This window comes from Anaerobiospirillum sp. NML120449 (assembly GCF_023051105.1).
GTDB lineage: Bacteria > Pseudomonadota > Gammaproteobacteria > Enterobacterales > Succinivibrionaceae > Anaerobiospirillum.
Genome location: NZ_JALKIL010000001.1, coordinates 173,015 through 230,685 on the forward strand (window position 1 = coordinate 173,015; position 57,671 = coordinate 230,685).

Below are 57,671 nucleotides of genomic sequence, written 5' to 3' on the forward strand. Positions count from 1 at the left end.
CTTCATATCCTTGACACCATTCTCAATGGAAGTTTAGCTCCACGTCATGTTGCTGTCCTGATGGGGAATGAACTGATTTCCACTCTTATTCAGGCTTATATGCATGCGGCGCTGGTAGCAAGTATTTTCAGTGTTATTAAGGAAAACAAGTCCTCTTAGCTGATTTCTGCCTGCAGCAGCTTAATTGTTCAAGTCCCGTTTTATGGTCATAAGGCATGCAACAGGTAAAATAAATCCCTCAAAACATACACAGGTTTCATAATTTCAGTGAGACATCCATGGACACAGGTCCGGAGATGCCGGCTGTGACATATATTATGGAGACTTCTACTGGGCTGAAGGTATGGGGATAACGCCGGTTTTGCAGGTCTGTTGTGGATAACACCAGTGTCATAATTCAAGGGACTCCTGCAGTGCCAATGTTCAGGGATCATAAGTGGTATCATGAAATATAAGCTCAGGGCAGATTAGTATTCATGACATTTATGTACAAAATGTTTTAGTTATCATGGAGTGACAGATAAATGGGTGACAGCAGCAATAACATAAATAACAGTAATGCTCAGGAGGCAGTTGACAGATATGGTCTCAGAGAGACTTTAGAAGCTGTTATAGCCAAGACTGTACTGAGTATTCTTATTGTCAAAGAGTTTTATATAACAGTCAGGAGTGATGAATCAGTACGTGAGCTTTTCAGGGAGATAAACGGGGAGGACTTTGATGAGGAGAGATACCTTGAGCTTGCAAAGGAACGTCCGCTGATGCCTCATTTGTATCGCTATACCCTGCCAGCTGAGCTTGAGAAGCTGTATGATTTTGAATTAACACGCTTATACGATATCTATAAAAGCGAAAATAATAAGAAGAACAAGACAAGTTCTCCCAGAGACGAAGCTTTTGATGCGTTCTGCGCTGAATATTGCCTTAGCAGGGGCGCCAGTCTGGAAACTCCTTTCTGACAAAATGACTGACCTTTGACATGCTCCGGCATATTCAGGCATGAATGTCAGAATCAAAGAGGCAAATCACTGCATGCATACTGGACATATTGGATAAGGGAATATCAGGCACAATAGGCCCCTGTAGCCAGGCATATGAGGCACATAAGGCCCCTCTGGCCAGGCATATGAGGGATATCAGGTCCCTGTGGTCAGGCATATGAGGCACGCATAGTGCCTTTGGCCAGACATATCCCCTTGTACCGTCTTACACAAAGAGCATGCGACCATCTCAAAATAAGAGTAGTCCTTACTCCCCCCAGGTCTTAACGGCCATGGACTTTATTACAGCTCCTGCATGAAAGGGCACATAAGCCCCGCAACATGCAGGAGCTGTCTTTTCTGGAGCTGGCCATATCACCCTGGCTGTGCCAATGACCAGCTTCATGGCAATGGCAAACGTCATGGCCGGCCTGGCTGCGCCTGCAGTGGCGCTGTAAGTGGACAGGCACCGTAATATGCGGCTGTGTGCGGCCGGTACTTGCATTCTGTATGAGTACAGGATAATTTGTTGGTAATAACCGACTGGCTGTCCTGAGGAGTCTACATGCTGGTATTGAATGATTATCCTTATGCTATTTTCCCTAATCCGGCCCGTTTGCCGGAACTGCCTGAGGAGCTGCTGACTGATGGTCAGAACTACTATGAGCGTCTCAGGCAGAGGGCTGCGCCTGAGCTGATGGATGTGTTTGAACACCGTCCTGACCTTATGTATGTCCTGTCCATGTCAGAGTTCGTGGCCAAGACGCTCATTCAGTATCCGCGTGAGTGTGCTCAGCTGATTTCTCAGGGAGCGCTTGATGATCCTGCCTTTTCCCTTGATCCTGGAGATGCTGTTAATGAGGCAATTGTTGCCGGTCTGAGCGACATTGAGCTCAAGAAGCGTCTTCGTGTGCTGCGTCGCTGCCGCATGGTTATCATTGCCTGGCGTGATCTGACCGGTGCAGCAGAGATTGAGGAGGTATTCGTTTCTCTGTCCAATCTTGCCGAGTGCATAGTAGACCGTACTGTAGAGGTAGTGCGCGAGACTCTCAAGCCTGCCTTTGGCGATGCCTTTGACAAGGAAGGCAAGCAGATGCCTCTGCTTATACTGGGTATGGGTAAACTGGGCGGCGGTGAGCTCAACTTCTCCTCAGACATTGATCTGATGTGCTGTTACCCTTATGACGGCCAGACCGAGGGCGGCTCACGCTCCATCACCTTCCAGGAATACTTCACCAAGGTAGTTCAGCGCCTTTCCAATCTGTTAAGTGAAGTTACTGCTGACTCTTTCTGCTACCGTATCGATCTGCGACTGCGTCCTTTTGGCGATGCCGGTCCGCTGGTGTCATCATTTGATGCTCTTTCTGTCTACTATGAAACTCAGGGTCGTACCTGGGAGCGTTATGCTCTGGTAAAAGCCAAGCTCATTGGTGACTATCACCGCTGGGGTGATTACGGTGATGAGCTCATTGAGCTGCTTCGTCCTTTTGTGTACCGCCGTTACCTTGACTACGGTGCCATTGAGTCCCTGCGCAAGCTCAAGCGCATGATTGAATCTGAGGTGCGCCGCCGTAATCTTGGCGATAACTTCAAGCTCGGTTCAGGTGGCATTCGTGAGATTGAGTTTATTGCCCAGGTGTTTGAGCTGATGCGCGGTGGCCGTATCCCTGAGATGGTTGAGCGCAGTCTGCGCCGTACTTTGCGCAATATCAGCAAGCTGCAGCTGCTGCCTGATGAGGTCTGCGTTCGTCTTGATGAGTGCTATATCTACCTGCGCCGTCTGGAAAACATTACCCAGATGCTTGCTGACAAGCAGACTCAGACTCTGCCAGTTTCCCCTAAAGATCAGATGCGTGTTGCCATAGGCATGTGCAAGGGCAGCTTTGAGGAGCTTACCGAGGAGCTGGGTCGTATCAGAGATATGGTTCATCAGGAGTTTGTCTCCATCATGCGCGACAGCGATGATGACCGGGAGGCTCAGCTGGCTGAAAGCGCTGAGCTTTGGGAGTCAAGCCTCAATGCTGATGAGCTTGAACCTGTGCTGGTTCCATTCATGGCTGAGCCTGGTATGCCAGAGAGCAGCAGTGAAGGTCGTGCCACTTCCTCAAGGACTACTAATGCTCATGCTCTGGCTCAGGGCATTATTAACCTGCACCACACTCTCAACCGTATGCCGGTAGGACCTAAAGGCCGTGATACCCTGGTAAGACTGATGCCTAAGATCATCAAGGGTGTTGCACGCTACAAGGATGCTCCGGCTCTGTTTAACAAGGTATCACTGCTGATTGAAAAGGTAGCCCTGCGTACCACCTATCTGCAGCTGCTGGTAGAAAATGATGGTACCCGTGAGAAGCTGCTTAACTTGCTCAACGGCAACAACTTCGCCGGTGCGCTCATAAGTGCCTATCCTATTTTGCTCGATGAGCTGATTGCTCCACGCTATTTCACCTCACCGCCTCATACAGCCGAATACATGGGATGGCTCAATGAGCGCCTGCTGCGCATTGATCCCGAGGACCTTGAGGAGCAGATGGAGGAGCTGCGTCTGTTCAAGAAGACCATGGTGCTTCGTATTGCCATGTCCGATCAGTCACAGTCTCTGCCTCTAATGAAGATTTCTGATGCCCTTACCTGGCTTGCTGAGGCTATCCTTAAGGAAATTGCTCTGCTGTCATGGCGTCAGACTGAGAAGAAATTCGGTACTCCTGAGGGCAAGGACGCCAGTGATCCGGGCTATGCAATTATTGCCTATGGCAAGCTCGGCGGTATTGAGCTTGGTTACAAGTCCGATCTGGACATGGTATTTATCCGTGACGTTAATGACGGCATGACCACGGGTGATAACCCTGTATCTGCAGCCATGTTCTATCAGCGACTTGTACAGCGCTTTATGCATCTGTGCACCACCCGTATGTCTGGTGGTGTGATTTACGAGCTGGATATGCGTCTGCGTCCTGATGGCGACTCAGGCCTGCTGATGACTGATCTCGAAGCCTATGAAAACTATCAGCTCAACCGTGCCTGGACGTGGGAACATCAGGCTCTGGTACGCGCACGTCCTGTAGCCGGTTCTCCTAATGTTATTGAGGCCTTTAACCGTATTCGTGATCAGGTACTGCGCACCAGGCGTGATGAGGTAAAGCTCAGTGACGATGTATACGCCATGCGTATGAAGATGCGCAATTACCTTGATCGCAGCTCAGATAAGCTCTTCGATCTCAAGCAGGGACGCGGCGGAATGGTTGATATTGAGTTTATCGCTCAGTACCTGTTGCTGCGTGAGGCACCAAACCATGCTGACATGGTGCTGTGGTCAGACAATGTACGTATTTTTGATGAGTGTGCCCGCCTTGGCATTCTTACCGAAGATACTACTGTAAAGCTCAAGCAGGCCTATCTTGCCATTCGTGAGTGTTACCACCGCGTCAGCCTTGCTGACCTGCCTCGCATTGTGGCCATTGAGGACCGCCCTGAGGCCTGCGAGGATGTGGCAGTAATCTTTGATGAAATCTTCAAGGACGCAGCCGCCCGCTTTGTACCGCCTCACTACGGCAAGGCTAACGCTCTGCCACCAGGCACTTTATAAAGTACAAAATAACACCATCATCAGCCCAGCTCTGCCACTGCCAGCATTATCAGGCAGTATCAGTGTGCGTTGCAGCATAAGCAGAAGCATAAGCACCAGCATGAGCATAAGCATGAGCATAAGCATAAGCATAAGCATAAGCAACAGCATCATCATCCTGAATCTGATACCTGAGCTTAGCAGTCTCGTGTATTGCCTTGATTACAAGGGAGTACATATGCCCAGCAGTGTGCTCAACAAAGACTGACAGTCCAGTCGCATTGCTGCGCAGCAGGCCCAGCCTAAGTGGCAGCAGCATGCCAGTCAGTTATGGCATAGCAGAGCAAATAAAGAATAAAGGCCAGATACGCTTACCGTGTCCGGCCTTTATTTTTCTCTGAGGATGCAGATTATCAGGAAAAGCAATTATCTGAAACAATTTGCCGCAGAACAGCGCCGCATGGCACCGCCTGAATGGCACATATCTCGCCTCGAACATTTTCCACGGCGCCATATAATAATAACTAAAACGAGAAGTACAACAATATATGCTACATGACCCCTGGCCCATGGATTTTTTCTTGTCTGCCGGATTTCTAATGCATACTCCTGTCATTAACACCAACGATAAAGATTGTCTCAAAATTGTCATGAAAAAGACGATATTAAAGGAGAAGAAAGCAAATCCTTGCAAGAATGATATGTAAGGCAAGACTGGCAAGGCCATGCCTGGTCCGGCCAGTAATCCCAGATAAGGCCATGCTGTAGCTGTCTATTACTTAGACCTGATGCTTGAGTGCAGAAAATATGTGACAGACTGCTCAGCTTAGAGCAGCTAATTCAGAAGAAGACAATAAGATTAGAGCAAATGGAAAAAACGGGAAAGCTTGTGCAGCCACTGCTAACGGAGCTGCACAACCTGGTACCGGCAAGCGCAGCTAACCTTGCACTGACGGTAGTAAGGCTGCCAGTCAGCGCCGCTAACCTTGCACTGACGGCAGTAAGGCTGCCAGTCAGCGCTGCTAACCTTGCGCTGATGGCAGTAGGGCTACCGGTCAGCGCAGCTAACCTTGCTCTGACCGAAAGTTAAGGCTCCCGGGAAGGGACGCTCACATTCGCCGCTCCGTAAAACTGCAAAAGTACGGACCTTTCCCGGAGTTATGTTATAGGAAGCCCGGTCTTGCGGATCCGGGCTACATGACGGGGCATGTAGCCCCGCCAGCAGTTTATGTAACTCATTTGAATGTCTGATGTGCATGCGCACCGATCTCTCCAGGGACTGTATTTCACAGAAGTTCTGTGACCCAGCCCGGATCTCGATCATGGCATGCACATGAGCGCCTGCGATCAAAGGCGCTTTCAGACAGGAGATCTGACCGGCACAGCTCTATCTGTGCTTTGCCGGTCAGATCAGGCAAATCATATGGCTTTACCAATGCTTGCAGATAGCCGTTTAAGCAGTAAAAGCTGGTAAGCCTGCTAAGCCTGTTGGCAAAGACAGCCATAATCCTTCTCTGATAAAACACAGTCCAGGATAAGGAGTGGCTGGGCCATACTCAGCTCAGCTTGCGGCTATATTTGGCTGTTTAGGGAGACCTGGTCCCCTGAAGGAGAGTTATTTATCTAACCTTCAGTTTTTGCCAGCCAATATTTCAGGTGTTTAATAAAAAGATGCAGTAGTTTGTCTCTCTGCATTATCGGCAATTTAACAGTAATGCCGAAAGGCAAGCTACTTTCTGGGCCTGCCAATTGCTCTGCAGCATGACAGCATGCACTACACAGCTGATGCGACACTGTCATACCGGATTGAGTATTGCTGTTGTCCTGTAAAAGGGACGCCCCAACAGAGCAGGGGCACAGCATACTGCAGACGTAAGCGCGTTAATAACTAAGACGCAGAGCAAATTTGATTAGTAATCAAATGTTCCAGATCCTGCTGTTTCTCAGATGCATCAGAAAGGTTCAGGCCAGTCTGTGCTTCTGTCTCTCCTTATAAGTCCTGGTAAAGACTGCCCTAACTCTGCAGTCTTCTGGACCATGTAACACAGGTGTTGTAATGCTCCGGAGCATTGATGGACAGCAGATAACGGTGTGGTAAAAGCTGCTGCCTGTATAAGTATAACGATGCAGAGGCTTTATCCTTTAACCAATTACGTATGAATATCCCTCATGGGGCAGAAGCTCTAACATGCCTTAAAAACCATTAAACAGGCTGTTTGTGGCACGTGCTTGTCACGATAAACCCACACTGAATGCCTTGCATTTTTGTGCATCTTTAAAAAATTATGCTAATGCTCTGTAACTGCAACTCCCCGCATAAACGGCAAATAAAAGGGGATTATGTATGTAAAGTCCTTATAAATCAGGATGTAAATAAGATGTAAATAGATACCGAAGAGACATGATTCTGAATATATATGCATTATTTATCAAAACTATGAGATAGATCACGCTTTATCGGGAACTCATATTTGCATATATGAAGCAAAAATCCAGTTTTATGATCAGATCATGCTAATTTGTATGTATTTCAAAAAACGCGAAATGCACATGCAAGACAGGCACAACAGCCATGCATGCAGACTGCTCTAACATAACCCAGCACTATTCTTATTCTTAAATACTCTGTCTAAGCCACAACAACCATCACCACAACCATGAGAGCGCTCATGGCTGCTGTTACAGTCATAGGCTCGAGCAACGAGTTCCAGAACGGCGTCGTTACCGGCTAAGGCATAGCATGTGCAAATACGGCAAAGCCATCGTGCTAACAGGTGGCACAATGGCTGGCAAAGCTATGAGCCTGTAAAACGGTATGACATACCTGGTAACATAAATGTGCTTCGAGCAGCAAACATGAACAAAGCACCGTCTTATTTGAATTTCACAGGTGAAAGCGTTACGCGTTACAAAACAATTTGTTTGTTGTAATTAATAGGTTTATTAATACTTTCTAAAACAAAAAGGCTCACATCCATAAGGAAGTGAGCCCTTTGAAATTCTGTGTTGGCCGCAGGCCACAACTAAATTATCCGAGCAGGGACAGACCGAGCTGTGGACGGGTATTAGCCTGCATAAGCATGGAGGAAGCAGCCTGCTGAATAATTGACTGCTGTGACAGATTGGCTGATTCTTCGGCAAAATCTGCATCGCGAATTCTGCTGCGGGCGTCTGCCTGGTTGGCGGAAACGTTAGCCTGGTTGCGAATTGAGCTCTCCAGTCTGTTCTGCATTGCACCTAGTCCGGCGCGGGCTCCGTCTACCAGACCAATCATCTTGTCCATTGCGGAAATAGCAGCGCCAATGTTCTCAGCCTTAGTGAAAACAATGCCCTTATCCTTAGACCAGAACTTCTTGAGTTCGGTATCACCTACACCGCCGATACCAATCTGGGAGAACTTCATAGCCTGAACTTCAAAGCTGATAGTATCGCCTTTGTTAGCGCCAACCTGGAGCGTCATCTTACCGATAGAATTTGAGCCCTGGCCAGTACCACCTTTTGTCATTACACCGTGGCCGCCATCGAGGATCTGGCCACCAGCGAACTTGGTTTGCTGAGCAATACGGGTAATCTCAGCGGCAAGAGCTGTAGCTTCTTTCTGCAGGGCCTTGCGGTCGTCAGCAGTATTGGTGCCGTTGTTAGCCTGGACAGCCAGAGTACGAATCTTCTGGAGCATGCCAGTCATTTCGTCCATGGCGCCTTCGATGGTCTGAGCAAGAGCAATACCGTCAGAGGCATTGCGGTTACCCTGGTTAAGGCCGTTAATCTGAGTTGTCAGACGGCTGCTGATTTGTAAGCCGGCTGCATCGTCTTTGGCACTGTTAATTCTCAGACCAGAGGAGAGTCTCTGGTATGTAGTAGTCAGCTGATTCTGGACATTATTAAGGTATCTGCGTCCGTTAAGAGAGCTTACATTGGTATTTACATATACTGCCATAATCTGGACCTCTGATTTAATACCTCAGCATAAATAAGCCATCTTAACACTGCTGGGGTCTGCATGGGAATAAGCAATTCGTAGTCGCCTGTATTTAAATTAACGCCGATACAGTGGGTTCATTTACCGCTGCGTTTGTTCAACACAGATTATCAATATGCAGCCCATATTTAAGTCGTATATAGATACATGAAACCATTGCTCCTTCATATTACTTTATCCACGACATGGTAATATTTTGTAAAGCATGTGATGTCATCGATTAAAGTAATGTCACAATTGATTATGTAATGTTTGTTCGGAAGATTTGCAGTATTGCCATGACATAACTTATGGGGCGTGTTTTCTATATTCTTTACATTATATTTTATAGATTATCTCCAAAATGTCGTAATTGCACTTACAGGATCGATCAGTCTTCATGCTGCATTTGCTTTATAAAACAAAAAGGCTCACCTCCATAAGGAAGTGAGCCCTTTGAAATTCTGTGTTGGCCTCAGGCCACAACTAAATTATCCGAGCAGGGACAGACCAAGCTGTGGACGGGTATTAGCCTGCATGAGCATGGAGGTAGCGGCCTGCTGAATAATGGACTGCTGGGACAGATTGGCTGATTCTTCAGCGAAATCTGCATCGCGAATTCTGCTGCGGGCGTCTGCCTGGTTGGCAGAAACGTTTGCCTGGTTACGAATTGAGCTTTCCAGTCTGTTTTGGATTGCACCTAGGTCAGCTCTCTGTGAGTCAACGTGGGCAATCAGCTTGTCCATAACATTGATAACACCCTGAGTAGCTTTTACGGAACTAAAGGTAACGCCACCAAGCTGACCATTTGCTGCCTCATCCCAGCCATCAGCATCCTTAGTAGGCTTATTATTGTTACCATATGCAGTCGCAATCATGTCTACTACTTTCATGGAGTGGGCGTTGAAGGTGATGGTATCACCGCTGTTAGCTCCTACCTGAAGGGTCATTACACCCATTTTGGCATTGGTCTTATCAGCAACATAAATAGAGTCAGCGCCGGCACCGTCAAGAACTTTCTGGCCACCGAACTTGGTCTGCTGGGCAATACGGCTGATTTCGGCCATTAATGAGTTGGCTTCGGTCTGGAGGGCTTTGCGGTCTTCAGCTGTGTTGGTGCCGTTGGAGGCCTGAACAGCCAGGGTACGAACCTTCTGCAGCATGCCAGTGATTTCGTCCATACCGCCTTCAACGGTCTGGGCAAGAGCGATACCGTCAGAGGCGTTGCGGTTACCCTGGTTCAGGCCGTTAATCTGAGTTGTCAGTCGGCTGCTGATTTGTAAGCCAGCGGCATCGTCCTTGGCACTGTTAATTCTCATGCCAGAGGAGAGTCTCTGGTATGTAGTAGTCAGCTGGTTCTGGACATTATTAAGATATCTGCGTCCGTTAAGAGAGCTTACATTGGTATTTACATATACTGCCATAATCTGGACCTCTGATTTAATACCTCAGCATAAATAAGCCAACTTAACGCTGCTGGGGTTGCATGGGGAAGAAGCGATCTCTTATCACTTGTATTCAAGTTAACGCCTGTACAGTTAATTGGTTGATGTGTTGAAACGTTTAGCAAAACATTTGTGATACAGAGCGCATGCATACGTTATTTATAGATACATAGATCCGGTGTGCGAAAGGCTGTGGCAGTACAGGCTGATGAGTGGGTATGTGTACTGGAGCCTGGTCAGGTTGAGCTGGTGTGCCCTGACATCTTTCAAACATGAACAAAAGGCTTATTTCCGCAAGGAAATAAGCCTTTTGCGTTGCTGTTCTGCTTATGGCTGGTTTATCGGCCGTAGTAGAAGTAGCGATCGTCCAGGTTGAGGGTTGGCTGAGGCAGGCCGTACTGAATGTGGGCCTGGCCATAAGGGTTATTCATTACGGGACCAACGTCAAGTGGACAGCGGTAGGCACGGCCTGACAGGGCAACACCTACATCGACGCTCAGGCGGTTGAGCAACTGGCCATAGGCGTAGGTCTCTACAAGATGGCTTGCGCCCAATTTGGCAGCTTTAAGCTTGAGGTCATAGCGGGCATTTTCAATGGTCATGCGTGGAGGGGTATCTACATTTCCCAGAAAGGCGCAGCCACGTACTTCGTATGGCAGGGCGGTTATAACTCCAAATGCCATGGCCTCGTCATAGGCCGAGGAGCATCCATTGAGCAGTGGCGCGCAGGCAACGGCCGCTGCCAGAGCGGTAGCGGAGCTCAGTTTGCTGATTCGGGAAAGCCTCATAAGCAACCTCAGTATGGTCAAAAAAACGGTTTATTCTCTAAAGACAGGGCCCCTGTTTTCGCCGTATCTGCAAATACGGCAGTTAATATGAAAGCAGGTCAGCAGGACTGTCGGGCACGTGTTGTTCTCTCAATAAAATGAGGCTTGTGCAATGTTAAGCATTTATGGTCTCTCTCTCCTGAGACTGTGCACGTGCGTGATGGCCATTATACAGCCTTGTTATCAAGGCTAAACAGGTGCATCACTGCCACTGGCCAATAATGAAGACCTCGTCACAAAGGGGGATCAAAGCTGTGCACTGTACTGACGCGCAAAAGGGGCAGATAAAGCCAGAGCGGGCGGATTATTCGGAGGCTTCGTTGATTGACGTTTTTTCAGCCTGATGTGGACTGTGAAGGGATGGAGGTTGTTGCAGCAGCGTTTCATGGATGGGATCTGTGTGTTTTGTGCTTTGGCGACAACAGGGGCGGCTGGATGCAGAGCGTGAGTATATGGGGGATTAGAGCTGGGCAGGATTTATGATGCTTGCCTATTTTGGGTGATTGGAGCGGGGCAGGGTGGAGGATGATGCGGCGGCAGCGTCTGGTTGGGCTGACGCTGCCGTCTGGCGGCTGGGCAGCATTGCGGCTGCGTTTGCAGCTGCCGCTGCTGCCCGTGGAGGGGCTTATTCGATGTCAGGGTAGCGGGATGGCTCGCCTTCTGGTGTGGTCTTGAAGCGGCGGTGCATCCACAGGTACTGGGCAGGGTCTGACATGATCATCTGCTCGATAACCTTGTTGGCGCGTGCTGTGTCAGCAACAGGGTCGTCTGTTGGGAAGTTTTCCAGAGGATCAAGTACGCGCAGACGGTAACCGTTCTTTTCACGTACCAGCCAGAATGGCTGAACCTTAACATCCTTAATACGGGCAAGGTCGTGCAGACCGGTTACAGTACAGGCCTTGTCAACACCAAAGAAAGGCACGAATACGGAGCTGCTGCGGCCATAGTCCTGATCAGGGGCATACCAGATGGGATAGCCTTTCATTACTGCCTTGACCATTGAGCGCACGTCAGTACGGTCTACCAGAGCAAGATTGGCGCGCAGACGGCCATTGACCTGAATGAACTCCCAGACAGGGTGGTCGGAGCTGCGGTAAACACCAATACCTGGTTTGATAGCCATGGCATAGAGGCGGGCACCAATTTCCAGGGTAACCATATGGCAGGTAAAGGCAATGGTACGGGTATTGGCCTCACCAAGCTCACGGGCTTTTTTGAGCTCGTTTTCATCAATGATGAGCAGACGGCGCAGGCGCCAGTCGGGCCAGAACCATGCAATACCTGTTTCAAAAGCGGCTATGCTGGTGTTTTCAAAGATACGTTTTTGCAGCTCGGCACGCTCCTCATCGCTTTTTTCCGGGAATGCCAGTTTGAGATTGGTTGATACCACATAACGGCGGGACTTGAAGAAGCGGTGCATGAGTTTGCCAATCAGGCGTCCTGTTGCCAGGATGCACCGGTAAGGCAGCAGATTGACGATGAGGTAAAGAGTAATAATGGCGGCCCATGAGCCCCAGAAAGCAGGTCGTAGCAGGTCCCAGGTAAAAGGTATTCCTTCAGTCACACCCGTGCCCCAGGAAATATTACGCTGGGTGTTTCGGTGTTGTCGGGAACGCTCTTCAAAGGATTTATGAAGCTTGATTTTCCTTGCCATCTGTTTTGAAAATTCCTGCTTAGCTTTGGTATAGCCCGAGTTGTTGCCGCAGATCTGCTCACAGCAGCGCAGGCTGCAGCAAGTGATACGAGTTGAGTTTAATGTTCAGCGGAACAGTGAACAGAGGATCTTTGCAGACATGAGTTTCAGTACCAGGGATCCTGACAGTGCTTGAACGCAGCTCAATTGGGCATTGTGAATTGTGGCATTGATTTGCCTTGCACTGCCGGCCTGATAAGTCCTGACACCATGAACAGTCATTAAGTTGCTGACGTACGCTGGCCTGGCCTGGCCTGTCTTGTCCTGGCCGGCTGTGGCCGTGTATGGCCTTGCCTTGCTTTGCATAGCCTGTTGTAGCCTGGCAGAGCTGGCCTTGCATAGCATGGACTGTTGTGGCCTGGCATAGCTGGCCTTGCATAGCATGGCCTGTAGCGGCCTGGCAGGGCTGGCCTGGCAGAAGCATTGCTGTGACTGTCAGCTGTCAGAGCTGAGAAAAACGGCAGTGGATGACTGGATATGATTTGCTGCTCAGGCAGGTGTTTGATAACAGGGCCCAATGGACTTGATGTCCGTAACTATGACCTCTGTAGCCCGGCAAAGGCCCCAGTTCCATCATTTAAAGAATAGCACATCAATGCCCCTGTCATTAAACACTTACATCCATTTTGAATGTTTGTGTATGGTTACTTGTGCTCTAAGGGCTAAAAATAAGCCCGGCAGTGCCGGGCATGGTTGCAGTACTGATTGTCATATCTGGACCAGGGAGCAGAGTCATAATCAGGGACTGTGGCTTGTGATTGCATGCATGGCCAGTGTCAGGCAGGTATCTGGTACAGCGCGAATCTGGCTGATAAGTTCAGACTTTTTAAGCGCTTTTGGGGGCCTGACATCTGTGTGATGGACCAGGTGGCAAATGCTGTTATCAGGCTCCAGTGATGTTGAGTACGCTGTCGCGGCGTACCAGGGAGACGTCCATACGATGAGGGGCCTCCACGGTTTCATTGCTGTAGAGCTTGATGGTACGCAGCACGGCTTCCTCGGCCATTTTGATAATAGGGTTATCGACTGTAGTCAGGGCCGGCCACATGCTTTTGCTCAGATAGAGGTTATCAAAGCCGGTAATACTGATATCTCCAGGTACTTTCAGTCCCTGGGAGTAGAAGTAAGGTATGGCACCTGCTGCCATTACATCGCTATAGCAGGCAATGGCAGTGAAGTCTTTGCCCGGGGTGCAGCGCTTGAGCAGCTCTCTTGCAGCCTGAGTACCGCCCTCAAGTGATGGAGGGGCTGAGAACACCAGGCCAGGATTGAAGTTGATGCCGTTGGCCGTAAGGGTATCGACATAGCCCTGCAGACGCTCTCTGGCATCAAGAATCTCGTGCTCTGAGTTGAAGAAAGCAATCTTGCGGTGACCGTTGGCAATAAGCTCATTTACGGCCATGCGCTCACCTTCGTAATTGTCCGTGTTCAGACAGCGGGTTTCGTAGCCGGGAATAACACGGTTGATGAGCACCATGGAAGGCATCTGCTCCATGTACATGCTCATTTCATCGTCATCAATGGCCATAGCGTGAACTACAAGGCCTCGGCACTTGTAGGCAATCAGGGATTCAATGGCATTGCGTTCGCGTTCGGCATCGTGATGGCCCTGAGCTACCAGCAGGCTCAGTCCATAAGGCTGGATGGCATCATCAGAGGCCTTGATGGCAGTAGCAAAGTAGGGATCGGCAACGTCTGAGACCACCATGCCGATAGTACGATAATCGCGCTGGGCCAGAGCTCTGGCATTGGCGTTAGGGTGGAAATTGAGCTCACGCTGAGCCTGAAGCACAGCTTCACGAACTGAAGGGCTTACCCTTGGGGAATTGTTGATAACACGCGAGACGCTGGCAATAGAAACATTAGCCTTCCTGGCTACATCACGAATGGTTGACATATAAACTCAACTCCATCAATCCTGTCAGCGCCCATCTCACCGCTGATTTGTGGCGCTATTGCCTGAGCCATGATCTGCATAGATCATTACAGGCCGCATTCTTTATGCGCTAAGGCCGGCCTTACAGCAGGCAGCAAAACTATGTCCGGACAGCTTCCTGGTGTTTATGAGGTTTCAGTTAAGCCTCTATCAGCTCCCGGCAGATAAAACCTTATTTGTTCTTTACCATGCCCGCCTTTGTGTGCAGGCGTCATGTGCATATTCACGCAGCTGCTGACCACTGCTGCTCAAATGGTGTCTTAAGACAGCCGCTGCACAGCACTGCCAATTTTTCTGCTTTATGCAACGTGCATTTGCTGTGGCTGAAGAGCCATGGCTGTCTGAATTTATGATATTTACTGAAACCTTATTCCTGCAGTGGCATCTGCAGCAGCAGATGCATCTGAGGTTATATCTGCACTCGCAACAGCTGCAAAGCGGTCGGGACGTGATGCATTGACAATGTTCGCACCACCGTCATGCACCTGGCAGAGAAAGCAGATGAAAACAACACTCAGAAGAGATTTACTCCAGGTGAGATGGTCCTGATGGTGCTGTATATATCTACAGCTGGACCGGACCTCTCTTACTGTGCCATAAATTGCAGACAGATACTGCAGCCCTGAAGTTGTTCTGCAGCTGTAAACTACCAGTTAAGGAGCAGCACGCAGAACCTTTACACTTCTAACCACACAGCAAAAGTTTTGCGCTGCAGTCAGATCAGCCTTTGGCCTCCTGCCCCAGTTGCCTTTCTGATTCTTTACTGGCAGCGTTATGAGTGATAAACACCATACATGAGCCAGAATAACAGCGTAAACACAAGTGCAGGATTGCACGTATTTTATGCTCTGATCCCTGTCAGGGGCTGACCTGTCAGGCAAAGACGGCTGTTGTTCTCCTGCAGTACTGTTTTCCCGAAAAAGGCGCTTTTTCGCACCTGTGTTCGTATCTGAAAGAAAACAGTTACAGTATGCCCCATTATGGCCTGCTAATGGGCGGGGCAGCGTTTACAGAATTATATAGCCTCAACTGGGCAATCGCTGCTGTCATTGTCACATTTTAGCATCACAGTATGTCCAGCTTTGTAAGTCACAAAAACTGAACTGCTAGGTACGGTGTGCATATATTTGCTATCCCGTGCATGTATCAGGGCATTTTGCTGAAATGATAACGTTATCATCATTTCCGATATTTGTATAATAATCTTTCGATTTGTGCATGTGTAAATATATTGTCGAACCTTGTCTGACAGGGCGGCTGAACAGCATATTTGCCGTCACTGACTTTCAATGTTCTGCTCAGCTGCTGACAAAGACAGATCTTGCATTAGACCTCATGCCTTACGTGACACGCCATGACATACCGTAGATACGAGCAATACCTTAAATTCCGGCAGCAGATCATATAGCTCAGCAATGTCATGGCCATGGTTGTGCAATGGCCATGGCAGAGAGTGCCGTCCGTAACTGACCATGGCTGTCTTGAGACTGTCGAGAGCTGTGAAGTCTCTCTGTGCAGTTGCGAACTGGCCGCAATGACAGTCGCTTGATGGCTGCGATGAGGTTCAAGTGCTGGACGTCAGTGACAGTAACGAGCAGGCAGTGTTCATGGACGTCTGTGATGACACGCCTGTAACGGTCATCCATGAGGCCTGCAGCATATCTGTGGACGTGCCGTGGCTCCTAAAAGGCTCAGCGGCGGGACCTTGTGACAGATATGTGCTGGCTGATATGTACAGGGTCTTGTACAGAGGGACCATGGTATCTCAGGCTTTACGGGGCACAGTTGCATTAGTGGAGCAGGGGACAACCTGTGCAACAGGATAATTCCAGGGCAAGTCACTGCATCCAGTGCATACTGGGGCACACCAGTGCAGTGCAGTGCAGTGCATTGCATTGCGTGGACGGGCATTATCCTGGCTTTTGCCCTGGTGCTGTGCTGCCTGCCGTGCAGGTGAAAATTGGCGCATATGGCCGAAGAAATTCCGGCTGGCAATGATGGGGCGAGCTTGCGTGCACGGGCAATTTGTGAGCCGGGGCAAGCTTTTGTTACTGCAGACAAAAAAGTTACGTCAACATGATCGGCCCTGGTCAGATTAGGCTATAATGAAACCATAAATTCGGGTTATCGTTTACATCCTGATAAACAAGCCATTTTTATATTTTTTGAGTCTGACGGTGAACACAGAGGTAAAACTCTGATGACAGGCATATAAACAGGCCTGACCGGCAGCTGAACCAGCCCTTAAAGCTATCATTATTATGATGCTGTTTCGGGATAGTGTTCGTAAATTTGAGACATGGTATCTGAGCCTTTTTACAGGCTCACAGATGGCTTTAAATCAGGGTGTTCAGTGCCACTGAGGTCAGATAGAGTTTCATGAGCTCCGTAATGCTGTTCCGACTTTTTCCAAGCTTGCAGACCAGCTCACGGAAAGAGTGATAACAATGCGTTAGACTGACAGTTCAGGGCTGTTGCAGATATAAGTTTTACGAAACCGTGTTCGTAAAAGTTTTTATCACTGGCACCGCATTTACCGGCTGTACACACAGGGCCAGCGGTGCATAACGGCACAGAGCCTCCGGCTCTTTGACCTGTAAAGCAGGAAGGACGCTGCAGCCTGGATTTAGATACGGAGCTCGTCTCCATTACAGCCCCACAGGCTGAACTGCAATCAGACAAAGCTGCAGGGCATAAGCCCGGGCCTGTTACGGTTCAGCAGGCGCAGTGTCGCTGTGGCCGGGCATTATGACAATTCGAGGACAAAGTTAATGGCTACTATTTTAGTTACTGGCGGTGCAGGTTATATCGGTTCTCACACAGTAGTGGAGCTGGTCAAGGCCGGCTACGAGCCAATCATTTTTGACAACTTTTCCAATGCCAAACCGGCTGTATTAGCCCGTATCAAGCAGATTTGCGGCCGCTCCGTTCCTTTCTACAGCGGTGATATCCGTTACTACGATCAGCTGGCTGCTGTCTTCAAGAACCACAAGATTGACGGCGTTATCCACTTTGCCGGCCTCAAGGCCGTAGGCGAGTCCGTCAAGAAGCCACTTGAGTACTACGACAACAACGTCAACGGTTCCCGCGTACTGCTGCAGGTAATGCGTGACTTCAACTGCCACAGCTTTATCTTCTCCTCATCCTCCACCGTATATGGTGAGCCTGATTCCGTACCATTAACCGAGAGCAGCCCGGTCAAGCGCGCCAACTGCCCTTATGGCCAGACCAAGGTTGATGTTGAGTACATGGCTCAGGAGTTACAGGTTGCAGAGCCTGATTTCTCCATTACCCTGCTGCGTTACTTCAACCCTGTCGGTGCCCATGAGTCCGGTCTGATTGGTGAAGACCCACGCGGTATTCCTAACAACCTCATGCCATACCTCACTCAGGTAGCCGTAGGCCGCCTTGAGTGTCTGTCCATCTTCGGTAATGACTACCCAACTCCAGATGGCACCTGTATCCGTGACTACATCCACGTAGTTGACCTGGCCATTGGTCACGTAGCTGCCTTAAAGAACTGCCTGAACAAGCCTGGTGTTCACATCTACAACCTGGGTACCGGTACCGGCTACAGCGTTCTGGACATGGTCAAGGCCTTCTCCAAGGCTATCGGCCGTGAACTGCCACACAAGTTCGCCGACCGTCGTGCCGGTGACGTAGTATGCTGCTACGCCGACCCATCCAAGGCTGAAAAGGAGCTGGGCTGGAAGGCTACCCACACCCTGGATGACATGACCCGTGATGCCTACAACTGGCAGAAGAACAACCCTAACGGTTACGAAGACTAAATACCTCGGGCTGAGCCCTGTCATTGAGAGCTGAAGCTGGTTAAATCAGATGCTGTTCTCACCTTTAAGATACAGGGCATCAGCGCTCCGCAGGGGCGTAGCTGGCTGAAGCCGCGCTGAGCACGTCAGCGTCGCAGCAAAGACTTCACGAGTCACACCAGCTGCGCCCATCAGGAACTGTCCGCTGAGATAACATCCAGCAGACCTGCAGCCGACCTGCAGCACCGGCAGACCTGCATTACCGGAAGACCTGCATTACCGCAAGTATGCGGCGCTGGCAGTAATGCAGGGCATAGCGCACCATACAGCGCATCTGTCAGCGCTGTGTACAGTGTCAGCTCACAGCCTCTAAGGATAATGCTGCTGTGATAAGCAGCCCCGGCCATGTACAGTTGCATTGAACATGCGCAGGCTAACGAGACTGGCCTTTCCCGGCATCCCCTGCCCGGAAGTAAAATGCACTGGATTATGGACGTGATCAGGACATGATCAGCACCGATTATGTTCAGCAGTATTGACCGTCCATCCTGACTGCTCTTTCCTGTACAGCGGAGAGATTTTGGTTCAGCTGCCCGACCGGCAAAAGCAGTCTGGCAGCTGACACACAGATTAAAAAGGATTTGTTGCCATGAGTAATTTCAACGTTTCTGATCATCCACATCGTCGTTATAACGCTCTGACCGGTGAGTGGATTTTAGTTTCTCCACACCGTGCCAAGCGTCCATGGAATGGACAGGTAGAGAAGTCTGCCAATGAGGTCAAGCCAAGCTATGATCCTGAGTGCTACCTGTGCCCGGGCAATACCCGTGTAAATGGTGATGCCAATCCAAAGTATGAGCACAACTTTGTGTTCACCAACGACTTTGCCGCCTTAATGCCGGACACTCCACTTGACGGTCCTGAGGGCGACGATATCTTCAAGCTTGAGCCAGCCCGTGGCACTGCCCGTGTAATCTGTTTCTCAGCTGACCACTCCAAGACTCTGCCTGTTATGGACGTCAAGGAAATCCGTGGTGTAGTTGATTTATGGGCCACCCAGCTGACTGAGCTGTCTGCACAGTACAAGTGGGTTCAGTTATTTGAGAACAAGGGCGCCATCATGGGCTGCTCCAACCCTCACCCACATGGCCAGATCTGGGCCTGCTCCTTCCTGCCTGAGGAAATCACCAAGGAAGTTGAACAGCAGAACAGATATTTTGCAAAGCACGGCCGTCCTTTATTACTCGACTATGCAGAGCGCGAGCTTGAGCTCAAGGAGCGCATTGTTGTTGAGACCAGACACTTTGTAGCTCTGGTTCCTTACTGGGCATTCTGGCCATTTGAGACCATGATTCTTCCTAAGTTCAAGGTAAAGTCCATCAACAAGCTCAACGACGAGCAGCGTGATGATCTGGCTGACTGCATAAAGAAGCTGACCACCCGCTACGACAATCTCTTTGAGTGCTCCTTCCCATACTCCATGGGCTGGCACAATGCTCCAGCTGACGGTGAGCCACACGATGGCTGGCAGCTGCACGCTCACTACTATCCACCTCTTCTTCGTTCTGCAACCGTCAAGAAGTTCGTGGCCGGTTTCGAGCTGCTGGCTGAAAAGCAGCGTGACCTTACACCAGAGCAGGCTGCTGACCGTCTGCGTAGCCTTGATGAGGTTCACTACACTCTCAAGTAGTACCAGTCAGGCATCTGCAGCATTCTGATTACTACAGCGAGCCCGGCATCCTGCCGCACCTCAAAACAGGCAGGATCAACCAGACTGACATGCCTCAGCCTCTTGCCTCCGGGCTGATGCTGCAGCACAAAAGCCGGGCTCGCTAAATTTAAATTATCGACACCTCGGCCTGACTGAAACCCAGCCAGGCCGATTTTTTTCAGCCCATCAAAGTCAAATCCCGCCCCGACCCCTGTCCAGTGAGCAACCTGACTTACGGCTCCAAAAGCCTCCCATCATATTCCCCGCACTAATCTGAATCTCAAGCCCAATACTAATCCCAATCCCAACAGCCTGCCAGGCCCCAGCTCTCAGCGCAGCCAAAGCTCCGGCACATTTGACGTTCTAATCCGCAGCTCCATCACAATCTCAAAATCAATCTAAATCACTGTCTCCACAGTCATTTCAATTCCCCGTCAGTAAAGTCCTTCCCTTTAAGCTGGCCGGCTTTTATTGAGTGCCGTCAGTCACCAGGCCTGCTTTTATTGGGCCGTTAGTCCCCATGCCGGCTTTTATTGGGGGAAGTAAGTCACCAGTCCAGCTTTTATTGGGGCCGTCAGTCACCATGCCGTCTCAGTTCTGTCAGCGCACAGGATCTCCATACCAGAAGAAATCACAAGAGGCACAGTTATCTCAGACCGACATAGCCAGCAAGGCACCACCGTACAAAGCCTCTGTATCTCCAGTCATGCGTGTGGACCCAGTCAGCATAAGAAAATCAGTTGCAGCTGTGGCAAATGATGCTGCAGAGGGCAACGACAGCCGTTCAAATATCTGCGGATCAGGACCATGCATAGTATGCTTTACAAAATAAAAATACTTTACCTTAAAATTAGTAAAGCATAATTATTGTCAGAGCGGTAATGCTATATCAACCAGTTTGTAAAGCGTTAGTAATTATGTAAGTGCATGTACACTGATTCAATATTGCGTGAGCGACTGAGGTCAAAAAGCTTGTTTAACTTAATAAAAGCCGCCAGCACCTGAACATGCATCAGTGCCCAAACTTCGTCAGCAGGGCGGAGGCGGAAAAGGTACTGCTAACTGCAGATTGTAAGCTCAATCAAAGGGCTGGGCCGGACATTATGGCTGTATGGCGGGCTGTCTGCTGGACAGAAATTGTACTGCCAGAGGCCGGGCTCAGGCTGTGAAAAGGTGGCGTGACATAGGCCGAAGCCGGCCGAGGCCAGCCGAAACCGGCCGAAGCCCGGCGGTTGCCGGGATGTATCAGAAGCTTTCAGAGTTGTTATGTTGTTCCTTGATTACCAAATAGACAAAAATGTAATGTTGGGACTATGCTGCAACTGTTTTTGCCTTATAATTAAGCATCACCACAAGTCTGGCATGAGCTATGAGCCATGCTTTTCTTGACATCAGCGTGCTGACTGCAGTCTTTTGCAGAGCCTGGCACGCAGCGTCGACAGCGTATACTGTGCACCTGTCTGTTTTGCAGCCTGAGAGCCTGTGCTCATTTACAGCCAGTGCTCGTTTGGAGCATGTGCTCACCTTCAGGCAAGGTATGAAGCCCGTAAGCTCATACCTGGTTTATGGCCAGTTCCCGACGGAGCGAATAATCAGCCCGGCTGAACTGCCCTTAAGTCGCATACGGACACGTTTAAAGGCTGGCGGCGTTTAAAGGTACATTGTAGTTTGTATGTAAAGTGTCGTCTGATGCCGGTCAGGAATGTCTGTTTACGGCCGCAGACAGAGCTTGCTGATTTCTGATCTGATACTCCCGCAGTGCAATCTGCCTGAGGCCCCGGCAGCTGTAAGCAGCCCGGGCCTTTTAAAGTGCAGATGCTCTAAGAGTTACCTGTGCTTTAAATGGCTTGAGGTCATATGCATCGGTATGCTCAATGGGGCCGGGAGATTATCAGTGCTGTGACTGATGTTACGGCGGCAAACAGGCTTGAAAAGCAAAGGCATAACAGATCGTAAGACCGGCTTCATGTCCCTGAGCCGCGATGTCCTGGCTCTTATTCCTGTCAGCCCTGCAGCTGCTGCAGAACTGCAGCCCTGCGGTTTCGTTGCTACAGACATGAGGCTGCGGCACTCCAGCCCTGCAGATCAGTGTTTCTGAGCAGCCGAATGCTCAATGGCCATGCCTGCAGCCGAGCAGTGGCCAGCCATGGAGGAACTGCGTGCCGGGACCTGCCATGGAGGCAATCTGTGCAAGCCCAGCCATGGACGCGCCTCATAAGGTGTCCTTGGCCGGACAGAAACACAAATCAGTTTAGCCTATGCCATAAGGCAAATTCCGCAACATCTGCACCAGGCGACGCCATCCCCATACTTATAAGATCTGTTACATCATGCTTTGTAAAACTTTAAGTCATACAAAGTGCTGACTCTTAAAGGCCAACAGATATACCTGAGCTTAAACGACATCAAAAGCTCTGCTGGCCACATCACTGCGCCACCCCGGCATGAGAGCTTATGACGCTGCCCGACTCCGGGCACATTCTGACGAACTTTCTTATATCAGTATCAGCTTGCCGTGAGACAGGCTGTTCTACCTTATTGTTAATTGCTCTTTGCTTTTACTTTACTCTTGCCTTTACCTTCAATTTACCGGCACCTTTACCAGCATATTTGCCCATTTCCATCGCTTTACCAGCATATTTTCCCGTATCCATCCCTTTACCTTTAGCATCTTTATCACCTCTCTGACTTGCAGAGGCACAGACACTTTTATCTGTTCAGATCTAGTTGTGATGCATGCTGGAGGCTGGCTGTACATCGTGCCTGGCGATAAACAGTATGACTCCAGGCTCTGGCGCTGCTGTCTTCCATGACAGGCGCACCTGGCTGCCATGATGGGGCTTAATGGCGACTCTGAAAAATGAGGGAAAACACTGCAAAAGCTGGCAAAAATGACGAATAGCTGTGTTTTTTCGCTGGTTTTGCGCGTTTTGGAGGGGCTTTGGGCGTGTGGCGTGCCACTTTGCGGGGCCGCGTGAGAACCTCACTTGGATACAGATTGGACAAAATAGTGAGATAGATCGCACTGTTTGTGATTCTGCGCGATCTGTGTCACAAAACGCGCTATACTTAACGTGTAGCCTGTTTTGACAAGGGTTATTGATTGAGCGGTTATTGTCCTTGCAACCGCCATAGTTTTTTATTCAGGCTCAGGCTGCCTGCAGCTGCGATTTGATCTTGCTGCAAGGTCTGCTAAAGGTATTCTTCCAGATACCTCAGGGTCTGAATGGCGCGCTTTATTATGAAAGCGTGACGTTCCGCCGCAGATGCCGGTCAGGTTTACTATGAACCTGGTGCGGCACTGACACACATGGAGCGGATACGTTTTCATGCTGCAGCTTAATGCAGAAGGTGCTGCAGCGATGAGCCACAGTGATGGCTCTGCGACCACATGAGGAAATCGATGTTCAATTTTTCAGCATGTGTAAGCGTTACCACAGATTTGTATGCTGCGGCTGTGCCGTCAGCATGACTGAAGGTCAGCAAACAAAGAAACAGTGTCGGCGCAAGCTGGCACTACAACAACCCCAAGGTGGTTCAGAGACGGCCTGAAAGCGTGGAGGTTTCCATCTCATCAGACTGCTCTCTGGCCTGCCTTTTTTGCCCGGACTCCTTTAGTCATTTCTCAGAAATATCCTTGTACCTGGCCATGACCCAAAACCGGGCTGGCCTTATCCTTCCTGGTCTTTGTACAGCAGGCTGCATCTTACATCTCAAGGTCCCCAGCTGACCCATACCTTACAGCCATTCATACCTGAGCTTTTCCAGTCCCCGTCCCTGTTCAAAGGTCATCATTCTCCCTTGCATTCACTGAGCAATGAGCACTGAACAGCTGAGACCTTTCTTTCACCATATCTCTGCCTTACTTATACTCGAACTGCAACTAACTTATTCACATACCTGTACCTTGTTAATCCAGGATACAGTACCTTACTAATCCCCGTACCAGTAAGCAGAAGCTCCGCCTATGTCTTTGCCTGAGCCTTACCTGAACCTTTGCCTAAGCCATAGCCGCTTTCATCACACGACCTGACAGACACTGTCCAGCATGGCCTGACGGCTTCATTGCATCAGGCAGAATGACTGGAATACCGGACGTATGCTCTGCCGGTAGCAAGCTCATCAACTGATCCAGGCACGCTTGCGTTGAAAAGCCGGTTCGCCAGCTGACAGCCAGCTTCCCATGCACAGCTGCAGCTTATCCTGAAAGCATACCGGTCCACGAGCATAAGATCCCATGCCCATAATGGCCAGCCCTCAGTGTAGTATGCGGGGCTCATTAAGCAGACAGACACCTCCCGTAAAGCCTTTCCGTACTCAAAAGCCATCCCTGTCAGTGACAGGCGTCTCTTCGCCCCCAATGTCAGGCCGCTCCACCCAAGCTATACCTGTCAGGGACAGGCATAGCCTCACTCCGTAATCTGGACGTTCCACCAGAAGCCAACCCTGTCAGGGACAGGCATAGCCTCACTCCATAATCTGGACGTTTAAACAGAGCCAGCCCTGTCAGGGACAGGCATAGCCTCACTCCATAATCTGGACGTTTCACCAGTAGTCAGTCTGTCAGGGACAGGCGCTCTTAGTCCCCAGAATCAGCCCTATGCCATAAGACCCTCCTGTCTGGACAGTCAGCGCTTCACTCCGCAATCAGGCCGCTCCCGACAGAACTGGCTGCCTGCGCAGGCAGCACAGCTGGAGCAGATGCTGTTCAGGGCCCAAATGCCGTACCTTGTACCTTATACCTTATACCTTATAAAGGGCACTGACGCTCACTGTAAGAGACGTACGCCTCAATATGTTCCTGTGCAGGCAAATAGCGCTGCAACAGCTGCAAACCCGTCAAACAGCTGCCTGATGTTTGTTAAAGCATGGCAATAGCTGAACCCCTTGCTGTCTCCTTTAGTACCAGCTTTTCATATGTTCATCCAGCAATATATATGTTCGTCGAGCAATATACGGCGCAGCCATTTATCCTTCTACACGTTAGTGCTTTCAGGTGTATGTAAATCAAGAGGTCAATCCAGAGGTCAATCTATGGTGCGCTCCATGAGCCAGCCCATGGGGTAAATGGGCAATTATGCAGGCCGTGTGTTCATTATCCGGATAATCTGCCTTCCTTGACAGTATTGAGCCTCCTGGCTGCTGCTCGGGAAGAGGCGCTGGGGAATGAGGTACTGGGCCGCAGCTCTGCTTTGTTCAGGCTGTTGGGGATTTGCTGCCGTTTTGGTGTGCTTTTATGCAGGGGATGGGGGCTTGCTGCCGGTTGCTCCGCGCTTTTAAGCAGGGGATGGGGCATTGCCGACTTGCTGCGCTGGGGCAGCAGCCTGTCTGCGGGCTGCAGGGATGAGATGCTGTCAGCTGGTTTCTTTGGGGGAGGGACGGTTGGAGCTGGATTGTGGATGTTATGTTACAAATGTAATTTTCGAATACGTGTTCGTAAAACGAAAAATGTTTGTGGTTTTGTCGTGTAAAGCTGATAAATATCATGCTTTATCAGGTGTTGTGGGCAGGGTGGTGGGCCGTGATTATTGCGTGTAACTGTTACTTTTTGAGTGAAAAATATGAATGGGTGTGGTAATTTTTTATGCCTTTGCCATGATGGATGGCATAAATACGGGCTTTATTGAGGATGTATGACAAGCTGGGCGGCATTTTGGGAGTATTTTGTCTGCGGGGCTGTTGTTACATGCTGTTACAGGGGCGGTTTTATGCGGGGTTTGGGGCATTTTCAGGCATTATTTGGCCTTTTGTGTGCTGTGAGCCAGGTCAAAAAACACAGCGTGTAAACGTTTTTTTGATAGTATTTGTCGTATAATGGCCTCAAATTCAAAACAGGGGTAAGTGCCTGTTTCTGGTTGTAGTGCCTGCAGGGGACTTCTGAGTCCCGAAGATGAAGGTCTGAGGCTGGCGGGAGCAGCTTTTGTTCTGTTCTGCAATGGCCTGATGTGACCGGATAACATATGCAGGACGGGCCCATGCCCGCAAAATCACAGCCCCCGGTGCTTTGCTCTCCGGTGGTACAAAGGCAGGGTGCTGCCTGTTACAGAGGATTAATCATGAGCGATGTTCGTCTTAAGAGTGCTGAGGAATTTGAGCGTCACTTTGGCTGCAAGCCAGAGTATCTTTCCTATGCTCCTGGCCGCGTTAACCTGATTGGTGAGCACACCGACTACAATGACGGCTTTGTGCTGCCATGTGCCATCAAGTACGGCACAGCCATTACCGCCCGTAAGAACGGCACCGACAAAATGCGTCTGCTGGCTGTAGACATCAATCACGACACTGATGAGTTCGTATGCAGCGCTACTTTCAATGCTCATGAGTCCAAGACCTGGTCAAACTACCTGCGTGCCATGACCTCCCTGATTATGGAGAAAGGCCACAAGGTCGAGGGACTTGATATTGCAATTACCGGTGATATCCCATTAGGTTCAGGTCTGTCTTCCTCCGCTTCTCTGGAAGTTACCTTCGGCAACCTCTTATCCCAGGTTTTCGGTCTGAATATTCCTCTTCAGCAAATCGCCCTGACCGGCCAGGCATGTGAGGCCTTAAACGGCTGCAAGTGCGGCATTATGGATCAGACCATCGTAGCCTGCGGCCGCGCCGACAGCGCTCTGTTAATTGACTGCCGCTCTCTTGAGCTCAAGCAGATCAGCGTTCCTGAGAATCTCGACATTCTGATTGTCAATTCCAACGTCAAGCACGCCCTGGTAGGCGGTGAGTACAATGAGCGCCGTGAGCAGTGTGAAAATGCCGCCCGTATTCTGGGTGTCAAGGCTCTGCGCGATGCCACCATGGAAATGCTTGATGCCCACAAGGCTGACATGGACGACGTAACCTACCGTCGTGCCCGTCACGTCATCACTGAGGATGATCGTGTACTGGAGGCTGTAAAGGCCTTTGAGCAGGGTGATCTGGCCAGTCTTGCCACCCTGATGTACGCCTCTCACTGCTCCATGCGTGATGACTTTGAAATCACCATCCCTGAGATTGATGGCCTGGTTGAAATTATCCGTGAGGCCATTGGTGAGAATGCTGCAGTCCGTATGACTGGCGGTGGTTTCGGCGGCAGTGTGGTAGCTGTTGTCGATCCTGCAAAGGTTGACCAGGTCAAGGCCGCCATCGATGCCAAATATGAGGCTCTGGCTGGCCGCAAGGCAACCATTATTGAAACTCATGCCTTTGATGGCGCAACTTTTACAGCTCTGTAAAAGTTTAATAATGCAGCCGTTTGTGTGTTTGAGGCTGCATGACAGCAGGGAACAGGAGTGCAGCTTTCTGTTGAGCTGCACTCCACCGTTAAAAACGGTAATTGTGTGAAAGCCCGATTAAGCTGTCTTTGGCTGCTGCAGAGTGATTCTGCAGCAGGCCTCCCCAGGCTGGTGTGGACAGCCTTATTTTTTACCAGTCAATGTAAACGATTACATGGCCTTAAACAGGCCGGACGGGAGTATGGTGTGTTACTTGCCGACAATTCTGTGCGTAAGCACTCCTGTTACAGGAGTTGCTATCTGATCTGACCTCACGAGCATTTCTGCTCAAACTCTTATTTCTCCGAATATCCGATACTTAAGATGCCACTGGCATCCCTTTAGCGGTCCGCATTGTAAGCGCTTACATTGGTGTTGTACGATGTGGTCCAGTGGCCGGGCCGCTGCTGCGGCCCTGGCACCCCTTGCCGCGCCCTTTGTGGCTCTGGCAGCAGCTTAAGCCGCGCGTGCGCCACAAGTGAGCTGTGCTTCATGAGCTTCATATGCGCAACAGTGCAACACCGCAATACAGCTAAACTGCAGGTATTGCAGATACTGCTGCAGGTGCAGGCACTCTGGTGCTGTGAAGAATGGCGGGGGCCTGGTGTCGTGGCTGGGCGTCCTGAGCTGGCGGGCGTGATGTGGGTTGCCGGAGATGGTGAGATTTTGAGCAGGAAGGCTCAGCCCCGCAGTGTGACGGGGGTGAGGCATGAAGGCTCAGCCCCGATGTGTGACGGGGTGAGGCATGAAAGCTCAGCCCCGCAGTGTGACGGGGGTGAGGCATGAAAGCTCAGCCCCGCAGTGTGACGGGGTGAGGCATGAAAGATTTCGTTTTGTTGTATAGAGGGAAGTAAGCTCTTCTCTGCAAGGTGAGACATGGACAGTCTCATTGAGACTGTCTTATGGGCAGCGGTAATGGCTGTGTGAGGCCTGAGCTGCAGGTGCAGGGATAAGCTGAGCTTGACTTCATTGTGTGTATCAGGAGTTATATCATGGCTGAAAGTCCAGTTACGCTAAAGGAGAAGGTCTCCTTTGGTCTTGGTGCCGTGGGTAAGGATCTGGCCTACTGGGTCATGGCTGCCTACCTTATGATTTTCTTCACCGACACTGTGGGCCTGAGTGCTGCTTTCGTCGGCTTTATCTTCCTCATAGCCCGACTGTGGGACGCCTTTAACGATCCTTTCATGGGATGGATTGTAGACAATACCAAGACCCGCTGGGGCAAGTTCCGTCCATGGATTCTCATTGGTACCCTGGTTAACTCCGTCATCTCCATCATGATGTTTACCAATCCGATTCATTTCTTCGGTTTCAATATGACCGAGGCCATGATCTACTGCGGTATCTTCTACATCCTGTGGGGTATGTCCTATACCATTATCGACATTCCTTACTGGTCATTTATTCCAGCCTTCTCCACCGATTCCAAGGTACGTGACATTATGTCCGTAATCCCTCGTACCGGTGCCATGATTGGCGGCCAGTTTGTTGTAATTTTCGGTCTGAGCCTGATTACCTTCCTTGGTACCGGCATGGGCGATACCATGTCAGACGGCTTCTTCCGTTACGTTATCTTAATCAATATCGCCTTTATCGTTACCGAGATTATCTGCGTACGCAATATCCGTGAGCACGTTCAGACTCCACTGCGTCAGAAGATTTCAGTAAAGGGCATGATTCAGCTGCTGGTTAAGAACGATCAGCTCCTTGTCATCATTATCCTGACCATTATTCAGCAGGTTGCTCAGAATCTGGTCAATGGCGCTATCCTGTACTACTTCAAGTACGTAATTGTCAGTGAGGAGTCCTATCCTTACTTCATGGCTGCCGGTGCCGTCTTCCAGTTCATCGCTTTTGTAACCTTCCCATATGTGGTTAACTTTACCTCCCGCAAGTTTGTATATATCCTGGCTGCCTTGCTGATGGTAGGCGGCTATATGGGCATGTTCTTCAGCGGTTCAGGTGCTGATGCCTCCATCTTCATGTCCGGTGCCTCCTACTGCATCGCCTCCATGGGTGTTGCCATGTCACTGGTAGCTACCACTGTAATGCTGGCTGACACCGTAGACTATGGTGAGTACAAGTTAGGTACCCGTTCCGAGTCCATCGTATTCTCCATGCAGACCATGACCGTTAAGTTCGGCTCTGCTTTTGCCGGCTTCCTCTCCGGTCTGACCCTGACTCTGGTAGGTTACGTTCCTAACGTTCCTCAGACTGAGAGCACTATCTTCGGTCTGCGCATGGTAATGTTCGTTGCCTCTACCGTAGTTCTGCTGGTAATGCTGGTTCTGTACATCAAGTACTACAAGCTCAACGGCGAATTCTATAAGAACATGCTCTCTGCCCTGCAGTCCTCCCGTGACCAGGCTCAGTCCTCCAGGGAATCTACCCGCTTTGTCCGTGCCGCTCTGCACGTTCGTACCATGATGCTGGACTGCGATATCACCGACAAGCAGACTCTGTTATCACAGATGATTGACAAGGTTGCCCTTGTAGAGAACCTCAACGAGTCTGACAAGGAGGCTTTCCTCAAGGACATTATGGACCGTGAGGCTGTAGGACCTACCGGCATTGCTGATGGTATTGCCATTCCTCATGCCAAGTCTGACCTCATTAAGAACACCACTCTGGTTATTGCCAGACTCAAGACTCCAATGGACTTCAATGCACCTGACGGCCGCGCCTGTGACCTGATCTGCATGCTGGCCAGCGTCAACGATGGTAATGCTCACCTCAACGTGATTGGCCGTCTGGGTCTGATTCTTGACGACAAGGCCAATGTAGATGCTATCAGAGCCTGCAATGACCCATACCAGCTCGTTGAACTCATCTCCAACGCTGAAAAGAAGTTCCTCTAAGAGCCTCGCAAGCTCTGTGAGCCCGGGCTGTGCAGCACAGGCTGTCAGCCCGGAGCCTGACGGCAAAGGTCCGCACCGGCATCAGCTGACAGGTCCCATGCCGCCAGGAACAAAATAAAAGGAGGCTGCACTGCCTGCCATAAAGCAGACAAATGCAGCCTCCCTGCAGCCGGCTCAGCTGCCATGATAAGGCAGCACAGGCCAAAGCAAAGGCGCAAGCCAGACTGGTCTGAAAGGACCACAGATTTCAAGATTTCACTGTCTTATCAGCATTCAGGACAGACAAGCGCATCCGACCGGGCGGTCACGATGCCGGCCTGAAACCTGGCAATACCGCAGCCCCGGGAACACAAAGCTCCCCGGACATTAAGAGCCCCCAACAAAAAGCTCCGGGCATAAAGCGCCCCGGGCATCAAGCGTCCTGGCAAGAACCCGGCCCTGATGTCGCAGCAGTGATGGCACAGCCATCAGCTGCATAAGTCGCGCTGAGCGCCCACGGGTTGCCATGGATGGGCCGGGATGACCCTGGAGGTCCAGGTAAAGCCCATTGGGGCGGCACGGTAAGAGTAAGACCAGATCTGATAAGAGCAAGACCGTTTTTGCTGAAATTGTCAACTCAGCAAAGTTGAGAGCATGTCTGAGGTGTCAGGAACACACCACCACACAGACTGACATAGTAGGACTGCTCTTCTCTCCTCCATGACAAATCCTCTAAGGCCAGAGTCCACATGCTCTGGCCTTTTTTAATTCAGGCCAGAGCTCAGCACCATGACTGGTGAGGCTGAGGATCTGCTCTGTGCTGAGGGTATGACCGGGGCTCTCGATGAGGCTGCAGTCAGCAGCGGCGTTAGCGGTGTGGCCGGAGCGGCAGCTCGCAGCTGTGGTAACAGAGAGACCCGGCATGCAGCCATCAGCTGTGCTGACAGCGGGCTGGGCCGGGGCTGATGCTCTGAGCTGTGGTGAGAGCTGCTTCTGGATCGGTGCTGTCTGTCTGTCAGGCCTGGGCGCGGGCGCGTCTGATGCGCTCGATGAAGTCCTCAAGTACGCTCATCGGACAGCCTATGTTGATGCGGCCGAAATTGTCAAAGCCAGGACCGAAGTGGCTGCCCGGATGGAAGTGGGCTCTGACCCTGTCATGGAAGAAGTCCATGGTTTCCTTTTCACTGCCAAAGACAGGGTTGAAATCAACCCATAACAGGAAGGTGCCCTCACGTGGCTTTACAATCACGCCTGGCAGCACCTCAGGCAGGGCCTTGCGCAGATATGCATCATTGGCGTCAATGACCCTGTTGACTTCATCTACGTAATAGCCGCACTTCTGGTAGGCAATCTTCATCATGGTATTGCCGAAAATATTTGGCTCGGTGTGGCCATGACGAACAAGGGCGTTTTTGACTGTGGAGCGGATCTGGGCATCAGGTACGGCAATCCATGACATGTGGCAGCCCATGACATTAAAGGTTTTGGACGGAGCACTGGTTACAATCAGATATCTGGTGATATCACCCTCAAGGGCCAGCATGGAGGTGAACTTGCCGCCCTCTGCCACAAAGTCAGAGTGAATCTCGTCAACAAAGAGAATGATCTGATGGCGTACACAGAACTCTGCCACCTGCTCAAGCTCCTCACGGGTCCAGATACGGCCGGTAGGGTTATGAGGGGATACCAGAATCATCATGCGCACACAGTGGTGCTCAAGCTGACGCTCCAGATCCTCAAAGTCCATGACATAGCGTCCCTCACGCTCTACAAGCTGTGGCTTGAGCACAGTACGTCCGTTGGCAGCGGTAATCTCATTAAGAGGAGGGTAGTAAGGGCTGTTGAGGATAACGGCATCCCCTGGGCTTGAGAAAGCCTGGACGCACAGGGAGGTAATATTAACAATGCGAGGGGCATACAAAATAGTGGCCGGGCTTACCTTGAGGCCATGACGCTCCTTCATCCATGAGGCCACACCCTGTTCAAACTCATCGCTCTTGCAGGTATAGCCATAAAGACCGGTGCTGGCAATGCTTACCATGGCCTCCTTAATCTCTGGAGGGGTAAGAAAGTCCATGTCAGCGCAGCCCATCTGGATAAAGTCGTCACCACCGAGCATACGGTTAGGCACATCCCATTTGAAGCTGTCGGTACCAAGACGATCGATAACGGTAGAAAAGTCGAGCATATGCCCTCCGCAACAAAGAAAAACAACATCCCCGCCCCGGGCACCGGCAAAGGCACCGGCCCACAACAGGCCTTACAAGTGTCGTATTGAGTGGTCCTTAGCTCAGGTATTGCTCACAGGCTGTACCCTGGACAAATGAAGCGGGGATCTGCAAAGTTAGCACAAGCTGATTGCAGATAAAACCATGCAGGATTAATCACCTGATCAGTGCAGGCAGCACGGACGGGACACAGAGGCTCAGAAATGGCAGCTGAGCCATATCCCTGTGCTAAAAATAATCAATGTCATGACTTTCAGGGCAAGCTGCCTGGCACCACCACAGGGCCGTACATGGGCCATACAATAGTGTTACAGCGCCAGGTATTACACTGGCTGCGGATCACCGCTATGCTCTATTGCTGCCAGCAGCGCCAGGGGTATGAGCTCAGCTGCAGGCACGGATCAGTGCATAGTCACCGCCATGGTCACAGGTAATTGCGCTCCGAGGTCAGGGCCTTGTCAGTCTTTGCCAGCACTATGGCTTGCCGGCAGCAGGCTTTGCCAATAATAGTCTCTGGCCTTAGCCATAACTTTGCCCGCTGCCTGAGCCCCGTTAAAAGCCTTGCTGTGGCCTCAGCTCAGCCCTGACGGCTGCCATAACGACTTTTCAAACCGCTGATGCATCTCAATGAGGACAGTTATGTCATGGCTGTTCATCCACTGTTTACCCTCTTCTGTATGGATTTGGGACATACACAGCTGCATGGACAGTAAGTACTCATGAGTATTGGCAGTGAGTCTAGGCTTGGCGGGATGTCCATAGCCTCCATAAGGAGCATACCTGTCAGGACAGCCAAGAGCTAAGGACAACCATCTGGTCGGGACAACCATGAGGTCGGGACAGCCATGAGGTCAGGACAACCATGTGGTCGGGATAACCATGGCTGTCGGGACAACCAGAGAGCTCTGGCCTGAGGTCCGTGCCACTGGTGGGCGCAGGGGCTGGGGCTGACAAGCTTTGCAAGTCTCCTGTAAGGTATGACGTCCCGTATGCGTGGCAGTGCCGGCAGGGTCCTTAAAAAGCAAAGGAGCAGACCCCCTTATGGAGACTGCTCCTTTTGCTGATACCGGCAGTAAGCTGCCTGTACCCAGCTCCCAGTGCTGTAAGCCCTGCAGTGCAGGACGGCTTCCAGTCCATGCATGCTGTACCGGTCAGTATGCCCAAGCTTAAGAAGCACATGGCGGCAACTGCCAGCAATGCTGACAGTTCGGTTTTCTGTGAGCTCGTGGCTGCTGGCTGCGCAGGCAGCCGTCTGTCTGGGAGCGCAGACCAGCTGTTGTCTGACCTTGTCAGCACATGGGGCTGGCAGAGGGTCACAGGGGCCTCACTATGCTGTCTGGGCACGGGATTAAGGCATTGCTCCCGGTATGGGAGTCAGGCATGCCGACGGTGCCGGGGCACAGGCCTTACGGACGGAGCCGGTATTAGCTTCAGCCGGGATTATCCTGTGCAGAGATTAGCTGCGGCAGCAGATGCACTCAATCTCAACCCTTGCGCCCTTAGGCAGATCCTTTACGGCAACGCAGGAGCGGGTAGGGTATGGCTGGGCAAAGTAGGTGGAGTAAACTTCGTTTACGGCAGTGAAGTCGGCGATGTCAGCCAGGAATACAGTGGTCTTTACCACGTCAGCGAGGGTAAAGCCGGCCTCTTCAACCAGAGCCTTTAAGTTGGACAGGGACTGGTTGGCCTGATCCTTGATGTCCTCTGGCATGTCGCCGCTCTGTGGGTTTACCGGAATCTGGCCGGAAACAAAGAGCATATTGCCGAGGCTGATGGCGCTGGAGTATGGACCGATAGCCTTAGGAGCGTTGGCTGAAGTGATGACTTCTTTAGACATAGTGACCTCAAATAATCAAAAGAAAAAGCTCAGACAGTCATGGCGTCATGGCAGGTCCTTCTGCCTGAGGCTCATGCAGGTCTGTAAGCTGGCAATCACAGCCTGAGGCGGTGACGCACTGTAACAGCCATAAAGCTACGCAACCTGACCATAGTTGTAAAGTCTTTTCATGCAAGCGGCTAAAAATTCCCGCAACTGCACCCTCATGCCCCGTATGCCCCATAAGGGTACCAGGTAAGGCTTAGCATCTGCCAGCAGGTCAGCCAGGCAGGAACATGCCCTGAGCTGCCAGGTTTTTGGGTGGGCAAAGGGTGCTGACCTTGACAGGGCGGGCCAAAATAGCACCATCCAGGTACAGGTCAGCCCTGATCAGAGCCGGTAAAGCTGCACTGACAGCAGGGGCTGGATGAGTACAATGAGCTTACCTGATGCACCGTATGCCTCAGAGAGATTATGGCGCTTATGAGGACTCAGGCAGCCTGCCTTATGTCTGCAGGAGTACTGTTGTGGTGCGGGCGCCTGCAGCAAGGCGCCATCCTGTACAGGGACAGTAACCCACTAACTGCAACGCTCCTGTCAGTCATGAACACAAAGGGCAGGCAATGCATTTCAGGAGAGCATAATGCCGGTGATGAGCAGGACGGGCGCCTGCAGCACGAGGCCATGCTGTACCAGGACATGGACTAGGACGGGAACAGACTCAATGCAACGCCACTGTCAGTCATGAACACAAAGGGCAGGCAATGCATTTCAGGAGAGCATAATGCCGGTGATGAGCAGGGCGTGCGCCTGCAGCACGAGGCCATGCTGTACTGGTGCGCTCACTTCAACGCCTCTGTCAGTCATGAACACAAAGGGCAGGCATTGCAGTGTATTTTATGGGAGCTTGATGCCGGTAATATTCAGGGCTGAGTTTTCGTCTCTGGAAAATGGGCCATTTGTAACATATGACAGTTTCGCCATGAGACAAGGCTGTCTGCTGATATGGCGTCAGGCGCTGCAGCTGATGTAGGCCATGATTAACTGGGAACAGGATACGTAGGCAGTTGCGTGACATGGTGGATGAGTGCGGCAGCAGGCTCTGCAGCCGAGGGGAAAAGCCACCGGTGATGCTGGCTATGACCATAGCCGGGCGCGAGGGGCAGGGGACTGAGCATCAGCTGCGCTCAGACTGAGCTGGCGCTGACCAGCAGGGCAGGGGCTGGTGGGCTGGTCTGTTAACAGGGTATGGCGGGACGTAGTGGGAGTTACAGTACGGAAACGACTCAGGCGCCATGATGGCGCCTGAGGCAGTGGGGGTGCTGTTGCGGGCCGGGAGCCGTCATCTCTGTAGCTGACAGGGCTGGCAGTGGACTGCACTGGCCGGCCTTTGTGTCAGTTGTGATGTCCGTAGGCCTTTTCTTCGCGCTTCATCTTGATGAAGTTGTAGCGGCCGGAAATCTTGCGTCTGAAGGTGAGCATGCTGTTGCGTGGGAAGATGGCAATACGTCTAATCTGGAAAGGATCGGAGTCCATGTTGATATTGCCTGAGTCAGTAGCCAGAGCGTAGGTAAAGCCGGCCTTTTTGACCTCCTCCTTAACAGCCTCATTAAGGTCGCCATAAGGATAGGCAAAGGTGGTAAAGGCATGACCATAGGTCTGCTCAAGGCTCTGCCTGCAGCCGGCAATTTCATCGCGGGCCTGCTCAAGAGGCAGCTGGCTTAAGCGCGGATGGGTTCTGGTGTGAGCACCAAACTCAACGCCATATGCCTCCATTTCCTTAATCTGCTCAGGAGTCATCAGGCTGAGGCGCTTTTCAGGGCGCTCAGCGTTATCGGCATCCCAGGCATTGCAGGTTGAATCAGAGAGCAGGAAGATAACAGCCTTGGCTCCATACTTCTTAAGCACAGGGAACATGACGCGGTAATTGTCTTCATAGCCGTCATCAAAGGTCAGCACAATAAACTTATTGCCCCTGTCAAAGCGCTTTAACATCAGATTGTTTTCAGCCAGCTCCTTGAAGGTAACAGTCTGATAGCCTTTGCTCTTTAACAGCTTCAGGTGACTTTCAAAGCGCTCACGTGTTACCCATGTACCATGTACACCGGCCTCAGCCTCGCTTTCAATGACGCGGTGATACATGAGAACAGGCACCTCATAGTGACGGTACTCAACAAAGGTACGGCTGTAGAGCTCTTCGATGGTAGAGACAATGCGCTCCATGTTGAACTCATGAAGCACAGTTTCTCTAAGGGAGCTCAGCTCCTGGACGGACAGGTTCACGGCAGCCTCAACGTCATCCTTAAGGGATGAGAAATCAAGGCGGGTCTCATTGACGCAGTTGATATCGCCAAAATTTGACGACAGGGCAGCAGCCAGTGAGCTGGTGGTGACAAGGCCTTCGTAAATGGCCTCGCCAACAGCAATCAGAGGACGGCCTGAAAGTACGGCCTCAACACCTACACGACCTGCACCAACGATGACGTCAGCTTTACGCATCAGCTGATGCACATCAGTGCGGTAGCCCAGGAACTCTACATTGGCAAGGTTGCGGAAGCTGTCGAATCGCTCAGGAATATCCTTGCTGCCAATAATCTGGATATGGATATGCTCGTGAGGGCTTAACTTGCTCAGCACCTCATAGGCCACATGGCCCTTAGGTCCTGACAGACGTCCTACCAGGGCAACACGGATTGGGCGTGGTGAGCTCTGGACAGCAGCGGCAGCTGAGAGAGCAGCAGAGTCTGCATCAGTGCCTGCGGGTGCAGCAGAGTCTGCAACAGTGCCTGAAGTGTCAGTGCCGGAGGAACCGGACGGAGTGGTATTCTGCCTGGATAAGTCTCTGTCACTGGCAGAGAAAGTAAAGACTGACGGGTCTACAGGATTGCGCAGCAGCAGGGTGCTTGCTTCATCGTAGCCCAGCTCCTTACAGATCTGGGTGCGGATGTTTTCACATACGCATATGCTTTTGACACCGAAAGCCTTAATGAGGCGACGGCTGGCATGGACAGGCTGTCGGCCATGAGTGGTGGTAATGAGGGGGATACGGCAGATCATGCAGGCAACAGAGCAGACCCATGAGGATGCACGTGAGTGGGCATGTACTACCTGAATATCGTGTTCTTTGATGAGCTTGCACAGCTTTATGATATGGCCGACGCGGGCAGATAAAAAGCGGTTGTTAAACTCGAGGGGAAAGAACGGTGCTTTGCATTTTACAGTCAGGGTGTCAGATACGATAAATACGTTATGACCACGATCAATAAGCTGGTCAGACAGGGTTGCTGCATAGACTTCAGCACCAGTGATTTCGCGCTGCGACAAGGCCATCAGTATGTTCATTAGTCACCCATGTTGCTTTTTATGGAAGTACGTCGACAGAGGCAGATTCTATCATAACCATGTCTCTGATTAACGTATATAACAGGCTCAGGGGCCTTTCTGGGCGTATAAATTCAGAAATACAAACAAACAAACAAACCGATCCGTGGTGACACCTTGATGCCCGACTGCCCCGTAGCACCCAGGACCAAAGCCCGCCTTCGATACGTGACTGTGTGCTGCCCGTCCCGGCCGTAACTGGCTGCAGCAATGCCATTGTTCAATGGTTCCATGTCTGTCTGCTGTGCATTGGTAATGAGCTGAACCCGGGCTGGGATTAGTGGCCTTACCGAAATGGGATTAAATGGACCTCAAATGGACCTGATGGTAAGAGTTACAGGGGCCTTTGTGGCAAGCCTGGCAGATAATGACTGAGGGTAATCCTTAATGGGATAGCAGTCTGGCAGAGACAGCTCCGTTGCCTGACCATATCGCCATGAGCACATGCATGAGTACGGCAGGCAAACCAGGCCATGCCGGGATTACAGGACCATGCCGGGCTAACAGGACTATGCGGGCTTACATGACCATGCCGGGCTAACAGGACTATGCGGGCTTACAGGATCATGCCGGGCTTATGACATAGGCTGGGCAGGAGGACAGGCAAAGACCAGTGCTTATGTGCGCCAAAATGACTCAGCTTATGATGGTCAGGGGCTGATTCTGGGATACTGATCAGGCATTGGAACAAAGATCTCTCAGGTAAGCAAAGTTGTTGTAAATTCAACAGATGAGACTTCATGGGGCACAATGCAGCCTTGCGCATGTTTAACCACTATGAGTGCGATCCGTCTGCATGATTGCCCTTGAGCAGGTATGAGAAACATTTGAGGTCAGCAAGCATGTTAAATGAACAGAGAAAGCTTCGTGATACAGGATATCTGTATGACGCCAATGAACCCAAGATGATAGCTGAGCGTGCCCGTGCCAAGGATCTGTGCTGGGAATACAACACTCAGATTCGTCCATCAGACAGCACTCGCCAGCTTGAGGTGCTCAATGATCTGCTGGGCAGTCACGGTGAGAACACCACTGTTGTTGCTCCTTTCTACTGTGACTACGGCTACAACATTAAGACAGGCGACAACTTCTTTGCCAATCACAATCTGACTGTACTGGACTGTGCCAGGGTGAGCATAGGCAATAATGTTTTCATTGCCAACAACGTTACTCTGACCACGGCCGGCCATCCAATTGATACTGAGAGGCGTAATAAGGGCCTTGAGTACGCCTGGCCGATACGCATTGGCAACAACGTCTGGATAGGTGCCGGAGTGTTAGTGCTGCCGGGCATCACCATTGGCAGTAATGTCGTTATTGGCTCGGGCGCCGTAGTAACCAGGGATATCCCTGATAACGTAGTTGCTGTAGGTAATCCATGTCGTGTCATGCGTTCGATAACCGAGGCCGACAAGGAAAAGTATCTTCAGCCTCATCCATCCTGCCAGCAGACCTTCCAGCTCTAGCTGACAGCACACTAACGCTATGGTCACGATGTATTTTGCTCAACTTTCAGGCTGCCAATCTGTCAGCGGCCAAAGCGCAACCTGCACCGGGCAGTGACGGCAGCAGCGACCACGGCTCTACTTACATCCGGAAGTGACGGCAGAAGCGGCCACAGCGCTACTGACATCCGGAAGTGTCGGCAGCCGCCGTCCCATAGTCCTGCTGACAGTTGGCAGTGACGACCGAGCCGCACCCGGCCCAGGCTCTTGCCATTTCCTATGGCTATTTGTCCCTGTTGTGATTTGAGCGGCGGGGCGCAGATGACGGCCTCATTTATCCGTCCTTCTATCTGCTCTGCTATGCAGGAAATGAACAGATAAGCATGCATTTGCTGCCCCACAGCACAAGCTGAACAGATAAGCATGCATTTGCTGCCCCACAGCACAAGCTGAACAGTCGACATGGCTTTATCAGCAACATCTGACGGCTTGCCGGGAAATCATTGCTGACTCATCAGGGCCGACTATCAGGGCTGATACTCAGCTCATGAAGCATGAAATGTCGGGCCGATAGTGGTACGTTGCTCACCGTAGCATCAGGACTGACTCTCAGGGACGATCCTCATGGTGGCTGCTCTGGCAGATGCTGCTGATGCGGTCGTATTGCTGATTTGGCCTGTAACACCTGACCATGAACTTACAAAGAAAAAGGCATGTCTTCGGACATGCCTTTTTCTTTGAGCGCAAATATCTAAAGGGACGAGGCTTATCTAAACTGCGTGCAGAGGACGGTGCGACCATGGTAGTGGGGAAAAATGAGTGTTTGTTGATGCGCGGGCGGTACTGCAGAACAGGCGAATGCCAGGTCCTTGCAAGGCAACAGCCCATGACTGAGTTGCGCCTTGCAGTACTGAGATGCAGCTGGAACGACTATGGATGTATGGTTTGGTAACGTGCTGGACTATCATGGGATGGTCAGGTCGCATTCTCTTTGAGGGCTGTTCAGCCCCCTGTAATTTGCTCCCTGAAGTTATGAACGGCTTTTGCCTGTTATTAAGATAACACATCCATGTAAATTAATATGTAGTAAGTCATAAATGCGATAAATATGCTGTTCTTTTGATAAGGCACCTCACAGGGGGCCTTGTCTTTTGCCATGAAAGCATGGGGCTCGGGCAGCCTGTAATGGCATTGGATGCTGCAGGCTTTGATAGGGTGACCGGGCTGCCATATCTGAAATAAATGGCCTGTTAATGGGCTTTTTGTGGAATAAGGTACAGGGCAGATGGATCTGGGCAAGTATTGGGCAGTCAGAAGGGGCGGTTTTGTTGGAATAAAGATAGATGAAAATTAATGTGTAAGACGTTTGTCTTCTGTGAAAGTGGCATTCTCAGGCGGTCTGCAGATAAATAGTAGCTGTATATAAATAATTTTAAAGATTTCAGTATTGTATATGTTGCAATTTATCTAGATATAGATATAATGACCACATTGATACAACAAATTGAACTTAAAAAGTATCAAAGTGGTCACCAGACAACGTTTTACTCAGTCATACATCATGGGTAATAACAGCTTCAGGTTTCTGTGAGCCTGACTGGTGTCGGATTGTTTGAACAAACAGCTTGAGAGGGCAGTAGCTGGCTGCAAAGATGTAAAGCCCGACTGCCTGGATCGAGCAAGAGAGTAAAGGTGACAGTTTCTGTACTGCCTGCAGTATTAAAAAAGCATTTGTGCTGTTGTGTCCTTGCTATATGCCCCCTGTATCTGTCTCATACAACAGACAGAGCCTGATTTGTGAGGTTATGTATGAAGCTTAGAGAGGGTGATATTGATCCGGGAGTCCCTCCATATCCGGATCCAGTAACCATAGACCAGACCAAGGCCAACATGGCCTATTACCGTAAGCGTGCCGGATATTCTCAGCGCGAGGCATCGGTAGCCCTGGGCATGAGCCAGGCAAATTACTGGTGCTTTGAAGCAAGCGTAGCTGGCAGAGAAAGGGCGCTTATTCTTCCTTATCGCATGCTCAGGGCCTTTGCCAGTCTCTTTGGCTGCCCTGAACACCTGATTGACCCAGCCCAGCCGGTCAATCGTGACGGTCGCCGTTTCAAGTCGATTTACATTGACGGTACCCTGGTTCACTGCGTAGAAAATCCTGTAAGCGATGATGACTATGCCAGCAACTTCAGATACTTCCTTGGCCTGTCATGCATGTCGCTTAAGGAACTGGCTGAGCGCACCGGTCTGTCAGAGTCCAGTGTGGGCAAGTGGCGTAATGGCTGTACCCGCTATCGTGGCAATAACATCATGCGTGCTCTGAAGGCCATGAACTGTATGGAGCACCGTGATCTCATTGTTAAGCCACGCAGAGTAGTCAGCGGCGAGCCTGTAAGGTTAAAGGATGGCACTGTTGTGAACTTGAGAGTGCCTGCCCTTAACATGGCTGATCTCAAGAACAATCTTGCCTATCACCTCAATGCCAATGGTCTTGCCTACAAGGACATAGACTTGCTGCTGCACTATCAGCCAGGTACCATCAAGCGCTGGCTGGATACGTCCAACAATGGCTTTATCACCGTTGATGATGCCAGGGTGCTCTCCGGTATGTACTGCTTCAGTGAGGCAGATATCTCCATTACCGTTCTGCACGCACATAACGACAGAGACAGGGGCTGTGGCTGCGGTGGTTCTCAGTATGGCAGCGGCCATGGTGGCGCAGCTTACGCTGGCGCTACCAATGCAGGTGCTGCACATCCTGGCTCAGCTCACGCAGAGGCAGCATCAGTATTGGGACAGGGCGGCACAGCTGGCCTGCAGCCTGACTCCTCCATAAACTCCATCATGAATCAGCCCATGTCTGTCTTTTCAGGTAATAACGAGCAAAATGCCCGTCCTGCAGATGCAAAGACAGGCAGCATTGCCGATTTCCTGAAAATGACTGACAGCAATGCCAGCATGGGCAGCATGCTTGCCTGTGATGACAGCATGTTCAACTACGATACCGGAGAGGGTATTCCATTGGGATCACTGGTGCTTCTTGAGCTCTCCAGCGGCGACGTCACGGACTATATAAGCCGTGTTGTCTGCGTCAGACTCAATGACTCAGATGTGGCCATTCGACGTCTCAAGTGCATCAGAGGAGTAGTAAGCCTGTGCACTGACAATCCTGACATTAAGGAAAATTGCATTCCTATGCCTGAGGATGCCGTTATCGTCGGTCACGTGTTAGGCACAGTGCTGCGCTCATTCTGATCGCCCGTTACCCCATGCGCAGCTGCCACAGCCGCCTCCTGAACGCTGATCCAGCAGCTGCCTCAGGGCCATTGCTCCCCGGCATCGCCATGGAGCAGCCGGGCCACTGGCCTCCACAATCAAGGCCGGGAGGCATACGGCCTTGACATCCTTACGGCTCATGCCGCATGGTGCGAAAACCGAACAGGCAGCATAGCCGCACTGAACGCCTGACGGCTCCGGCCGCAAGGCTTTCTTTCCTTGCGTCTGATACAGCCCCGACCGTGGTAAACATGGTCGGGGCTGTGTCTTTGCTACTTTATGAGAGCATTTGCTGGTCCGATAGCAGGTCCAGGCTACTGGTTGAGCGTAGCCTGCATCATGGGCATGACGTTGAGCTTAGATGATTACTCCGGGAGAGAGACTGTGTAAGCGCCAGGTATGTTGTTTTAGACTGAATGCAGTTGTCCAGAGGAGTTTGTTGTTATGAGTGACAGTAAGACAGTTAAATCAGGTGCAAACAGTGAGGCTGCCCTCAAGGACCTGCGTTCAGTTATGCAGGGCATGACCATGCCTTACAGTGATGCTGATATGAGACGCCTTGGCCTGGAACTGCTCAATTTCGTGCTGGCAGGTTCTCAGCACAGTAGAATCAGCTCGCTCGGTGCTGATGCTTGGGCTGACGGGGCTTCAGCGTCCCATTATGCTGATGCCTGTGGTTGTGACGATATGGAGTGCTGTGGTGATGAGGACCTGGTTGATATGGAGCTTGATGACCGCTATCAGGACTATGCAAGCTGCTTTGGCAGTGAGGCAACAGTATCTCCGTACGACTGTCTGCACGGTCAGCTGCTCGAAGATATAGACAGGGTAATTGCGTTCTTCTTTGACTACTATGGCCTTGCCCATGAGGGCCGCTCAGATGGTGCCAAAACAACGGCCTTTGGCTACCATGCACTGGATGTGATCCTTTATATCTCCTATCTGCAGAATCGCAATGCAGAGGTTAACCTCGATTCACTGCCTGTCAACTGGGCTGAAACACTGCCGGTCAATCTTTCAACTACATGGCTGCTTGACGAGTTTGAGGAACAGCCACGTGAAGATTATCAGCAGATGCCGTCACTGGAGCTTGATCGACGTATGGACCGCATGGACCTCCTGCGCAATCTGTCAGATGAAGACAGAGCACTGCCGCTGCGCGAGTATATCTATGAGCAGATAGTAGAGGACTTCAAGATTCTTGCACGACTTTGCATAGAGCGCTGTGTTTCTCTGCGTGACGCCATGTACTGATCGGGTGACCTTACATATCCCGATATTGATCGTGCCCGGTCTTAGGTCTTTCTCCTAATCTTATGAGAACACGAACCAATCTCTACTTGTTTGCTTAACAATATGACAAAGGGCAGCCTCAGGGCTGCCTTTGTCATTGCAGTATATGAAAAAGATGCAGTGGTTTAGACAGTACTTTACAAAGTATTTTAGTTTGTTACAGCCTGGTGATCTGGACCTGATTCATGTGAGCGGCCTGCGGAGAGTGATGTTGGGGGTATAGCTTGCAGAGAGCTCTGGGCAGGGACATGGTCATTGCCATGGTCATTACTATGGGTGTGCGTTGTCGATCATCCTGCTCCTGGCAGGCAGGCTAATGCTTTACTTGGGGAACTGTACTTCTCTTTGATGCAGGCTTGTGAGCTTGTTGCATGCATGCATGCATGATGTTGATGGCTAAAAATAAGCAGCTGCATTTATGTTGTTGTCCTGGTGAGGGGATCAGCCCTTGATCTGTATGCATGATGCCTATTACCAGGTTCCTGTTGCATGGATTAAGGCAGAAATTCTCTGTTTGCGTTGCGCTGTGATGTCGTTTTTAGGCTGCTGACGTAGATCTGGAGCTGTGATGGCTGAAATTTAAGGGGTTGTGAAGGCTGTTTTATCAGCTTTCATTGCAAGTCTTTGAGATTGCTTCGACTTGTATACATGGTGACGTCGCGGTGAACGGTACTTTTGGAGCTGTTATAGCGGGGCAGTGAGCTGATGGGACTTGATGCAACACTGCCCGCCTGTCCAGGCAATGCTCTTGCTGGCTTTTCAACCATATAATGCTGATACTGAAAGTACCGGTTTGCTGGCAAAAAGGCTTCAAAAAGTATCATTTGAGGAGCTGGAATGGCGGTACGAGGCAGGAGTTCTGGCTGGGGAGATTCGGGAGTATGCACCGGATTCAGGATTTAATAAACAGGTTAAATATCGTGCTTAAGGCATGAATTTGGCAGGCATGGGTGCTGTTTTTTCATAATGGTAACAGTTTTGATGTATGGCTTTTTATGGTACGGGCTGTTGCAGGACTATTTGTGGGGTTATTGTTGGACAAAAAGTCCTGGTAAGTTGTCAGTTTGTCAAGATATGGTCTGAAAAAATGCGGGCAGTTTTGAGTTAAGAAATGGTACTTTTGGTGCTTGTATTTTGGCCATCATTTATGTGGCTGCTTGTATACAAGATTGCTGTGCATGGCATATATACAAGGCTTACAGGGAAATTAACAGACTGCCTTTTATCATCGAGTGGACGTCATGGAGGGAAATCTTAAGTCGATAATGTTTTTCAAAAGGTGATTTTCAGACAAAAATCGACACTTTTTCGGGGCCACGGACGTGATTTCTCTGGTAATAGCAAAAAAACTGTGCGCTGCTTCATAGATTTTTATCTTTTTGACGAGCATGGGATCCATATCTCAATACGCTCAAGTCTGATGCAAAACCGTATCAACTAATAATCTGACGCAGCATATTTTCAATACACTGAGCACACAGTTTAGTTAGTTCAATGCAAATATGAGGTGCATGATAATGAACAAGGAAGATGTCAAGTTCCAGGAGTGTTACAAGCTTTTCATCGGTGGTCAGTGGGTTCCAGCCTCTGACGGTGCCACTTTAGAGAGCCGCTGCCCAGCTGATGGTTCTTTACTGGCCAAGTTTGCCGATGCATCCAAGGAAGACGTCGATGCAGCAGTAGCTGCCGCCGCCAAGGCTTTTGAGACCTGGTCCAAGAGCTCTGCCCGTGAGCGTGCTGATGTTTTAAACAAGGTTGCTGACATCATCGATGCCAATGCCAAGGAGCTTGCCTTAATCGAAACTCTCGATAACGGTAAGCCAATCCGTGAGACCCTGGCCATTGATATCCCTTACGCTGCCAGACACTTCAGATATTTTGCAGGCGTTATCCTTGCTGAGTCAGGCGAGTCCAATATCCTCGACAACGCATTCCTTTCTGTAACCCTCCGTGAGCCAATCGGTGTTGTAGGCCAGATCGTTCCTTGGAACTTCCCATTCCTGATGGCCGCCTGGAAGCTCGCTCCAGTTCTCGCCGCCGGTGACTGTACCGTATTCAAGCCATCCTCCACCACTTCCCTGTCTGTACTGCGCCTCGCTGAGCTCGTACAGGATGTAATCCCAGCTGGTGTATTCAACGTAGTAACTGGCCGTGGCTCCAAGTCTGGTGACTTCATGTTACGTCACAAGGGCTTTGCCAAGCTGGCCTTCACCGGATCTACCGAAATCGGCCGTGACGTTGCCATCGCAGCTGCTGAGCGCCTGATTCCAGCTACCCTCGAGCTGGGCGGCAAGAGCGCCAACATCATCTTTGACGACTGCCGTATGGAGCAGGCCCTCGACGGCGCTACCCTCGGTATTCTGTTCAACCAGGGCCAGGTATGCTGTGCCGGTTCCCGTATCTTCGTACAGAAGAGCATCTGGGACAAGTTTGTACCAGAACTCATCAAGCGCTTTGAGTCTGTAAAGGTAGGCCTCCCATGGAAGGAGTGCACCATGATGGGCGCCCAGATCGATGAGAAGCAGCTCAAGGACATTCTCGAGTATGTCCGCATCGGTAAGGAAGAGGACAAGGTTGAAGTTCTGACCGGTGGTGAGCGTATCACCGAAGGCGAGCTGGCTAACGGTTGCTTCTTACGTCCTACCCTCCTCAAGGGCTGCAACAAGTGCCGCGTAGCTCAGGAAGAAATCTTCGGCCCAGTTGCTGTAGTAATTCCTTTCGAGACCGAGGAAGAAGTTATTGCCATGGCTAACGACTCCATCTATGGTCTGGGTGGCGCTGTATTCTCCACTGATATCAACCGTGCTATCCGCGTAGCCCGCTCTGTACAGACCGGCCGTATGTGGGTTAACACCTACAATCAGATTCCAGAAGGTTCCCCATTCGGTGGCTACAAGGAGTCAGGTATCGGTCGTGAGACTGACAAGATGGTTCTCAACCACTACACCCAGTGCAAGAACATCCTCATCAACCTGTCTACCGAGCCAACTGGCTTCTATCCAGCCCCATAGTAACAGGCACCTCAAGCATCTGTTATCAGCATGCTGCCCATGGATCCGCTGCCGCTCTGTCCAGCGCAGGGGAGCTTTAAATACAGGAATGCAAAACCTGACATGGGCCGCATAAACGGATGCATTTTCAGGGCGCGGCTGCTCAAAAGGCCGTGTGATACCAGGGGTATCTGTGCAGGTATCCCGGCTTGATGAGCAGTCCCCCTTTTTCCTCAATTATCTGGCTCAAAGCCGTACCGTCACCAGACTGTACGGCTTTTTCGATTTATGAGTCACCAGTTCACGCAAAAACTGTGAACATCAGATTGTCCTTTCAATGGCTGCTTTCCCTGTATCCTGCCTCTAATGCCGTTCCACCAGCTGTGCCAGCTTATTTCACTGTCTACGTCATCAAGGTATGAAAGTGGTCTCAGCTCACGACTCACCAATACACAGAGCTAAGCCCTTCTCGAGCCTGAAATCTCTATTTGGCGTTTCAATCGTTCATGCCTGCCAGCCCGGCTGCCTTGCTGACCGGCTGCCCGTCCTGTCTCGCCATCATTTGTGTCAAAGAGCCAAATCTGTCTCCTATCACACTTATCCTGCCCGATATAACCTGCCTTATGTTTCCAGGGACAGCGTACCCAAACAGCGCGGTTCCTTATCCGCCCTGTACTTTGCCTGTCAGGCCAGCTGCTGCTCACAATTTGTGATTCTCAACCGGGCACCGTACCTTTCAGATAGCTGATCATTGTCAATGAGCTCAGCCGTTGAGCTTACTAAAGTGCTGGCAAATTAAGAACTGTGCCCCCTCCCTTTGGCAGTAACCACTGACACCCTTATTCCCCGGCATCACATGGTTATGAACATGGCTCTGCCAACGGCCCTGCCCACGGCCCATTGCATACCGAACTGCTGATAATCAGCTTGATGGCTGAGATTGACCTTCAGCAATGTCTTGATCGGCCTTGTCCTGTGGGAAAGATCAGCATTAGTCATGTAAGGGCAAAGGTGCCGTCAGCAGAGGACATTATGACTGGCAAATCCCTTAGTTGTGCACTTTATGCACATCGAGAGCATAAGTGCAAAACTGGCAATGAGCAGGAAAAGAGCTGTGCTGTACAGCTGTGAGGTGTACTGCAGCTGACTATGCCATCTGCTGCCCGTACATCATTGACTGCGCCCATCAGGTCCTTGAGACTAACCACTGAAATTATGTGAGTGGCTGGCCTCAAGATAGCGACTATTACCAGCCGTCCTTTCCCTTTCCCTTTCTGCCCTCTGCAGCAGCTATTGCATACCCCCATTGCTTTCAACTGCATTGGTGTCTCTCTGATTAGGGGAGAGGCTTGAGGCTTAGCCATGGGCTCTTTGAGTCACAGCCATGGTCATGACGTACTCATATTGCTCTTCGGTGGAAATATGTGAGATCGAGTTACAGTAATAGAGCTTGTGCAGGCTGATTTAATCCGATGGCCTTTGAATTTAAGGCCTTTTCACTCAGTAAGTGCCCTCACAGCTGTTGAAGGTTTCATAGCGGCTGTGGGACCAGTCAGCTACATGGCTGTCTGTCATCGAATCCTTACATCATTGCATTGGCCCGGCTATCCATGCTCCTGTACTTACTGATGTGTGGCTCCTTTTCAGCAGGCACGGTGCAGTACAAGCACTGCCTGTCAGGGCCGGGGATGGCAGGGAGCAGGCCGTTGCGTGGAGAGTGGAAAGTAATGGAGTGTAGTGAAGAGGAATGGGATTGGATTCGATTGGATGAGGTGAAGTGAGGTGGAGTGGAATGGAATGGGATTGGATTGGATGGGGTGAAGTTAGGTTAGGTGGAGGGTAAAGGACAGTTATGTGCACGGTGATGATGTGGCAGCCAGCAGAAAGGTAATACCATATCCAGGAAAAGATGATGGTCGTCAAATTGACTACATATGGCAAATGTCATCAAAAAGATTCTCTTGGCCCTACTTTGTCTTTACCTGTAATAGTAACCGTTTTAGAAAGCACAATAATGCAGCTTTAAATGTAAGGAGTAATTAGGGATATGTACGTATCTTATTACATGGCAGGATCTGCCTAATTGGTGGTAATGATGTTGATATGGGGTGTTTTTCAATGAAAATGCTGTGTTTCAGGCATGATTTTACCGTTTTTCAAGCAATTATGAATGGTTAACGCGGATAATTCGATACCATACTTTACAGCGCTGTCATGGGAATTTATGGCTTAACTATACATTTTAGATTGTATAAAGATACATTCTAAAACAATGCAGTATCCTGATTTGGGTGCCAGTTGCCATGGATGATCATGGTCTATTGTAAACCACATGTGCTGGTTGGGGCGTCAGCTGCAAACGTGTCATTAGAGCCTCTTACTCACTGCACCCCAAGTAGCCAATTGTGCCCATGGAAAGAGTAAGTGCTGGATCAGTGGAAGGGTCAAGGATGGGGCAGGGATGTGCCATGGATGGGGCAGGTCGGGGCAATATTAGCAGCTACGTTGAAAGTAATGATTCTGTGCGGAGACTGGAGCAATGACATGCTTTGAGTTTTGGGATGCAGCTTCATTGTGCCGGATCCATTATGTTATGTTGCCAGATTTGCTTATAAGGTCATTTGGGCAGGTCATTTGGTTAGAGCCAGGGAAGGACATTGGTGATTATCTTATAGCATCGCCGTCAGGCAGGCAGGCCACAGACTGGGGCATAGCATTACCGCTGGCGGCTAATGCAGCAGCTTGAGATGCACAGGTACTGGCCGGCCTGAGCTCTGTATCTGCGCCTGGCAGGGAAAGGTTCCGGGGCAGGGCCTTGCTTAGCCTTGCTGTGCCTGGATGCAGGTATATGCCGGTATGTTCCTGGGCTTTACCTGCTGTGCCCGGCTGGGCCAGGATATGCCGATCTGGGCGGGATGCGCAGATCCGGTTTTATGGCTTTTGAAGTGAAAAAAGCTGCAGGGCGGTCCCGGCAGCTTTAGATGCGGTGAGTCTGTTAGCAAGGCAGGCTGCTTTGGCTGGATGGAGGATGCTGCAGCCTGCCTCTTTCTTATGGTTGAGTTGTCAGATTAGAGACTACAGTAAGGACTTGTAGAGCTCACGAATCTCGTATACAGAGGTTTCACGTGGGTTGCCGGAGGTACATACGTCGGCAAATGCGCTCTCAGCCAGGAGGTCGAGGTCCTCTTCCTTGGCGATGCCGTGCAGGCTCTGAGGGATACCTACATCCTTTGAGAGCTGTACTACGCAGTCGATAGCAGCCTGACGGTACTGTTCCTGGTGCATCTTATCAACATCGGCTACACCAAAGGCACGGGCGATTTCACGATACTTCTCACCGGAGTAGTCAGCGTTGTACTTCATTACGGTAGGGAGGATGATGGCGTTGGCAACACCGTGTGGAGTGTTGTAGGTAGCACCTAATGGGTGAGCCATACCGTGTACCAGACCCAGACCTACGTTGGAGAAGCCCATACCTGCCAGGTACTGAGCAAGAGCCATACCCTCACGGCCTTCCTCAGTGTTGTTTACAGCACCGCGTAAGTGCTTGGAAATGAGCTCGATGGCCTTGATGTGGAGCATGTCGGACATATCCCATGCAGCCTTGGTGATGAGACCTTCGATAGCGTGGGTTAAGGCATCCATACCGGTAGCGGCGGTCAGGCCCTTAGGCATGGACATCATCATATCAGGGTCAATAATTGCTACGCAGGACATAGCGTTGGCGTCAACGCATACGAACTTACGGCCACGGGCAGTGTCGGTAATTACGTAGTAGGCGGTAACTTCAGAACCGGTACCGGCGGTGGTAGGAACGGTGTAGAGAGGTACAGTTGGGTTCTTGGTTGGGGCCATACCTTCGAGGGATACTACATCAGCAAACTCAGGGTTGGCGATGATGATACCGATACCCTTGGCAGTATCCATTGATGAGCCACCACCTACAGCGATGATGTAGTCAGCACCAGAGGCCTTGAATGCCTCAACACCGCTCTGTACGTTCTCAACAGTTGGGTTTGGCTGTACGTTGGAGTAAATCTCATATGCTAACTCTGCCTCATCCATCAGGTCGGTGATCTTGTTGATAACCTTGTGCTCTACCAGGCCTGGGTCAGTACAGATGAAGGCTTTCTTGTAGCCGTGCTGCTTAACCTCAGGAACAATGTGCTGGATAGCGCCTTTACCGTGATAAGAAACAGCGTTGAGAATAATACGATTAGCCATAAATCAATCCTACTTTATGTCGTTGAGAGATCCACTGCGCTCTGAGCAGACCTGCTGCCGTTTGCTCGGCGGTAACTGTTTTGTCATCTGAGGCGGAAGTTTGCAAAGCGCCCTGGATGCCGTTGAGCAGTCACCATGTCTGTCCGGTGGTAAATGGAAGTACTCTCTGATACTTGATAGCCTGCAAGTTCACAACCCACGCACCGCAGGTATCAAACTCCAGATTTTGTTTAGCCGTCCGTGACCGGGCGGTTGGCGACCAGACTGACAGTGTCTGATCAAAGAGCTTTTGAAATCGGTAATGCTTTTGAGGTAATCCCGGTCCTTACAGTGACCGGCTTTTACTGATGTTCCTGCCCGGGCGTGTCGTGCCTTAATCAGGCAGGCAGTCTTTCCTTACTGCATGCTTCAACTGAATTCTTTACAGCCTGTGTCACAGTGTTTTATCTGTGCTTTGACAGGGGAGGAGCCTTTACCCTGCTGTCAGGTCGGAAACAGCGTTTCCGGGCTGGTCTTTCATCGTCCTTGCCTGCACTACCGTTGCGGCAACTAAAATCACCTGTCTTTCGGTTGTGCGTTTGCTCTGGTTATTCTGTGTTTAAGGACCCGCTCTGTTGATATGAGCCTGTGGTCTCTGTTCCTTTCGGTGCCGTCGCCACCGGTGCGGTGGCCCTCTGGATGACCGTCGGGAGATTCACAAAGAATTCAGCCGGCTTTGCATGCACTTTAGACAAACTGCCTTAAGAACAATCAATTTTCATTTCACCTTTGCCGGGCTTGCTGGCCTGTGAGGCCGTCCCTGCTTCGGTGTGGCTTAATTTTTTCGGATCGCACCTGGTAAAAATGGTAAAAAAGGATCGCGCATTGGTAAATTATTTTGATGGTTCCACGTGGGAATGCGCTTTCCTGCAATTGATTAATCTGATTTAAAAAGTGCTTATAACTGGGATCCATGGGGAGAAATGTCAACGATGCATTTATATTGGTACCCGGTCACGGAAAAACGAGATGTGGATTTGATTTTGCCTGTAGATACGTTTTATCACCTGATTTTTGCATCTGGAAATTATCAACAAAAGGCTTCAAAAAGCCCGTAGGTATGCGCCTTACGAGGCTTTTTTCACTGTGAGCTGCTTCTTGTTTTACGCACAAAAATACGCCTGCAGGGCTCAAAATATAAGACATACTGTCACTTGACCAAAAGTACTGTAATGGCGGCACAACCATCGCCGCAATATCCCTTATATACGCTCATATTTACAAGTTTATAGTAGTGAGTGTACTCCCGGACTGAAAATACCATTATCCCTTATTTGTCTGTTTTGTCGTGTCTGTAGAAAAACTACACTATATTAAACTCATGCTGCATCATTTACCTGAGCCATACAAAAAGCCACAAACAGCAAACACTGATAATCAGACAGCCCACGTCTGCAAGAGCTCCGGCAGCTGCCCATAGCTGCCACATCATTAAGCCGCATAAATATGCACGAGCACAGCATAAAACTCCTCAATCGTGCGTAAAGCTCATAAAAATAACGATTGTTTACATGCCATCACCAGAAGGGCACGAGATCTTTCATACATAACATCCTGCCATTTGCTGCGCACCCCATGACTCTTCCAGTAACACTGCAGCCGGCAAACGCTACGCTGCCTCAGGAAAAAGCAGCTGATAAAGGCGTTTTTTGCATTCACTTCAAAAATGCACTGTAGTGTCCTTACATGCATTTTAATGATCTTTGTAAGTTAAGCGCAGTCCCAAAAACACCCTTTACAACCCCAGTCCCTCCAACAGCGCACAGCACTGCTTATCCCGCTGGACGCCACCCTCAACAGCCGTACTCCATCAGATCTCTGGCTCCTTGCCTTGCTGCTCCTCGCTGTCGCTTTTCACTGTCGCTCTCATTATCACAGCCGTAAGCTGACCATTTGCAGCTCCATGCAGCAGGCAGCCAAGAAATACGCCCGCCAGATGCCATCAGCAATACTCAGCAAGTAAGCAAGCAAGTAAGCAGGAAGGAGGCAGTCGAGCAGGCAGGCAAGTAAGCAGGCAAGTAGGCAGGCAAGAGAGCCGACCTGATGTGCACTTTGCTCTTAAGGCATCCTAAAACCCATTCTCATTTGCAGGAGTGGCAGTAATTCATCAACATCCAGCAGACTTACTGGATCTCAAACATCAAATTCATCCTCAACACCAGACAATCCTGCTTATTGAATATAGAGCAATGGTTCAGCCCTAAGAGATACTGATTACAGCATCGAGACATATGCTCTATAAAAGAGTGAGTGCACCATGCCGTAAGAGCGGAAAACTGAATTGAGCACTACTGCGTCAGCCATATGCCATAACCAGCATGGGAAGCTGCAGGTAGATGCCATATGTAATCTGCCCTGAGCCCCACCTTTCAGGTGGGAGGCACATGAGATTTAGCTTTGCGCTCCGTTTAAAGTGGTACTTCAAGTAACCAGCTGACACCAGTGAGGGACACTCATTAATCATTAAGGGCACCCCCTTTAGGGATTTGGTGCCAGATTGCACAGGCAACCCTACTGTCCTCAGCCTGCACGGCAGCATCATCCCTGGCGTCTCCTTATACCTGAAAGTTCTGAGAAGGCTGCTGAAGAAGCATTACAGCTCTTTTCTCCAGCCAGGTCTTTATCAGCCAGTAACCTTTTGCTGGAGTGGGTTAAACCTTACAGCGTAGTAGCTGCCAGCTATTTGCAAGGCTGGCCTGGCTATCGTTGTACGTTTATCAGGTACGGCAGTGTCAGGGCTGACAGAGTCGATGCTGGCAGTCTTCCGGAGCATATAGAAAATGGCACATGCCTGCTCAGGGATACGTACACCTGTGTACCGAAGGTATAGAGACACGATTGATACAGGTGCTGTCACATGGATGGTTACCAGTACATGTGCTTAGATAGCCACAGAGAGAATAATTGCTTTACCTCGATAAGACAGAGATTGGGGCTGAAGTGGAAAAGAGGCTGTGATGGGGTGCTGTAGCAGAAAAGCATGCTGGTCTTAGATAACCTTGCTTATGCATCGGTCTATAAGGATCTGACAGCCTCAGTCAGCATGGCCGACACAGCAGGCAGGGCACAGCTGGGCAGACGTGGCATGGATGCCCCAGCAGTTCGGACATAGCAGAGCAAACACGGCAGTTCGGACACAGCTGGGCGGATATGACAGGGCGGACACTGCAGTTCGGACACGGCAGGGCAGATATGACAGGGCGGACACGGCAGTTCGGACACTGCAGGGCAGATATGACAGGGCGGATACGGCAGGGCAGATATGGCCGGGCAGACGTGGCAGGGCGGACAATGCAGTTTCATCCGGCGGTGACAGCTACATAAAGAAAAGGTCCCTGCTTCCGGTAAAAGGCGTGACGCTAAGGGGGTGCTTCATCCATGTGCGGTGATGAGCAGCGCGGTGAGGACATGCAGCCATGGAGATGGCTGGCTTCATGTAATGTGTCTGGTCATCTGCTATGCCGTTTACCGCTTCCTCTTGATGGCGGCTCAGCTTGGGCGCATTGCACTGTGTCTGCTGCAAGGTGATGCACAACATCATTGCAGATTACTGGGAGGTAACGTCTGGCAGGGCTGCGTTTGATACATGGCATTTTGGCTGTCTAATATCGGAGCAACACTTGGTGACCAGTGATGGTCAGAAAGCCTTATATATGGGATATGGTTTATTACTAGGATCCTGATAATTTTTGCTCAAATGCACTTTTTGCTGCATTTATGGTGGTGTATTTTGGTGCTTTATATTGTCTGAAGGCTGATAGTAACGGGCTTTGAGAAAAATCTGTGTGCCAGATCAACTTTCTGCCAGTTTTTGATGTGCTTGTGATCTGGGATCCAAATTTATTTAAAGATATGAAAAAGCGTATCAGATTGCCCCGTAAAATCATGGCTTATCAATTACACTTTCTCTGCACCCGTACACAGGAGTGCCATAAGGCACACGGACACAACCATGCTTTGATCCTGACCACATCAACTTGTCCGTCAGGAACGCTTAAGGAGTTCGCTCCATGGGATAGTTTGTAAAGCGTTTCTGTCTTTGTGAATGGGGGCCTGAGTGCTCAGTCCAGCTGAGCAATCTGTCCATGGACAGTTCTGACCCGCTGTCCAGAACAGTCTTGCCGGGGCATGCTTTGCTTAGTGCATGCTTCCGGCAGTATTAAAACAGGCATACATTCTGTTAATCCGACATAAGGACTGTTAAGACAAACATAAGGATTTACTAAATTTGCTGCTGACATGAGCACACTCAGCATATCGCGGCTCTGACCGGCTCTGTTATGAGTATGTTTTCATGCCCTGAACATGATTAAGGCCCGAGCAGTGTCCATGCTGTGAACAGCTTTCTGTGTATCTGTGCCAAAGACACAATGCCAGAGAGGCATGTTGCTGTGCTGCAAAGTCGAGCCTTTATCCGCCGGTGCACAGGTCTGACCGCCTGACAGCATCAGTCGATAAGAGCTTTACTCTGCACCTGGCTCTAAGCCGTTAATGAATATCATCAGAGCTCATTGCCTGTACGCAGCGGCTGATATACCTGCATCCCAGGGAAAGCAGGCAACCAAATGTTTCATTGTGTTGTACTGGCCTCGATAGATAACACCGGGGCCAGATGCTTCAGATTTAGTATTGACCGGGGGAATTGATACCGGTCAGTACTGTTCAGGGACTGCCGCGACCACTGGAGGCCCTGATCGTTGTTCCTGGCAAAGATGCAGAGGCATGGTGTCATAGACGTTTCGGCGCAGGCACAGCCCCTCTTCTTGTCCAGGGGTGAGAAAAGCCGGCATCAAAATGCCATTCCTGATAACCGCTGCCTGACCTGCAGATGCGTTATCTTGCTGCAAATCTCATCACTGCAGACATCTCTTCCATATCACGGTGTCTGGACTTTATTTCAGGAGCGCATCAGTCGTAGCATACTGGCTGGCCGATTCTTTCTGCCAGAGCGCCAGCAGTATCCGCTTGTAAAGGCTTGAGTACTCATCTGACCGTGAGTCCTTGTCGACCTCTATATCCTTGTACCATGGCAGGCGTATTACCTTGTAGTGCGCCTGCTTTTCTTTTTGACAACCATCATCAATCCATCAATCCCACCACCAATCCATTCACACACAATCAATCGACCTGTCTTCAGGTTGCACATAACCAGTACACAGCCTGTCATCAGCTCCGTCATCAGCCCTGTTCCTGCCAAAATCTGCTCTCAACTGTGCAGAGACGCGGCATGCAGTCCAACTGCATGTGGATTCATGCCCTGCTGTAGCTTTGCAAGCTGCACGGCAGCATACATGGCAGAGCCTTATGAGCATGCCTTTGAATATTCAATACATATCGTTATGCAAAGTATATTATGGTAGCTTAGCTAAAGTTGAGTGACTGGCCAAGGTGAAAGTGTCAGTGACTATGCCAGCATCAGGTACGGGCATACCATAATGTGCCATAACACGGATACAGAGAATAGAGGGCAGAGAAAGAATGGGGAGAATATGGCTGAAGTAATTGGAAATATACGGAACCGTGCCATGAAAGGATGGGAAGAGAAGTAATGGAAGAAAATGGAGGGAGGGATGGAATGGAAGCAAATGGAGGGAGGGATGGAATGGAAGCAAATGGATGAAATGGAAGAAAAGGGAGGGATGGATTGGAATGGAAGAAAAGAGCTGCTTATGAGTTTAACAGCTTTGAAGGGCCGTTAAGGAGCGCAGGTTGCGTCATGTGCATGCTAAAATATTTTATAAATTATTAACAGGTACATGAAGCGGCATTGTATAAGGGGCTAAGACTGCTGATGTACAGCCTGAGCGCTTTTGTTATGAGTTCTTGTTGATGCCATCATGGATTTTTTTCAGCAGATTGTTTGCTGCCTGCAGCTCACGGGGGGTCTTTTGAAGCTTCTTAAGATCCTTAAGCTTTCCTCCATCTCTTTAAGAGCTTTACGAGTTTCCCTGTTTCCCTGTTTTCCTCAGCCAGCTTATCGCGCCTGTCAACAGCACGCTGCTCGGCTTTCTATGCCTTGTTTAACTGCTTTAACTGGTTGGCATGAAAGGTGTCAGGAACAATGCTGGCGTTCTTTTTGAACCAGCTGGCAATATTCTTTAAGGTCTCAACATCACAATCTAACTTGCGGCAACAGGCGGCTGTCAGCTCAGAATCAAATCCAAAAAACTCGCATGTATTGGCTACCACCATTGCTTCCTCAAGTGTTTTAAATCCGGATGGATAATCAGGCATGCACTTATGCATTGCACCCAGACATAATGCAGTCGGGCAGTCTGTTCAAAACTGGGATCGGCTGAAATGAGCTTACGCTCAGTGAGGAGATTAGGATAATGAGGCTGGAGAGTGAGGAGCAATTAACTGGATGAGACAGCCGTAGAAGAGAAGAGATTGATGGTTGGCCATTACATTGCCTTAACTACAATGAAGGCAACATTCTGTTTACAGGGGTGGCAGATTTAATGATGAGCTGTGAAGGAAGATATTGATTTTCCTTGAAATATTACAGCCTGAATATGGGGCAAAATTTAGAGCAGATCTGATTTATACGGCATTTGGGACAGTCCTGGGTATTAGTTAACCTGGCAACCCTGGGAGGCACAAGCATTTACCCATGATCTTAAATTTGCTAGAATAGCGCCGTTTCCATCATGCGCCCAGGAAACATCTCATTTCAAATTACGTTGCTGGATTAGCTCAGTCGGTAGAGCAGTTGATTCGTAATCAAAAGGTCGCAAGTTCGATTCTTGTATCCAGCACCAATTCAGGGCAGAGGGTGAAAATCGAACCTGTCAGTGCGATTCTTCACGCAGTGACGGGATCTATTCACGTATCTTTGAGTCTGGATCAGACAGCGCCTTTGCAGGGAAGTTTGACCCGGAAAAAGATAATGGCCTCTTTGCCTTTGGCCGTCTCTACAGAGAGCAGTACTTAAGCAAAGCCTCGCCTGCTGAAAAGGTAGTACTTGCTGGTATTACCAATCTCTGCGAAAGCCCTTGGGCTCAGCA

At 50.4% G+C, this 57,671-nt stretch carries 24 protein-coding genes and 1 tRNA gene (1 of these 25 cut by a window edge); 15 read left to right on the forward strand and 10 right to left on the reverse strand.

Going from position 1 to position 57,671, the window contains the following annotated elements:
- The 3 genes from MXE41_RS00425 to glnE form a co-directional block, all read left to right on the forward strand.
- Positions 1 to 159, forward strand: partial view of a hypothetical protein gene (locus MXE41_RS00425; RefSeq protein WP_247098973.1) — the 3' end only. 435 nt of this gene lie to the left of the window's left edge; 159 of the gene's 594 nt are visible here — the last part of the coding sequence; the start codon falls outside the window, past its left edge; its stop codon occupies positions 157 to 159.
- A 365-nt stretch (positions 160 to 524) separates the two neighbouring features.
- Positions 525 to 959 (forward strand): hypothetical protein, encoded by a 435-nt coding sequence (locus MXE41_RS00430; RefSeq protein ID WP_247098974.1) that lies wholly within the window; start codon positions 525 to 527, stop codon positions 957 to 959.
- A 586-nt stretch (positions 960 to 1,545) separates the two neighbouring features.
- Entirely contained in the window at positions 1,546 to 4,566 is a 3,021-nt protein-coding gene (gene glnE, locus MXE41_RS00435; protein ID WP_246978267.1) for a bifunctional [glutamate--ammonia ligase]-adenylyl-L-tyrosine phosphorylase/[glutamate--ammonia-ligase] adenylyltransferase, read from the forward strand.
- A 3,007-nt stretch (positions 4,567 to 7,573) separates the two neighbouring features.
- On the opposite strand, the gene MXE41_RS00440 is transcribed toward glnE, so the two are convergent.
- From MXE41_RS00440 to MXE41_RS00460, 5 genes are all read right to left on the reverse strand, one after another.
- Positions 7,574 to 8,482, reverse strand: a complete 909-nt coding sequence (locus tag MXE41_RS00440) for a flagellin (RefSeq protein WP_247098975.1) — start codon at positions 8,480 to 8,482, stop codon at positions 7,574 to 7,576.
- 512 nt (positions 8,483 to 8,994) lie between these two features.
- Positions 8,995 to 9,927, reverse strand: a complete 933-nt coding sequence (locus tag MXE41_RS00445; RefSeq protein ID WP_247098976.1) for a flagellin — start codon at positions 9,925 to 9,927, stop codon at positions 8,995 to 8,997.
- A 359-nt stretch (positions 9,928 to 10,286) separates the two neighbouring features.
- Positions 10,287 to 10,736 carry a DUF4156 domain-containing protein gene (locus MXE41_RS00450; RefSeq protein WP_246978265.1) on the reverse strand — a complete coding sequence of 150 codons (450 nt, stop codon included), beginning with the start codon at positions 10,734 to 10,736 and terminating at the stop codon, positions 10,287 to 10,289.
- Between the two features lie 664 nt (positions 10,737 to 11,400).
- Complete coding sequence (gene lpxL, locus MXE41_RS00455; protein ID WP_246978264.1) at positions 11,401 to 12,429, reverse strand: LpxL/LpxP family Kdo(2)-lipid IV(A) lauroyl/palmitoleoyl acyltransferase; 1,029 nt, start codon at positions 12,427 to 12,429, stop codon at positions 11,401 to 11,403.
- 922 nt (positions 12,430 to 13,351) lie between these two features.
- Positions 13,352 to 14,365: a substrate-binding domain-containing protein gene (locus MXE41_RS00460; RefSeq protein ID WP_247098977.1), complete on the reverse strand. Its 1,014-nt coding sequence runs from the start codon at positions 14,363 to 14,365 to the stop codon at positions 13,352 to 13,354.
- Between the two features lie 340 nt (positions 14,366 to 14,705).
- Between MXE41_RS00460 and MXE41_RS00465 the strand changes: the two genes are divergently transcribed.
- The 6 genes from MXE41_RS00465 (at position 14,706) to MXE41_RS00490 (ending at position 30,938) form a co-directional block, all read left to right on the forward strand.
- Positions 14,706 to 14,864 carry a hypothetical protein gene (locus MXE41_RS00465; RefSeq protein WP_247098978.1) on the forward strand — a complete coding sequence of 53 codons (159 nt, stop codon included), beginning with the start codon at positions 14,706 to 14,708 and terminating at the stop codon, positions 14,862 to 14,864.
- Between the two features lie 2,311 nt (positions 14,865 to 17,175).
- A complete protein-coding gene (gene galE, locus MXE41_RS00470) occupies positions 17,176 to 18,195 on the forward strand; it encodes a UDP-glucose 4-epimerase GalE (RefSeq protein WP_246978262.1) in 1,020 nt (339 codons plus the stop codon).
- 628 nt (positions 18,196 to 18,823) lie between these two features.
- The gene (locus MXE41_RS00475; RefSeq protein WP_247098979.1) at positions 18,824 to 19,864 is read left to right on the forward strand and encodes a UDP-glucose--hexose-1-phosphate uridylyltransferase; all 1,041 of its coding nucleotides are present in this window, start codon (positions 18,824 to 18,826) and stop codon (positions 19,862 to 19,864) included.
- A 6,077-nt stretch (positions 19,865 to 25,941) separates the two neighbouring features.
- Positions 25,942 to 27,096 carry a galactokinase gene (galK, locus tag MXE41_RS00480; protein ID WP_247098980.1) on the forward strand — a complete coding sequence of 385 codons (1,155 nt, stop codon included), beginning with the start codon at positions 25,942 to 25,944 and terminating at the stop codon, positions 27,094 to 27,096.
- A gap of 1,031 nt (positions 27,097 to 28,127) precedes the next feature.
- A complete protein-coding gene (gene melB, locus MXE41_RS00485) occupies positions 28,128 to 29,993 on the forward strand; it encodes a melibiose:sodium transporter MelB (protein ID WP_247098981.1) in 1,866 nt (621 codons plus the stop codon).
- Positions 29,994 to 30,761: 768 nt separating this feature from the next.
- On the forward strand, positions 30,762 to 30,938 hold the full coding sequence (locus MXE41_RS00490; protein WP_247098982.1) for a hypothetical protein: 177 nt from the start codon (positions 30,762 to 30,764) through the stop codon (positions 30,936 to 30,938).
- Between the two features lie 49 nt (positions 30,939 to 30,987).
- Here the strand turns inward: MXE41_RS00490 and MXE41_RS00495 are convergent, their stop codons facing one another.
- The 3 genes from MXE41_RS00495 to MXE41_RS00505 all read right to left on the reverse strand — a co-directional run bounded on the left by MXE41_RS00495 (position 30,988) and on the right by MXE41_RS00505 (position 37,346).
- Positions 30,988 to 32,160, reverse strand: coding sequence for an aminotransferase class I/II-fold pyridoxal phosphate-dependent enzyme (locus MXE41_RS00495; protein ID WP_247098983.1), 1,173 nt, complete (start codon positions 32,158 to 32,160; stop codon positions 30,988 to 30,990).
- A 1,496-nt stretch (positions 32,161 to 33,656) separates the two neighbouring features.
- Entirely contained in the window at positions 33,657 to 34,037 is a 381-nt protein-coding gene (locus MXE41_RS00500; RefSeq protein WP_247098984.1) for a RidA family protein, read from the reverse strand.
- 1,374 nt (positions 34,038 to 35,411) lie between these two features.
- On the reverse strand, positions 35,412 to 37,346 hold the full coding sequence (locus tag MXE41_RS00505; protein WP_247098985.1) for a polysaccharide deacetylase family protein: 1,935 nt from the start codon (positions 37,344 to 37,346) through the stop codon (positions 35,412 to 35,414).
- 893 nt (positions 37,347 to 38,239) lie between these two features.
- Between MXE41_RS00505 and MXE41_RS00510 the strand changes: the two genes are divergently transcribed.
- The 4 genes from MXE41_RS00510 (at position 38,240) to MXE41_RS00525 (ending at position 46,422) form a co-directional block, all read left to right on the forward strand.
- On the forward strand, positions 38,240 to 38,863 hold the full coding sequence (locus tag MXE41_RS00510) for a sugar O-acetyltransferase (RefSeq protein ID WP_247098986.1): 624 nt from the start codon (positions 38,240 to 38,242) through the stop codon (positions 38,861 to 38,863).
- A gap of 1,788 nt (positions 38,864 to 40,651) precedes the next feature.
- Positions 40,652 to 42,097, forward strand: a complete 1,446-nt coding sequence (locus MXE41_RS00515; RefSeq protein ID WP_247098987.1) for a helix-turn-helix transcriptional regulator — start codon at positions 40,652 to 40,654, stop codon at positions 42,095 to 42,097.
- Between the two features lie 465 nt (positions 42,098 to 42,562).
- Entirely contained in the window at positions 42,563 to 43,372 is an 810-nt protein-coding gene (locus MXE41_RS00520; protein ID WP_247098988.1) for a hypothetical protein, read from the forward strand.
- Between the two features lie 1,556 nt (positions 43,373 to 44,928).
- Positions 44,929 to 46,422 (forward strand): aldehyde dehydrogenase family protein, encoded by a 1,494-nt coding sequence (locus tag MXE41_RS00525; RefSeq protein WP_247098989.1) that lies wholly within the window; start codon positions 44,929 to 44,931, stop codon positions 46,420 to 46,422.
- 3,054 nt (positions 46,423 to 49,476) lie between these two features.
- Here MXE41_RS00525 and fucO read toward each other — a convergent pair.
- The gene (gene fucO, locus MXE41_RS00530; RefSeq protein WP_246978247.1) at positions 49,477 to 50,625 is read right to left on the reverse strand and encodes a lactaldehyde reductase; all 1,149 of its coding nucleotides are present in this window, start codon (positions 50,623 to 50,625) and stop codon (positions 49,477 to 49,479) included.
- A 5,609-nt stretch (positions 50,626 to 56,234) separates the two neighbouring features.
- On the opposite strand from fucO, the gene MXE41_RS13010 reads away from it, so the two are divergent.
- A complete protein-coding gene (locus MXE41_RS13010; protein WP_281503511.1) occupies positions 56,235 to 56,363 on the forward strand; it encodes a hypothetical protein in 129 nt (42 codons plus the stop codon).
- Positions 56,364 to 56,673: 310 nt separating this feature from the next.
- Here the strand turns inward: MXE41_RS13010 and MXE41_RS00535 are convergent, their stop codons facing one another.
- On the reverse strand, positions 56,674 to 56,898 hold the full coding sequence (locus MXE41_RS00535; RefSeq protein ID WP_247098990.1) for a hypothetical protein: 225 nt from the start codon (positions 56,896 to 56,898) through the stop codon (positions 56,674 to 56,676).
- 451 nt (positions 56,899 to 57,349) lie between these two features.
- Between MXE41_RS00535 and MXE41_RS00540 the strand changes: the two genes are divergently transcribed.
- Positions 57,350 to 57,425, forward strand: a tRNA-Thr gene (locus tag MXE41_RS00540).
- Positions 57,426 to 57,671: the final 246 nt, after the last annotated feature.

Excerpts from the sequence above, each read along its gene's own strand:
- MXE41_RS00430 (WP_247098974.1), top strand. The coding sequence starts at position 525 with ATGGGTGACAGCAGCAATAACATAAATAACAGTAATGCTCAGGAGGCA.
- glnE (WP_246978267.1), top strand. The coding sequence starts at position 1,546 with ATGCTGGTATTGAATGATTATCCTTATGCTATTTTCCCTAATCCGGCC.
- MXE41_RS00440 (WP_247098975.1), bottom strand. The coding sequence starts at position 8,482 with ATGGCAGTATATGTAAATACCAATGTAAGCTCTCTTAACGGACGCAGA.
- MXE41_RS00445 (WP_247098976.1), bottom strand. The coding sequence starts at position 9,927 with ATGGCAGTATATGTAAATACCAATGTAAGCTCTCTTAACGGACGCAGA.
- MXE41_RS00450 (WP_246978265.1), bottom strand. The coding sequence starts at position 10,736 with ATGAGGCTTTCCCGAATCAGCAAACTGAGCTCCGCTACCGCTCTGGCA.
- lpxL (WP_246978264.1), bottom strand. The coding sequence starts at position 12,429 with ATGGCAAGGAAAATCAAGCTTCATAAATCCTTTGAAGAGCGTTCCCGA.
- MXE41_RS00460 (WP_247098977.1), bottom strand. The coding sequence starts at position 14,365 with ATGTCAACCATTCGTGATGTAGCCAGGAAGGCTAATGTTTCTATTGCC.
- MXE41_RS00465 (WP_247098978.1), top strand. The coding sequence starts at position 14,706 with ATGCAACGTGCATTTGCTGTGGCTGAAGAGCCATGGCTGTCTGAATTT.
- galE (WP_246978262.1), top strand. The coding sequence starts at position 17,176 with ATGGCTACTATTTTAGTTACTGGCGGTGCAGGTTATATCGGTTCTCAC.
- MXE41_RS00475 (WP_247098979.1), top strand. The coding sequence starts at position 18,824 with ATGAGTAATTTCAACGTTTCTGATCATCCACATCGTCGTTATAACGCT.
- galK (WP_247098980.1), top strand. The coding sequence starts at position 25,942 with ATGAGCGATGTTCGTCTTAAGAGTGCTGAGGAATTTGAGCGTCACTTT.
- melB (WP_247098981.1), top strand. The coding sequence starts at position 28,128 with ATGGCTGAAAGTCCAGTTACGCTAAAGGAGAAGGTCTCCTTTGGTCTT.
- MXE41_RS00490 (WP_247098982.1), top strand. The coding sequence starts at position 30,762 with ATGACTGGTGAGGCTGAGGATCTGCTCTGTGCTGAGGGTATGACCGGG.
- MXE41_RS00495 (WP_247098983.1), bottom strand. The coding sequence starts at position 32,160 with ATGCTCGACTTTTCTACCGTTATCGATCGTCTTGGTACCGACAGCTTC.
- MXE41_RS00500 (WP_247098984.1), bottom strand. The coding sequence starts at position 34,037 with ATGTCTAAAGAAGTCATCACTTCAGCCAACGCTCCTAAGGCTATCGGT.
- MXE41_RS00505 (WP_247098985.1), bottom strand. The coding sequence starts at position 37,346 with ATGGCCTTGTCGCAGCGCGAAATCACTGGTGCTGAAGTCTATGCAGCA.
- MXE41_RS00510 (WP_247098986.1), top strand. The coding sequence starts at position 38,240 with ATGTTAAATGAACAGAGAAAGCTTCGTGATACAGGATATCTGTATGAC.
- MXE41_RS00515 (WP_247098987.1), top strand. The coding sequence starts at position 40,652 with ATGAAGCTTAGAGAGGGTGATATTGATCCGGGAGTCCCTCCATATCCG.
- MXE41_RS00520 (WP_247098988.1), top strand. The coding sequence starts at position 42,563 with ATGAGTGACAGTAAGACAGTTAAATCAGGTGCAAACAGTGAGGCTGCC.
- MXE41_RS00525 (WP_247098989.1), top strand. The coding sequence starts at position 44,929 with ATGAACAAGGAAGATGTCAAGTTCCAGGAGTGTTACAAGCTTTTCATC.
- fucO (WP_246978247.1), bottom strand. The coding sequence starts at position 50,625 with ATGGCTAATCGTATTATTCTCAACGCTGTTTCTTATCACGGTAAAGGC.
- MXE41_RS13010 (WP_281503511.1), top strand. The coding sequence starts at position 56,235 with ATGGAATGGAAGCAAATGGAGGGAGGGATGGAATGGAAGCAAATGGAT.
- MXE41_RS00535 (WP_247098990.1), bottom strand. The coding sequence starts at position 56,898 with ATGCCTGATTATCCATCCGGATTTAAAACACTTGAGGAAGCAATGGTG.